General features: G+C 39.2%; 75 protein-coding genes and 1 other annotated feature (1 of these 76 cut by a window edge). Of the genes, 7 read left to right on the top strand and 68 right to left on the bottom strand.

Translation table 11 applies throughout. The features are described 5' to 3' along the window. Nucleotides 1–328: 328 nt before the first annotated feature. Complete coding sequence (locus DZB84_RS20040) at nt 329–559, bottom strand: hypothetical protein (protein ID WP_116354098.1); 231 nt, start codon at nt 557–559, stop codon at nt 329–331. A 144-nt stretch (nt 560–703) separates the two neighbouring features. On the opposite strand from DZB84_RS20040, the gene pdaB reads away from it, so the two are divergent. Then, the gene (gene pdaB, locus DZB84_RS20045; RefSeq protein ID WP_116354099.1) at nt 704–1468 is read left to right on the top strand and encodes a polysaccharide deacetylase family sporulation protein PdaB; all 765 of its coding nucleotides are present in this window, start codon (nt 704–706) and stop codon (nt 1466–1468) included. 33 nt (nt 1469–1501) lie between these two features. On the opposite strand, the gene DZB84_RS20050 is transcribed toward pdaB, so the two are convergent. Beyond that, complete coding sequence (locus tag DZB84_RS20050) at nt 1502–2098, bottom strand: KinB-signaling pathway activation protein (RefSeq protein WP_116354100.1); 597 nt, start codon at nt 2096–2098, stop codon at nt 1502–1504. Nucleotides 2099–2247: 149 nt separating this feature from the next. Here DZB84_RS20050 and gerD point away from each other — a divergent pair, with 149 nt between their 5' ends. Beyond that, complete coding sequence (gene gerD / locus DZB84_RS20055) at nt 2248–2844, top strand: spore germination lipoprotein GerD (protein WP_116354101.1); 597 nt, start codon at nt 2248–2250, stop codon at nt 2842–2844. Nucleotides 2845–2893: 49 nt separating this feature from the next. On the opposite strand, the gene DZB84_RS20060 is transcribed toward gerD, so the two are convergent. From DZB84_RS20060 to DZB84_RS20075, 4 genes are all read right to left on the bottom strand, one after another. After that, nucleotides 2894–3943 carry an Mrp/NBP35 family ATP-binding protein gene (locus tag DZB84_RS20060; RefSeq protein ID WP_116354102.1) on the bottom strand — a complete coding sequence of 350 codons (1050 nt, stop codon included), beginning with the start codon at nt 3941–3943 and terminating at the stop codon, nt 2894–2896. A gap of 120 nt (nt 3944–4063) precedes the next feature. Continuing rightward, nucleotides 4064–4777, bottom strand: a complete 714-nt coding sequence (gene cwlD / locus DZB84_RS20065) for an N-acetylmuramoyl-L-alanine amidase CwlD (RefSeq protein ID WP_116354103.1) — start codon at nt 4775–4777, stop codon at nt 4064–4066. A 66-nt stretch (nt 4778–4843) separates the two neighbouring features. After that, nucleotides 4844–5287, bottom strand: a complete 444-nt coding sequence (locus DZB84_RS20070; protein WP_116354104.1) for a YbaK family protein — start codon at nt 5285–5287, stop codon at nt 4844–4846. A gap of 582 nt (nt 5288–5869) precedes the next feature. Continuing rightward, nucleotides 5870–6100, bottom strand: a complete 231-nt coding sequence (locus DZB84_RS20075) for a hypothetical protein (RefSeq protein WP_116354105.1) — start codon at nt 6098–6100, stop codon at nt 5870–5872. A 239-nt stretch (nt 6101–6339) separates the two neighbouring features. Between DZB84_RS20075 and DZB84_RS20080 the strand changes: the two genes are divergently transcribed. Genes DZB84_RS20080 through DZB84_RS20100 form a run of 5 tightly spaced genes read left to right on the top strand, consistent with a single transcriptional unit; the run spans nt 6340 to nt 10270 of the window. Beyond that, the gene (locus DZB84_RS20080) at nt 6340–7059 is read left to right on the top strand and encodes an SDR family NAD(P)-dependent oxidoreductase (RefSeq protein WP_116354106.1); all 720 of its coding nucleotides are present in this window, start codon (nt 6340–6342) and stop codon (nt 7057–7059) included. A gap of 2 nt (nt 7060–7061) precedes the next feature. Next, nucleotides 7062–8090: an S-adenosylmethionine:tRNA ribosyltransferase-isomerase gene (locus DZB84_RS20085; RefSeq protein WP_116354107.1), complete on the top strand. Its 1029-nt coding sequence runs from the start codon at nt 7062–7064 to the stop codon at nt 8088–8090. A 15-nt stretch (nt 8091–8105) separates the two neighbouring features. Continuing rightward, nucleotides 8106–8459 (top strand): VOC family protein, encoded by a 354-nt coding sequence (locus DZB84_RS20090; protein WP_116354108.1) that lies wholly within the window; start codon nt 8106–8108, stop codon nt 8457–8459. A 44-nt stretch (nt 8460–8503) separates the two neighbouring features. After that, complete coding sequence (locus tag DZB84_RS20095; protein ID WP_116354109.1) at nt 8504–9622, top strand: GAF domain-containing sensor histidine kinase; 1119 nt, start codon at nt 8504–8506, stop codon at nt 9620–9622. A gap of 12 nt (nt 9623–9634) precedes the next feature. Next, a complete protein-coding gene (locus tag DZB84_RS20100; RefSeq protein WP_116354110.1) occupies nt 9635–10270 on the top strand; it encodes a response regulator in 636 nt (211 codons plus the stop codon). 93 nt (nt 10271–10363) lie between these two features. Here the strand turns inward: DZB84_RS20100 and DZB84_RS20105 are convergent, their stop codons facing one another. The 62 genes from DZB84_RS20105 to cysS form a co-directional block, all read right to left on the bottom strand. Next, nucleotides 10364–10879: a thioredoxin domain-containing protein gene (locus DZB84_RS20105; RefSeq protein ID WP_116354111.1), complete on the bottom strand. Its 516-nt coding sequence runs from the start codon at nt 10877–10879 to the stop codon at nt 10364–10366. Nucleotides 10880–10892: 13 nt separating this feature from the next. After that, entirely contained in the window at nt 10893–11906 is a 1014-nt protein-coding gene (locus DZB84_RS20110; RefSeq protein WP_116354112.1) for an aliphatic sulfonate ABC transporter substrate-binding protein, read from the bottom strand. A 4-nt stretch (nt 11907–11910) separates the two neighbouring features. After that, a complete protein-coding gene (locus tag DZB84_RS20115; protein ID WP_116354113.1) occupies nt 11911–12606 on the bottom strand; it encodes an ABC transporter ATP-binding protein in 696 nt (231 codons plus the stop codon). Between the two features lie 20 nt (nt 12607–12626). Beyond that, complete coding sequence (locus DZB84_RS20120; RefSeq protein WP_116354114.1) at nt 12627–13412, bottom strand: ABC transporter permease subunit; 786 nt, start codon at nt 13410–13412, stop codon at nt 12627–12629. 198 nt (nt 13413–13610) lie between these two features. Continuing rightward, a complete protein-coding gene (gene fni, locus DZB84_RS20125; protein ID WP_116354115.1) occupies nt 13611–14642 on the bottom strand; it encodes a type 2 isopentenyl-diphosphate Delta-isomerase in 1032 nt (343 codons plus the stop codon). A 76-nt stretch (nt 14643–14718) separates the two neighbouring features. Continuing rightward, a complete protein-coding gene (locus DZB84_RS20130; RefSeq protein ID WP_116354116.1) occupies nt 14719–15531 on the bottom strand; it encodes a squalene/phytoene synthase family protein in 813 nt (270 codons plus the stop codon). A gap of 412 nt (nt 15532–15943) precedes the next feature. Beyond that, complete coding sequence (gene rpsI, locus DZB84_RS20135) at nt 15944–16336, bottom strand: 30S ribosomal protein S9 (protein WP_116354117.1); 393 nt, start codon at nt 16334–16336, stop codon at nt 15944–15946. A 20-nt stretch (nt 16337–16356) separates the two neighbouring features. Beyond that, nucleotides 16357–16794, bottom strand: a complete 438-nt coding sequence (gene rplM / locus DZB84_RS20140; RefSeq protein ID WP_116354118.1) for a 50S ribosomal protein L13 — start codon at nt 16792–16794, stop codon at nt 16357–16359. 172 nt (nt 16795–16966) lie between these two features. Beyond that, the gene (gene truA, locus DZB84_RS20145; protein WP_116354119.1) at nt 16967–17719 is read right to left on the bottom strand and encodes a tRNA pseudouridine(38-40) synthase TruA; all 753 of its coding nucleotides are present in this window, start codon (nt 17717–17719) and stop codon (nt 16967–16969) included. 11 nt (nt 17720–17730) lie between these two features. Beyond that, nucleotides 17731–18522, bottom strand: coding sequence for an energy-coupling factor transporter transmembrane component T family protein (locus DZB84_RS20150; RefSeq protein WP_116354120.1), 792 nt, complete (start codon nt 18520–18522; stop codon nt 17731–17733). After that, complete coding sequence (locus DZB84_RS20155; RefSeq protein ID WP_116354121.1) at nt 18519–19394, bottom strand: energy-coupling factor ABC transporter ATP-binding protein; 876 nt, start codon at nt 19392–19394, stop codon at nt 18519–18521. Before DZB84_RS20155 ends, DZB84_RS20150 begins: the two co-directional genes overlap by 4 nt. Beyond that, nucleotides 19370–20209, bottom strand: a complete 840-nt coding sequence (locus tag DZB84_RS20160; protein ID WP_116354122.1) for an energy-coupling factor ABC transporter ATP-binding protein — start codon at nt 20207–20209, stop codon at nt 19370–19372. The genes DZB84_RS20155 and DZB84_RS20160 overlap by 25 nt, the downstream gene beginning before the upstream one ends. Before the next feature lie 312 nt (nt 20210–20521). Continuing rightward, nucleotides 20522–20884, bottom strand: coding sequence for a 50S ribosomal protein L17 (gene rplQ / locus DZB84_RS20165; RefSeq protein WP_116354123.1), 363 nt, complete (start codon nt 20882–20884; stop codon nt 20522–20524). 114 nt (nt 20885–20998) lie between these two features. Next, nucleotides 20999–21943, bottom strand: a complete 945-nt coding sequence (locus tag DZB84_RS20170; RefSeq protein ID WP_116354124.1) for a DNA-directed RNA polymerase subunit alpha — start codon at nt 21941–21943, stop codon at nt 20999–21001. A gap of 290 nt (nt 21944–22233) precedes the next feature. Continuing rightward, nucleotides 22234–22623 (bottom strand): 30S ribosomal protein S11, encoded by a 390-nt coding sequence (rpsK, locus tag DZB84_RS20175; protein WP_099352759.1) that lies wholly within the window; start codon nt 22621–22623, stop codon nt 22234–22236. A 19-nt stretch (nt 22624–22642) separates the two neighbouring features. Further along, entirely contained in the window at nt 22643–23008 is a 366-nt protein-coding gene (rpsM, locus tag DZB84_RS20180) for a 30S ribosomal protein S13 (RefSeq protein WP_010285107.1), read from the bottom strand. A 23-nt stretch (nt 23009–23031) separates the two neighbouring features. Next, nucleotides 23032–23145, bottom strand: a complete 114-nt coding sequence (gene rpmJ, locus DZB84_RS20185) for a 50S ribosomal protein L36 (protein WP_003156543.1) — start codon at nt 23143–23145, stop codon at nt 23032–23034. A 32-nt stretch (nt 23146–23177) separates the two neighbouring features. Continuing rightward, nucleotides 23178–23396 carry a translation initiation factor IF-1 gene (gene infA, locus DZB84_RS20190; protein WP_010285101.1) on the bottom strand — a complete coding sequence of 73 codons (219 nt, stop codon included), beginning with the start codon at nt 23394–23396 and terminating at the stop codon, nt 23178–23180. Between the two features lie 173 nt (nt 23397–23569). Next, the gene (gene map / locus DZB84_RS20195) at nt 23570–24316 is read right to left on the bottom strand and encodes a type I methionyl aminopeptidase (RefSeq protein ID WP_116354125.1); all 747 of its coding nucleotides are present in this window, start codon (nt 24314–24316) and stop codon (nt 23570–23572) included. Further along, on the bottom strand, nt 24317–24967 hold the full coding sequence (locus tag DZB84_RS20200) for an adenylate kinase (protein ID WP_116354126.1): 651 nt from the start codon (nt 24965–24967) through the stop codon (nt 24317–24319). A 58-nt stretch (nt 24968–25025) separates the two neighbouring features. Further along, the gene (secY, locus tag DZB84_RS20205; protein WP_116354127.1) at nt 25026–26318 is read right to left on the bottom strand and encodes a preprotein translocase subunit SecY; all 1293 of its coding nucleotides are present in this window, start codon (nt 26316–26318) and stop codon (nt 25026–25028) included. Next, nucleotides 26318–26758: a 50S ribosomal protein L15 gene (gene rplO, locus DZB84_RS20210; RefSeq protein ID WP_116354128.1), complete on the bottom strand. Its 441-nt coding sequence runs from the start codon at nt 26756–26758 to the stop codon at nt 26318–26320. The genes secY and rplO overlap by 1 nt, the downstream gene beginning before the upstream one ends. A gap of 32 nt (nt 26759–26790) precedes the next feature. Further along, on the bottom strand, nt 26791–26973 hold the full coding sequence (gene rpmD, locus DZB84_RS20215; RefSeq protein WP_010285086.1) for a 50S ribosomal protein L30: 183 nt from the start codon (nt 26971–26973) through the stop codon (nt 26791–26793). A 13-nt stretch (nt 26974–26986) separates the two neighbouring features. Then, nucleotides 26987–27487, bottom strand: coding sequence for a 30S ribosomal protein S5 (rpsE, locus tag DZB84_RS20220; protein WP_116354129.1), 501 nt, complete (start codon nt 27485–27487; stop codon nt 26987–26989). Between the two features lie 22 nt (nt 27488–27509). Next, complete coding sequence (rplR, locus tag DZB84_RS20225) at nt 27510–27872, bottom strand: 50S ribosomal protein L18 (protein WP_099352752.1); 363 nt, start codon at nt 27870–27872, stop codon at nt 27510–27512. A 32-nt stretch (nt 27873–27904) separates the two neighbouring features. Next, entirely contained in the window at nt 27905–28441 is a 537-nt protein-coding gene (gene rplF, locus DZB84_RS20230; RefSeq protein ID WP_116354130.1) for a 50S ribosomal protein L6, read from the bottom strand. Between the two features lie 28 nt (nt 28442–28469). Next, complete coding sequence (gene rpsH, locus DZB84_RS20235) at nt 28470–28868, bottom strand: 30S ribosomal protein S8 (protein WP_099352750.1); 399 nt, start codon at nt 28866–28868, stop codon at nt 28470–28472. 30 nt (nt 28869–28898) lie between these two features. Beyond that, nucleotides 28899–29084, bottom strand: coding sequence for a 30S ribosomal protein S14 (gene rpsN / locus DZB84_RS20240; RefSeq protein ID WP_010285078.1), 186 nt, complete (start codon nt 29082–29084; stop codon nt 28899–28901). A 13-nt stretch (nt 29085–29097) separates the two neighbouring features. Next, nucleotides 29098–29637 (bottom strand): 50S ribosomal protein L5, encoded by a 540-nt coding sequence (gene rplE / locus DZB84_RS20245; RefSeq protein WP_116354131.1) that lies wholly within the window; start codon nt 29635–29637, stop codon nt 29098–29100. A 24-nt stretch (nt 29638–29661) separates the two neighbouring features. Next, nucleotides 29662–29973 (bottom strand): 50S ribosomal protein L24, encoded by a 312-nt coding sequence (rplX, locus tag DZB84_RS20250; protein ID WP_116354132.1) that lies wholly within the window; start codon nt 29971–29973, stop codon nt 29662–29664. 37 nt (nt 29974–30010) lie between these two features. Further along, nucleotides 30011–30379, bottom strand: a complete 369-nt coding sequence (rplN, locus tag DZB84_RS20255; RefSeq protein WP_116354133.1) for a 50S ribosomal protein L14 — start codon at nt 30377–30379, stop codon at nt 30011–30013. A gap of 47 nt (nt 30380–30426) precedes the next feature. Beyond that, entirely contained in the window at nt 30427–30690 is a 264-nt protein-coding gene (gene rpsQ / locus DZB84_RS20260) for a 30S ribosomal protein S17 (protein ID WP_116354134.1), read from the bottom strand. Nucleotides 30691–30718: 28 nt separating this feature from the next. After that, nucleotides 30719–30916 (bottom strand): 50S ribosomal protein L29, encoded by a 198-nt coding sequence (gene rpmC, locus DZB84_RS20265; RefSeq protein ID WP_010285065.1) that lies wholly within the window; start codon nt 30914–30916, stop codon nt 30719–30721. Next, nucleotides 30906–31340 carry a 50S ribosomal protein L16 gene (rplP, locus tag DZB84_RS20270; RefSeq protein WP_116354135.1) on the bottom strand — a complete coding sequence of 145 codons (435 nt, stop codon included), beginning with the start codon at nt 31338–31340 and terminating at the stop codon, nt 30906–30908. The genes rpmC and rplP overlap by 11 nt, the downstream gene beginning before the upstream one ends. Before the next feature lies 1 nt (nt 31341). After that, complete coding sequence (gene rpsC / locus DZB84_RS20275; protein WP_116354136.1) at nt 31342–31998, bottom strand: 30S ribosomal protein S3; 657 nt, start codon at nt 31996–31998, stop codon at nt 31342–31344. A gap of 3 nt (nt 31999–32001) precedes the next feature. Beyond that, nucleotides 32002–32343 (bottom strand): 50S ribosomal protein L22, encoded by a 342-nt coding sequence (gene rplV, locus DZB84_RS20280; RefSeq protein WP_116354137.1) that lies wholly within the window; start codon nt 32341–32343, stop codon nt 32002–32004. A gap of 17 nt (nt 32344–32360) precedes the next feature. Beyond that, on the bottom strand, nt 32361–32639 hold the full coding sequence (rpsS, locus tag DZB84_RS20285) for a 30S ribosomal protein S19 (RefSeq protein WP_116354138.1): 279 nt from the start codon (nt 32637–32639) through the stop codon (nt 32361–32363). A 57-nt stretch (nt 32640–32696) separates the two neighbouring features. After that, the gene (gene rplB, locus DZB84_RS20290; RefSeq protein ID WP_116354139.1) at nt 32697–33527 is read right to left on the bottom strand and encodes a 50S ribosomal protein L2; all 831 of its coding nucleotides are present in this window, start codon (nt 33525–33527) and stop codon (nt 32697–32699) included. Nucleotides 33528–33553: 26 nt separating this feature from the next. Next, a complete protein-coding gene (gene rplW, locus DZB84_RS20295; RefSeq protein ID WP_116354140.1) occupies nt 33554–33841 on the bottom strand; it encodes a 50S ribosomal protein L23 in 288 nt (95 codons plus the stop codon). Continuing rightward, nucleotides 33841–34464 (bottom strand): 50S ribosomal protein L4, encoded by a 624-nt coding sequence (gene rplD, locus DZB84_RS20300; protein ID WP_116354141.1) that lies wholly within the window; start codon nt 34462–34464, stop codon nt 33841–33843. The genes rplW and rplD overlap by 1 nt, the downstream gene beginning before the upstream one ends. Nucleotides 34465–34488: 24 nt before the next feature. Further along, nucleotides 34489–35118, bottom strand: coding sequence for a 50S ribosomal protein L3 (gene rplC / locus DZB84_RS20305; RefSeq protein ID WP_116354142.1), 630 nt, complete (start codon nt 35116–35118; stop codon nt 34489–34491). A 45-nt stretch (nt 35119–35163) separates the two neighbouring features. After that, nucleotides 35164–35472 (bottom strand): 30S ribosomal protein S10, encoded by a 309-nt coding sequence (gene rpsJ, locus DZB84_RS20310; RefSeq protein WP_003348621.1) that lies wholly within the window; start codon nt 35470–35472, stop codon nt 35164–35166. A 372-nt stretch (nt 35473–35844) separates the two neighbouring features. Then, nucleotides 35845–37035 (bottom strand): elongation factor Tu, encoded by a 1191-nt coding sequence (gene tuf / locus DZB84_RS20315; protein ID WP_116354143.1) that lies wholly within the window; start codon nt 37033–37035, stop codon nt 35845–35847. A 121-nt stretch (nt 37036–37156) separates the two neighbouring features. Further along, nucleotides 37157–39235 carry an elongation factor G gene (gene fusA, locus DZB84_RS20320; RefSeq protein ID WP_116354144.1) on the bottom strand — a complete coding sequence of 693 codons (2079 nt, stop codon included), beginning with the start codon at nt 39233–39235 and terminating at the stop codon, nt 37157–37159. An 81-nt stretch (nt 39236–39316) separates the two neighbouring features. Continuing rightward, nucleotides 39317–39787: a 30S ribosomal protein S7 gene (gene rpsG, locus DZB84_RS20325; RefSeq protein WP_010285031.1), complete on the bottom strand. Its 471-nt coding sequence runs from the start codon at nt 39785–39787 to the stop codon at nt 39317–39319. Between the two features lie 38 nt (nt 39788–39825). After that, complete coding sequence (gene rpsL, locus DZB84_RS20330; RefSeq protein ID WP_116354145.1) at nt 39826–40248, bottom strand: 30S ribosomal protein S12; 423 nt, start codon at nt 40246–40248, stop codon at nt 39826–39828. Nucleotides 40249–40353: 105 nt separating this feature from the next. Further along, on the bottom strand, nt 40354–40602 hold the full coding sequence (locus tag DZB84_RS20335; protein ID WP_116354146.1) for a 50S ribosomal protein L7ae-like protein: 249 nt from the start codon (nt 40600–40602) through the stop codon (nt 40354–40356). Nucleotides 40603–40743: 141 nt separating this feature from the next. Beyond that, nucleotides 40744–44337, bottom strand: a complete 3594-nt coding sequence (gene rpoC, locus DZB84_RS20340) for a DNA-directed RNA polymerase subunit beta' (RefSeq protein WP_116354147.1) — start codon at nt 44335–44337, stop codon at nt 40744–40746. A 248-nt stretch (nt 44338–44585) separates the two neighbouring features. Continuing rightward, nucleotides 44586–48155 carry a DNA-directed RNA polymerase subunit beta gene (gene rpoB, locus DZB84_RS20345; RefSeq protein WP_116354148.1) on the bottom strand — a complete coding sequence of 1190 codons (3570 nt, stop codon included), beginning with the start codon at nt 48153–48155 and terminating at the stop codon, nt 44586–44588. A 447-nt stretch (nt 48156–48602) separates the two neighbouring features. After that, nucleotides 48603–49208, bottom strand: coding sequence for a class I SAM-dependent methyltransferase (locus DZB84_RS20350; RefSeq protein WP_116354149.1), 606 nt, complete (start codon nt 49206–49208; stop codon nt 48603–48605). Nucleotides 49209–49324: 116 nt separating this feature from the next. Next, on the bottom strand, nt 49325–49687 hold the full coding sequence (rplL, locus tag DZB84_RS20355; RefSeq protein ID WP_116354150.1) for a 50S ribosomal protein L7/L12: 363 nt from the start codon (nt 49685–49687) through the stop codon (nt 49325–49327). Nucleotides 49688–49748: 61 nt separating this feature from the next. Then, the gene (gene rplJ, locus DZB84_RS20360) at nt 49749–50249 is read right to left on the bottom strand and encodes a 50S ribosomal protein L10 (RefSeq protein ID WP_116354151.1); all 501 of its coding nucleotides are present in this window, start codon (nt 50247–50249) and stop codon (nt 49749–49751) included. Between the two features lie 75 nt (nt 50250–50324). Then, nucleotides 50325–50452, bottom strand: a sequence feature (ribosomal protein L10 leader region). Nucleotides 50453–50514: 62 nt separating this feature from the next. Next, nucleotides 50515–51204, bottom strand: coding sequence for a 50S ribosomal protein L1 (gene rplA, locus DZB84_RS20365; protein WP_116354152.1), 690 nt, complete (start codon nt 51202–51204; stop codon nt 50515–50517). Between the two features lie 158 nt (nt 51205–51362). Continuing rightward, complete coding sequence (rplK, locus tag DZB84_RS20370; protein WP_010285014.1) at nt 51363–51788, bottom strand: 50S ribosomal protein L11; 426 nt, start codon at nt 51786–51788, stop codon at nt 51363–51365. 169 nt (nt 51789–51957) lie between these two features. Beyond that, complete coding sequence (gene nusG / locus DZB84_RS20375; protein WP_116354153.1) at nt 51958–52491, bottom strand: transcription termination/antitermination protein NusG; 534 nt, start codon at nt 52489–52491, stop codon at nt 51958–51960. A 247-nt stretch (nt 52492–52738) separates the two neighbouring features. Beyond that, nucleotides 52739–52921 carry a preprotein translocase subunit SecE gene (gene secE, locus DZB84_RS20380; RefSeq protein WP_116354154.1) on the bottom strand — a complete coding sequence of 61 codons (183 nt, stop codon included), beginning with the start codon at nt 52919–52921 and terminating at the stop codon, nt 52739–52741. A 37-nt stretch (nt 52922–52958) separates the two neighbouring features. Next, complete coding sequence (rpmG, locus tag DZB84_RS20385) at nt 52959–53105, bottom strand: 50S ribosomal protein L33 (RefSeq protein WP_010284985.1); 147 nt, start codon at nt 53103–53105, stop codon at nt 52959–52961. A gap of 137 nt (nt 53106–53242) precedes the next feature. Continuing rightward, nucleotides 53243–53896: an RNA polymerase sporulation sigma factor SigH gene (sigH, locus tag DZB84_RS20390; protein WP_058000110.1), complete on the bottom strand. Its 654-nt coding sequence runs from the start codon at nt 53894–53896 to the stop codon at nt 53243–53245. Nucleotides 53897–54014: 118 nt separating this feature from the next. Further along, nucleotides 54015–54524 (bottom strand): NYN domain-containing protein, encoded by a 510-nt coding sequence (locus DZB84_RS20395; protein ID WP_116354155.1) that lies wholly within the window; start codon nt 54522–54524, stop codon nt 54015–54017. 5 nt (nt 54525–54529) lie between these two features. Further along, nucleotides 54530–55273: a 23S rRNA (guanosine(2251)-2'-O)-methyltransferase RlmB gene (rlmB, locus tag DZB84_RS20400; RefSeq protein ID WP_116354156.1), complete on the bottom strand. Its 744-nt coding sequence runs from the start codon at nt 55271–55273 to the stop codon at nt 54530–54532. 17 nt (nt 55274–55290) lie between these two features. Then, entirely contained in the window at nt 55291–55698 is a 408-nt protein-coding gene (locus DZB84_RS20405; RefSeq protein WP_116354169.1) for a Mini-ribonuclease 3, read from the bottom strand. Between the two features lie 3 nt (nt 55699–55701). Further along, nucleotides 55702–55996 carry the 3' portion of a cysteine--tRNA ligase gene (cysS, locus tag DZB84_RS20410; protein ID WP_116354157.1) on the bottom strand. 1103 nt of this gene lie beyond the right edge of the window, so the window shows 295 of its 1398 coding nt (coding positions 1104–1398); its start codon lies off the right edge, out of view — the gene reads right to left on this strand; it ends in the stop codon at nt 55702–55704.

Here is a 55996-nt window from a genome sequence, read left to right on the forward strand (position 1 = left end):
GCACGCCGCCAGCGTTCATCCTGAGCCAGGATCAAACTCTCCAATAAGAGTATTGATTGCTCAATAAGTTTGTTACTTAGAATTAACGTTGACGCTTGTATTGTGTTCAGTTTTCAAAGAACTTTTTTTGGTTTATCGCTCAGAAGCGACTTTTTTAATATAACATGCTGACAAATTGCAGTCAACATTTTTTTAAAATTTTTTTTAAAATCAATCATCGTCATCGACGACGTTTATTAATATATCATCATCTAAATCGCATGTCAATAATCTATTTTCATTATTAAAAGAGGACCATATCTATGTAATATAATCCTCCCCACTTCATTTATCCCTTTTTACTATTTACCTTCTTTGAACGAATATACCTGCTGCATTCTGATGGTTCAGCAATTCTTTTAAATAAACGAAATAAGATTTGATATCTTTCTTCCATTGCTCTTTTTACGATATGGTCGATCCTTGCATCGCCCACATCAAATAGGATTTCGTCCATCTCTCTTTTTAGAAGGTATTCTAATTCTTTAACTTCCTTCTGATCAACTAATAATCCAATCATAGTTTCACCTCAAATTTATTGTAATTCTAGTTATTACCAGAATTAGTTATTTTATGAATCAATTTCCCCAAGAGTTTTACACATACAAATGCGGTGACAAGCATATTATTTTTACAGAAGATGTATTGGACAAGGAGGATAAAAATGAATTTTTTCTACATCCTGAGTAGCAAAAGGATTAAACAAACATTAATTATTCTTTTCGCTTCCTTATTTACAGCCAGTATTTTTTATATAGAGAAAGGCAATATTGCTCCTGTTTTTTCAACAGAAAATGGTCCACGTGTGATTTATACAGGAGAAAAAAGCGAAAAGACGGTTGCACTTACTTTTAATATTAGTTGGGGAGATACAAAGGCACTCCCAATTATCGACACCTTAAAAAAGGAAGGTGTCAAAAATGCAACATTCTTTCTTTCTGCTTCCTGGGCTGAGCGTCACCCACAGATTGTGGAACGGATAGTGAAGGATGGACATCAAATTGGCGTAAAAGGATATGATTATAAAAACTATACAGAATTAGAAGATGCCCAGATTAAAAAGGATATTTACAAGGCTCAGGATGCATTTAAAAAAATGGGGGTAAAAACCGTTTCATTCGTGCGAACGCCTGACGGAAATTTCGATTCAAGAGTTGTAAAGGTATTAGACTCTCTTGGATATACCCTTATTCATTGGAGCATAGATTCAAATGATTGGAACAATCCTGGAGTCGCAAAAATTACGAGCAATGTTTTAGATAAGGTAAAAGGCGGGGATATCATTTTATTCCACGCTTCAGATTCTGCCAAACAAACAGCTGAAGCTCTTCCTAGTGTCTTAAAAGGAATTAAGGCCAAAGGTCTCTCGTTTGTAACGGTTAGCGATATGCTTAATAACGCTGATGTAAAAAGTGAAGTGGTTGAATAAGAAATCGCCATTAAAAAAAGCTGATCCATTCGATCAGCTTTTTTGGTTTGTTATTTTTGGCAGTATTAATAGTTGATAGGCGTTGCAAATTAAAAGTGGATAAATCATTAAATACAACCAACTTGTATCATTCACTCGGATTGCAGGCATCCATTCAATCACAGACACAACAAACATAAAGAAGACCGCTGGAATAAATGCCTTGAAATTTGTTTGCTTGCTTTTCAAGTATGCAATGATTAATGAAAATACCAATATCAATATTGGTATCCATATATATGAAGAAATGCTTTCACCCTCAGTTGCAAATACCTTAAAACGGAAATAAATTAAATCAAAGAAAACAAAAGCAATTAACACTATCTGCGCTGGCGCCCATGCCCCTTTGAATAAACCAAGTCCAAAACGATGTACAGTAAGATAAGCAAAGAAGCCCATTTGGCTAATAATACTAAAAATAAATCCAGCACCAATAAACCAAAATACTACTAGAAGGATTTCAAAGACATCAGCTGCTAAAAATAATTCTTTATATTCACTCCATTTAACGGCAAATCCAAAAAAGATTGTGCTAATCGCACCTACTAGTAAGGTAGAAAGAAACAACCTTACCCAATTTCGACTTTTCACGACAAAATCCCCCACTCTATATATTCAAATATGATTGTACCAAAACGGAGGGGATGAATGCCAGTTTCTCACCATGTAATACGTGAATATTTTTTTACAAAAAAAGCATATTAACAAGTAAGGATCCCTTATGAAAGGAGCTTTAAGAAATGAAAAAAAGGATGTCGCTCCTCCTCATTTTAAGTTTGTTATTGGTTATTGTGGGGTGCGCCCCAGCAAATGTTGAACAAAATCGAATGGATTATGAAGAAACGAAAAAAATGGTTGTCGATATATTAAAAACAGATGATGGTAAAAAAGCGATCGAGGAGCTCATGCGGGATGAAAAATTGAAGCAGCACCTCGTCATGGATCAAATTGTCGTAAAAGATGCCATCCAGGAAACCCTTACCTCTGACAACGGGGTTGAATTTTGGAAAAAGACATTCGAGGATACGAAGTTTGTGGAAGAATACGCAAAAAGTATGAAAACGGAGCACGAAAAGCTCATTAAAGACTTAATGAAGGATCCGGATTATCAAAAAATGGTGATGGATATCTTAAAAAACCCTGAAATGGAACAACAATTTACAGATGTTCTTAAAAGTCAGGAATTCAGAAAGCATCTTCAAACGGTAATCAGTGAAACACTTGAGAGCCCATTATATAAAGCGAAGATTGAAGATATTCTCATAAAAGCTGCAGAAGACATGGAAAAACAAGAAAAAGCAAAAAAGGATGAAGGCCAAGGAAGCGGTAATAGCTAATTCATCAATAGATTAAAGACCCTCCAGATTATTCTGGTGGGTCTTTTGATTAAATTGCATCAATGACTCGTTTTGCAATTTCATTATAGATTTTTCCTGTAGGATGGTCTTCGTCATAAACAGATGGTGCAAAGTCGTCGTCATTCCAATCAGGCTGTCCCAATGGAATTTTACCTAATAAAGATGTTTGAAGCTCTTCAGCAAGCTTCTCCCCACCACCTTTACCAAATACATATTCCTTCTCACCTGTTACCTTGCTTTCAAAATAAGACATATTCTCGATGACACCTAGAATTTCATGCTCTGTTCGAAGCGCCATTGCACCCGCTCTGGCTGCTACAAAAGCAGCAGTTGGATGTGGTGTTGTGACAATAATCTCTTTACAATGTGGAAGCATCGTATGAACATCTAACGCTACATCACCTGTACCTGGAGGTAAGTCAAGCACCAGGTAATCAAGGTCTCCCCACTCAACTTCATTAAAGAAGTTATTCAACATTTTTCCAAGCATAGGGCCACGCCAGATAACTGGTGAATTATCTTCTACAAAGAAGCCCATCGAAATTACTTTTACCCCTTTTCTTTCTACAGGTATAATTTTTTCACCTCGAACGACAGGACGCTTTGTAATTCCCATCATGTCTGGAACGCTGAATCCATAGATATCTGCATCAATGATTCCAACCTTTTTTCCCAGTCTTGCTAATGATACGGCTAAGTTTACGGAAACGGTTGATTTACCAACCCCTCCCTTACCACTTGCAACAGCGATAAAGGTCGTTTGATTTACCGGAGATAATAAAGGAGCCGATCCCCCTGTTGATTCAGTCTTAAATTTGGCTAGGTCTTCTGGTGATAGGTCAGTAAAACGAAGACCTACAGATTCTGCCCCTGCTTGTTTTAATGCATTTACAATCGTGGTTTGAAGCTGAAGCTGCTCACCTGTACCAGTTTTAGATAGGGCAATTTTTATACTCACATGTTTCTTTTCTTCTTTTATTTTAATCTCTTGGATTGCATTCGTCTCTTCGAATGTTCTATGTAAGAATGGATCTTGCAATTGATATAATACTTCTCTTACTTGTTGCTCAGTTAACATTAAAACACCACCTAAGTTCTGTATTCGGTTTCACTCCTTTCTCATTATATCATACCTGTCCGAATTTACAGTGTGAGGAGTGTCATAGCATAGTAAAAAATACACGAAAATACCCACCTCTTATTCAGGTGGGTTTGATTCATTGGAAAAATATCGGTTAATTCCGGTATAGATGGAGGCTGCGACCTTGTCTTGGTATTTATCTTGTATTAATAGGGCTTTTTCCTCCGGGTTTGAAAGAAATCCTACTTCTACAAGGGCGCCCGGTTTCTTTGCGCTTTTTAATAAATACACACCATTAATCGCTTTTGCTTGACGTGTTGTATTTCCGAGATTGTTTCGAAGCTCATCTTGAATAAATTTAGCTACCTCTTCATTTTCCTTAAAGGTACTGAAGTAAAAAGTTTGCGCCCCTCTCCACCTTGGTGCAGGGATGGCATTTAAGTGAATACTTATAAATAAATCCGCATCTGATTCATTTATGATTTGAACACGTTTTTTCAAATCTTCTGTTTTTCGTCGACTGAGCCCTTTTGTTCCGTCCTGCGCTAAATCTGTATCTTCTTCCCTTAGCATTTGTACAAGGGCACCTTGCTGCTGCAAGTAATCGCGAAGTTTATAGGATATTTCAAGGGCAATGTCTTTTTCCTGGATGTCGCCGCTTTCAGCCCCTCCATCAGGTCCACCATGACCAGGGTCAATAATAATAAACTTCCCTGAAAGAGGTAAACTCCACGGGTCCCACACATCCTTATCCATGAATCGATATTGTATAAATATAAATAAAACAACAGCTCCTAAAAGGATGCTCGTAATTTTTAGTTTCTTATTCATCATTTACCTCCTGCATGTCCCTATTTAAACTATATGGGACAAGGAGAGTATATATGATTAAAATTTCTAATGCAATTTTAGCCGGTGTCTTTTTTCTCCTTTTTGGAATCCTTCCGTCCACCAATACGTAACATAGTACTCGCATGAATAGTAAAGAGACTCATTCACAAAGCCTTGGTCGCCAATATGACCCCAGTAGCATATGAACTCATATAATGCATCAATCAGGTTTTTTTCAAATCTATAACACCGCATTCTCACTTCTTCTATAGATTCACCGTAGTACCCGAATTTGCTATACTTCGCCCCTAATAGATATGCTTCTATCGCAACATCAATGCATCCTTCTTCAATCGCACTCCCTAGTATGGTGCCCATTCTAAAAAAGCTACCAAAGTTATCCACGACGCTCTTTTTAAGTTCCTCTAGCGAAAGCTCACGTAGCATTTTTCGTTCATACTTGATTTGCTTCTCTTTCCGCTTTTCCTTGAAGGTTGTAATTACATTCATAAAATAAGAAACCCCCTATCAGTGATTGTTCAAAAAGGAGGATGAAAAGGACCGCGTCGACAAGAGCGCCACATCCTGTGGCATTGTCGACACTAGCACGTCCTGTGCGTCGAAATTTCGAGGCAGTGCAGCTTTGAGTACCGGAGCGAGGCAACTGCTTGATTTAACATCCTTGTAGCCTTGCGCTGAGGAATTGGCATCCCAGAATAAACTAGTAGACGCAAGCGCATACCCCAGTTATTAACCCTGTTCTCGGAGCAATAATCGAAGAAATTCGATGTGTCATTTTCACCGGACTTTTTTGAACATCCCCTTTGACAGATAGTTTCCTACTGCATCTGTGTAAACATGCGTTGAACACAAACTACCTCCATTGCCAAATAAAACTATGCATACATGAAGGGGTTTTATTTGTAGGTTTAGTTCTTGATTGGGGAGATGGAGAAGACTCCGCTTCATTTTTGGGATGGTTTTACCTTTCATCGAGACCATGAAGAGGATTTCACTTAACTTATTGCACGGATTTGTCCATCACCAAATTTATGAAAAAGGCCCTCAATCCCCGATTGAGAGCCCACTTCTCTATATATCCGATGTCTTTAGACTTTCTGATGTTTTAGGTGATGAACTTTCTTTTTGTTTTCCAGCTAACCTCGCTATCTGCCAGCCAATGACCGTATGGACGACACCCATGATCAGAAATAATAGATAATCCCCAATCGGTTCCGGAAGCAAAAGATCCACGATTAACCACATTCCAGCCGACGAAGCACCAATAAAAGCACCGAGCATTGATTTTTGGATACGACTCATTTTCTACCCACCCCTTCAGGTTTGTTACCATACCTACATTCATCATATGTGGGTGAATTGCTCGAAATAACTTGAATTTTCGCGGAAGGTTGTCCGATATCCATGGTTTTCTCTAATTTTATCTCCTTTCTTATTGATTCTCATCCAAAAGTTGTAGATAAAATTCAAGCTTATTCCCGAAGAAGAATCTCCCAGTTGCCAGTATGCTTAAGTCATAAAGAACGTAAGGAGAGATTACGATGATGAAAAATAAAGTTGTAATGATTACTGGGGCATCTAAAGGATTAGGAAAAGCATTGACACTCGCTTTTGCCAAAGAAGGAGCTATGCTTTCAATTTGCGCGAGGACGGAAGAAAATTTATTAAAAGTAAAACGGGAAGCTGAACAATTAGGGGCAACGGTTCTTGCAGTAACCGCTGACGTTTCTAAGACGAGAGATGTGGAACGGTTTGTTGCTCTGACTGAAGAGAAATGTGGAAAGATCGATATTTTGATTAATAACGCCTCCATGTTAGGACCTAGCCCAATGCCTTTATTACTCGATTACCCGGAAGAAGATTTTATGGAGGTCTTAAAGGTAAATGCATTATCACCATTTTTAGTAACTAGAAGAGTTGTTGTCGGGATGCTTCAACGTAATCAAGGTTCCATTATTAATGTTACTTCAGAGGCTGGTCACATTGGTTATGCAGGCTGGGGAGCATATGGCGTATCAAAGTTTGCAGTTGAAGGTCTAACCGAAACATGGGCGGACGAATTAAGCGAGACTGGTGTTCGGATTAATATGGTTGACCCGGGAGAAATGGATACAGAAATGCACCAATTGGCTGTTCCAGATTGTGACTATTCTTTAGCAAAACCTGAGGATGTGGTCGATATCTTTTTATACCTTGCTTCTGATCAGGCCAAAGGGATCAATGGTAAACGATTGTCAGCTCAAGCTCATGAGGAGGTGTAAGAATGGTTGCAAAAGCCTTAGATTTTCATCTTCCAAATCAACTGAATGCATCCCACCCTCCTGAAAAACGTGGGATTAGAAGAGACCATGTCCGAATGATGGTGCTTGATCGGAGTTCAGGTAACATCAAGCATGACCGTTTCTTCCATTTACCACTTTATCTCCAAGCAGGAGATTTAGTCATTTTAAATAATAGCCGCACCATCCCCGCTGTTTTACATGCCGAATGGCATAGAAACAAGGTTCAATTGGCCACAAATACAGAGGTCAGACTGGCCAGACGCCGTGAGGATAATATATGGGAGGCGCTTATTGTTGAAACTCACGTAAAGATTGGTGATCGATTCATTTTTTCTCCTGAACTATTAGCAACAGTAATTGGCGTTAAAAAGAACTCACCTTTAAAAATGTTGAAGTTTACTAAAAAAGGATCTGACCTATTTAATATTATCTATACACTTGGTGAGCCGGTTCGATATGAATATATCGATTACCCATGGGCATTAGATTATTACCAAACGGTTTTTGCCAGCCATCCCGGTTCAGTAGAAATGCCCTCAGCTGGGAGGGCATTCAGTTGGGAACTTCTTTTTACCTTAATGCGCAGCGGAATACAGGTCGATTTTATTCAACTCCATACGGGTCTAAGTTACTTGCTTGATGATCAGTGGCATCAGACGCCGGAAGAGAACGAAGAAGAATATCACATTTCCGATAAGACCATGCAAAAGATACTTGAAACAAAAGCAGCCGGAAAGAAAGTTATTGCTGTTGGAACGACGGTAGTTCGAGCTCTTGAGAGCGCAGTAAAATTCGGTAACCTTTCAGGTGAAACAAATTTATACATTCATCGCGAATTTCCTTTGAAAATAGCCGATGGGATTATAACCGGATTTCATGAACCAAAGGCGAGCCATCTTGATATGCTGTCTGCGTTTATTTCTGAAAGGCATCTTCTCCGGGCTTATGACCAAGCGATTGACGCTAGATATTTATGGCATGAATTTGGAGACATGAATCTGATTATTTGATTGGGAGGTACAGTGATGAAACTTCATCATTGCGGACTTGAGGTTAGTAATCTTGAGGATTCCGTCAATTTTTATAAAAATCATTTAGGATTTGAGGAAGAGAAACGTCTTGTGTTAATGGGAGAAGAAATGGTTTTTTTAACTCTCGGAGAATTTAGATTAGAGTTAATCGCTAGTCATACGTTAAGTGCTCATATCTGTTTTGAAGTAAGTAATCTTGATAGGATCTTACCTATGCTTACGGGTCTTCGAAAAGTCGAAGGCCCCTATCAACTTGATAATGGTTGGCAGACAGTCTTTTATGAAGGGCCTAGTAAAGAATTACTCGAGTTTTTGCAGACTACAAAAAATCCAAAGTCTGAAAATTAGAAATAGGCTATAATAAAAGCAGATCATACAGTGGAGGGAAAGTCATGTCTGCCCAAGATAGATTTGAAGAAATCAGCATTTTAAAGGAAATAGCTGAACTGTTAAATGAAGGAACAGACACACATACTGTTTTAGCATGCGTTTTGAATAAACTACTCCAGGTAACAGGACTGCAAACTGGTTGGATATTTTTAATAGATGAGCACGGTAAGCACCATCTTATTGCTGACGAAGCACTTCCCCCTGCATTAGCAACTGACCAAAAGCGACGGATGTGCAATGGCACTTGCTGGTGTGTAAATAAGTACAATAACCAACAACTTAATAAGGCAACCAATATTATTGAATGTAAAAGAATTGAAGATGCCCTTAAGGACAATGCCGGTGAAACATGTGGCTTGACGCATCACGCAACCGTCCCGCTCCGTGCTGGACAAGAGCGATTTGGAATCTTAAATGTGGGAGCACCCCATAAAACTTATTTTGAAAAAAATGAACTTGCCTTGCTTGAAGCCGTGGCCTATCAAATTGGAACGGCGTTAAAACGTATCAAATTGACTCAACGCGAGCAAGAAACTGCACTTGTTGCTGAACGGAATCGGTTGGCACGGGATCTTCATGATTCGGTTAATCAGCTTCTATTTTCCCTAAGCCTTACTGCTAGAGCCGGCGTAGAAATGACTGATAGCACCGAAGTTAAACAAACGTTCACCTTTATACAAGATATGGCTCAAGAAGCTCTTGGTGAAATGAGAGCCCTCATCTGGCAGCTGCGCCCTTCTGGTCTAGAAAATGGACTCGTAAGTGCCCTACGAAGCTTCGCTGAAATGCTCGGTCTATCGATTGATACAAAGGTGATAGGTGCAGCAACGATTCCCGGAAAAGTAGAGGAAGCATTGTGGCGCATCGGGCAGGAAGCATTGGCGAATTGTAAAAAGCATTCACAGACTACGGAAGTCGTTTTGCATTTTCAAGCTTCTGAAGCTGAAGTGAAAATGAAGATAAAGGATACGGGCTGCGGATTCCACTATGAAGAAAACATCGAAATCCCGTCACTGGGATTACGAAACATGAAAACTCGGACTGAAAGTTTGAACGGGACCTTTCTTCTTCAAAGTAAACCTGGAAGTGGGACAGAAATAGAGATTCACATTCCGTTTTAGGGGGCGTATATAGTGAGTATAAAAATAGTAGTAGTTGATGACCATCATGTTGTCAGACGAGGCCTTGTCTTTTTTCTCCGAACCCAAAAAGGCTTAGAAATTGTCGGGGAAGCAGCTAATGGAATAGAAGCGATTGAATTAGCAAAATCGTTACAGCCAGATCTCATCTTAATGGATTTGGTGATGCCAGAAATGGACGGCATTGAAGCAACAAGGATCATCAAAAAGAAACTACCTGAAATAAAAATAATGATGCTTACCAGCTTTTCAGATCAAGACCATGTCATCCCCGCTCTAGAAGCAGGTGCTTCCGGCTACCAATTAAAAGACATTGAACCGGATGATCTTGTCATATCCATCAAAAAAATAATGGGCGGTGAAAACCAGCTTCACCCAAAAGCAACTTCACACCTACTGGCCAGCTTAAATCGAAGTCAGGCAAGAAACGCGCTAGAAGAACTTACGAATCGAGAGTTAGATGTATTAAAGGAAATTGCCAAAGGAAAAAGCAACAAGGAGATCGCTATTTCCTTATTCATCACCGAAAAAACAGTTAAGACGCATGTTTCTAATCTTTTGGGTAAGCTTGAATTGACTGATCGAACACAAGCCGCTCTTTATGCTGTGAAACATAAATTAGTGGACTAAAAGCGGATGTAATGAGAATTCTTCATCCGCTTTTAACATGGAAAAAAGACCCTCAACTAATGGTTGAGAGTCTTTGTAGTATGCTTTTTAGCTTTAAGCTAGTGCCTTTTCAACTTCATCCTTTAATTGCGCAGCATCAAGCTCAACAGGGAATTGGAATTCCTTCTCATTAACAAAAACAGTTGGTACCATTTTAACCTGACGTTTAATCGCTTCAGCAGTAATTTTTAAACTGATGTCAATTGTATCTGGTTCCTCTTTTAACCCATACTGTTCTGTTAACATTTTTTTAATAGAGTGACTATCTGACTCACTCCATTCACTTTGTTTTTTAAATAGGTCTTTCATAATCTCGTAAATGCGTTCTGGTTCATTGTAGTCAAAAAACAAATTAGCTAACGTACCATATAACAGCATTTCACGTGGTTTGTCATAATGTTTTATAACATATTGTACCTGGTCATTTTTAATATAAGGAGCTAGAACTTCATCCGCTATTTCAAAAAAGGTTGCACAATAGGGACATGCTAGATTTAAAAAGACTTCAACCTTTACAGGTGCCTCTGTACTGCCATAACTTAAAAATGCATTTTCCACTACCTTTGTCATCTGAAACCCTCCATTATTCGATGTTATCTGGAATCATTGCTTCGTCTACATTTGTAGCTTCTTCAACACTTACTTCCGTTTCTAGTAGACCTGCTTCATAGAACGTATCTGCTAATTGTTGTTGACTAGTAATGATCGCTTCATCTATTTTCTCAACACCAAATATACGTCGATCATTGGCTTGTTGGATTGGCTCAATTTCTAAACCTAATTCAGCTGATAAAATCTTGGAAACTTCCTGCTTATTTTCGTTTGCCCATTGATTGGATTTCTGTAATTCCTCTAAAATCGTTTTGATGACATCTGGTTTTTTAGCTAAAAACTCTTCAGATGCAAAATAGAATGTACGGTTCTCAGTTAAATCAGAACCATCCACAATGGTACGAGTTTCTACTTTATTCTCAACAATTGCTAAATATGGATCCCATGTGCCGTATACATCAAACTGATCAGTTGTAAATGCTGATAAACCTTCAGCAGCATCTTTATAAAATCTAATTTCGACTTCATCTAAGGAAATACCCGCTTTTTCTAATGCTACTAATAATAAGTAGTGTTGATTACCACCTTTAGTAACACCAATTGTTTTTCCTTTTAAATCTTCTACTGTTTTAATATCAGAGTCAGCCTTTGCAACTAATGCAACGCCTTTTGGGTATGGTGCTTCAGACGCAATATAATGCAATGGGTGACCACCCGCTTGCATGAATACAGCATTACCATCAGATGCGTGCCCAAAATCGATATTATTAGTGTTCAATGCTTCTAATAATACTGTTCCTGTCGGAAATACCTTCCACTCAATGGTATACCCTTCTTTGCTTAATGCTTCATCTAAATTACCATGTTCTTTTAAAATGTTTAATGTGTTTCCTCTTTGATAGCCAATTCGAATGACTTCTTTTTCACCGCTATCACCATTTTTTGAATCACCATCAGTTGAAGTTCCACCGCTAGAATCATTACCACAAGCAGCTAAAATGAATAAAAATAATACAGATACTAAAATTAAGAATGACTTTTTCATTTTGTTACCCCCCTAAAATTTCGTCTAATATCTTTTTCTCATAAAATGTAAATTTGTCATCTCGTTCACGAGGTCTTGGTAAATCTATTGGTTGATCTAATTGGATGACCCCTTTGTCGATGACAATAACACGATCTGCTAAACGGACAGCTTCCGTCACATCATGAGTGACTAGAAGAGATGTGAATTTCTGCTGTTGCCAAAGCCCCTCAATTAAATTTTGCATTTCAATACGTGTAAGTGCATCAAGTGCACCAAGTGGCTCATCAAATAGTAAAATATCAGGATTGCTTGCCAATGCACGTGCTAGAGCAATACGTTGTTTTTGTCCACCTGATAATTGGTCGGGCCAATCATTTTTCTTTTCAATCAATCCAACCTTCTCAAGTGATTCTGTTGCGACCTCTTTATTCACCGCACCGAGATTAATATTATTGAGAATGCTTTTCCACGGAATTAGCCGATCGTCTTGAAACATGACACGGATTTTAGGTTCCTTATCTTCCTCCCCTGAGAACGATAATTCTCCTCTCGAAATCTCTTCTAACTTTGCGATTATTCGTAGCAGTGTACTTTTTCCACAGCCGCTTCGTCCCACGATGGCAGTGAAGCTTCCTTGTTCAATAGATAGATTAATATCTCGTAAGACTTCATTTTCACCGTAACTTTTCGCGACATTCTTTAGCTCAATATTAAACATCGTACCACCCCCATCTAATTTCAATTATTTTTTCTGTTATAGGATGGATTCCATTTTAATAAACGATTTTCAAAAACCTTCGCAATAAAATCGGATAACTTACCTAAAATTGCATAAAGCACAATCGTTAAGACAACGATATCCATTTGCATAAATTCACGAGCAGTCGTTGCCAAAAAGCCAATTCCAGAATTAGCCCCAATTGTTTCAGCGACAATTAGCGATATCCAAGTAACTCCTAGCGCATAGCGAATTCCAACCAAAATGGATGGTAAGGATCCTGGTAAGATGATGTTCGTAAATAGCTTCCATCTTGATAATCCATAAACAGACCCCATCTCAATTAACTTATGATCGACATTTTTAATACCATTAAATGTATTTATGTAAATCGGGAACATCACCCCAAGTGCTACTAGAAAGATTTTTGCACTTTCATCAATGCCAAACCATAAAATAACAAGCGGAATTAACGCCAAATGAGGGATTGTCCGTACCATTTGGATGGTGGTATCAACTGTTTTTTCAAAAAAGAGAATCGTGCCGTTTAAAAGACCAAAAACAAAACCAACAATTCCACCAATTAAAAAACCAATTAGCGCACGTTGTGTACTAATTAAAACATGTTCTTGTAATTCCCCAGTTTTAAATAACCGAATCGCTGCTTGTATAACCTCCAATGGGGTAGGCAATATCGATGAGGCAATAATCTTGTATTGACCAAATATCTGCCAAATTACAACAAGGACAATTGGCAATACCCAAGGGACAAATTGATTGTCATACCATCTGATGTTTTTCTTCACTTTCTCACCTACTTCTCTAAATGGATGTAATACAACGATTTAAATTATAATTATTCCTATCGGTTTTGTAAACATTAAAGCATTACTGTTTTTTAAAAATTAATTGTATTAAAAATAAAGTGTTCTCGCATAAAAAAAGACCCCCAACCAATCGGTTAAGAGTCTCTCGATAATCGCATATATTAAGTTTCATCGTTATTATCGTAGTTCCTTTAAGCGTGGAGTGTTCTTCAGCTCCTGGATGGTCAATGCTCCAATTCCGAACAGCGTCATACGAAGTTCCATTTCTCGGATATCCATCACTTCAAGAACATCTTCCGCACTTTGTGTTGCTTCTTTTAGGATGGATCGTCCAAATCCAACTAGGTCAGCGCCTAACGCAATTGCCTTGGCTGCGTCCAGTCCGTTCATGATTCCTCCACTGGCAATCAACGGACAGCCTCCGCCTCTTTCGCGTACCAACCTAATCGATTCTGACGTCGGAATCCCCCATTCACTGAATGCCTCTGCAGCCACCTGCTTTATCCTGTCTTTAGCACGGAACTTTTCCACCTGACTCCAGGAAGTCCCTCCTGCACCAGCCACATCAATAAATGCAACTCCTGCATTGATTAATTTATTCGCCGTCTCACCATCAATTCCCCATCCAACTTCCTTGACTCCAACTGGAACCTCCAACGAACTGCAAAGGTGTTCTATCTTCTTTAATAACCCTTTAAAATTCGTATCTCCATTTTCCTGAATCACTTCCTGAATACTGTTCAAGTGGAGAACGAGCATATCTGCTTCAGTCATTTCAATAATCTTTCTACATTCCTCAACGCCAAATCCGTAATTGAACTGCACAGCACCTAAGTTAGCAATGATCGGGATACTCGGTGCATACTTCCTCATTAGAAAGGAGGAGGCATGCCCTTCGCTGTCAAGCAGTGCACGAGTGGAGCCGAGGGCAAGCGCCCATCCTCTTTCTTCAGCAGCTTCAGCCAAATTTCGATTGATTGTTTCAGCAAGGGCTGTCCCACCCGTCATGGAACTAATAAGAAACGGTGTTTTGCATTCAAATCCTAGGAATTCTGTTTTTGTGGAAATCTCGTCAAAATCAATTTCGGGAAGTGCATTATGGACGAACGTAAGTGTCTCTAATCCAGTCGTAATTGATTCCCCCGTAACCTTTTCATTCAAGGTTATTTTAATATGTTGCGACTTTCTTTGCTCGATTGAGTTGGACATTACCAACACCTGCCCTTTTATCAAAATTCGTAAAGGACGGCAGAACCTGCATTTTGAACCCCTGTATGTACAAGAATTAGTTAGTTTGCACTTCTTCCACCGTTTGTTCTACCTCTGCACGCGACATTTTTTCTCGGCCCTCTTTCAACGCTTTTAACGTTTTATGAGCTAATGCAAGAGGTAGACGACAGAATAATATAATGCTTCTCTTATTAAGAGATTTCATATATTGATCTGCCTTAGCAAGATTTTCTTCTGCATATTTAAATAGTTCCGCCCGATTCCAGCCCTCAGGAACAAAGCTTACTCCACGTTCATCCAAATCTTCCTTCTGGTTACGTAATATATTTACGGCTTGAAGCCCGCGTCCATAACCGATAGCAAGATCTCGATCTGTTTTTTCTTCACCATAGAGTTCCCACAGATCCGAAAGCATAACCCCCACAAGTCCTGCAACGTAATATGTATAGTCATCCAAATCTTCACGTGTCCGGATATTCCAATTAGCCTTCGCCCATTTTGCCATACCACATGCCATTTCATATGCAGCGTTCGTGACGATTGGCAGGGCATCCTTTGGACAGGCTTGTAGCCATTCCTCTAAACGAAGTGACACTTCGGGTAGTTGTTCTTTAGTCGGTCCTAGTATTCTTAAATATTCCTCATTATTAAATGGCCGTTTAAATAAATCGCCAACTTGCATTAAGATTGTATATTTTGCATCATTGTCTATTTCTTCATGATCTTCTATTTCATCAATTGCTCGAAATACTAAATAAGCAGACGCAACTGAATACTTTAATTCCTTCTGCAAAAAAGTAATCGGAATATAAAATGTACGACTCGTTTCTTTTAGCATCCGCATTGCATCTTTAGGAAACCCACTCATTGTCCCTTACCTCCCATATCAAAACCATCCATACTTAACATCGTAACTCATTAAGACATGATAGAACAAACAAAAAATCGGATATACCTTAGATATCAGATAAACTTCCGCTTCTTGTTATGTTTCAAAAACATTCAGATAAAACAGTTTCAAATAAACCTTATTATGTTACAGGATTTCTCTTTTAACATCCATTATACCTAACATTAGACCCATTGCGCGAATGAAAGAACTTCCAAATGATATGTTGATCGGGACTACATCTAACTAAAAAAGGGCTGCTCTCCAATGAACACCGAACTCAATGATATTGAACCTTCCATGCAAGCTCCTATTTACCATTGCCCACTATCTCTTACAATTACAAAAAAGACCCCCAACCAAAAGGTTGAGAGTCTTTGATAATCCCAAATTAACGCTTTGAGAACTGAGGTGCACGACGAGCGCCTTTAAGACCGTATTTTTTACGTTCTTTCATACGAGCGTCACGAGTTAATAGTCCAGCTGATTTTAAAGTTGGACGGAATTCAGGATCAGCTTGTAGTAACGCACGAGCGATACCGTGGCGGATTGCGCCTGCTTGACCTGTGTAACCACCACCATTTACGTTAACAAGAACGTCATAACGTCCTACAGTTTCAGTAGCAGCTAGAGGTTGTTTAACAACTTCTCTTAAAGCTTCGAATGGAATATACTCTGCAATGTCACGACCGTTGATTACAATGCGTCCGTCGCCAGGAACTAAACGTACACGTGCAACAGAGCTTTTACGACGACCAGTGCCATAATATTGTACCTGTGCCAAATTAATACCCTCCTTAATAATTAACCGCGAAGTTCGTAAACTTCAGGTTGTTGTGCTTGATGTGGATGTTCGCTTCCAGCATAAACGTGCAATTTTTTGTACATTTGACGACCAAGTGAGCCTTTTGGAAGCATTCCTTTAATCGCAAGTTCAAGCATTTTTGTTGGATAGTTTGTGCGCATTTCTAATGCAGTTCTTGATTTTAATCCGCCTGGGAATTGGCTATGACGGTAGTAAATTTTATCGTTTAATTTATTACCTGTTAATTCGATTTTTTCAGCATTGATAATGATCACATTATCACCAGTGTCAACATGTGGTGTGAAAGTTGGTTTGTGTTTTCCACGAAGTAGTGTTGCAACTTCAGTTGATAAACGACCTAAAGTTTTGCCTGCAGCATCTACAACATACCATTTGCGCTCTATATTATTAGCATTAGCCATAAATGTTGTACGCATGAGTTTCCCTCCTAATTTTACTAACGTTTCATATTGTATTTAATCACGATTAAAGTTCCGGGGCTTTAACGTGGGGTTTAAATATCATACCTAAAATATAATATAACTTTCAGGGTGTAATGTCAAGGAAATGTTACACCAGGATTAGTTGTTATGGTATTTTTTTTGTTTCCTATTCCTGCCATCCCTCATAAAATACTTGCCATAGGTATAATCCGTGACCTGGAGCGGTCTTTCCTGCTAGTGACCGGTCTTTTCCAGTCAAAATAGACGGCATCATCTTGGCCTCTTTTTGCCCACTTCCAACCTCTAGTAAAGTACCTACAATAATTCTTACCATATTATACAAAAAGCCATTTCCAATGAACGAAAAAATGAGTTCGTTGTCATGTTTTTCCAATTTAATTTGGTAAATGGTACGAACCTTATCTTGTACTTCTGTCTTTGATGCACAAAAACTCGTAAAATCATGTGTTCCTACAAGAAGTGCGGCAGCTTCTTTCATCGCATCAAGATTAAGTGGATAGGGATAATGATAAGTATATTGCCGTTTAAAAACGCAAGGCTCTTCACTGATCCATAATCGATAGCGGTATTCTTTCGCTTTCACATCAAATCGCGCATGAAAATCAGGCTCGACAATTTCCACCGAACGTACACGAATGTCATCGGGGAGCATTGAATTCAAAGCTTTTTTCCACCCTTCTACAGGAATCGATAATGGTGAATCAAAATGAACAACCTGTCCAAAAGCATGAACAGTTGCATCCGTTCGACCGGATGCGACAATTTTCATCTGTGCCCCTTTATGCATTTTTTGTAACGCATGTTCAAAATCCGATTGAACGGTTCGTTTATTCGGTTGTACCTGGTATCCTGAAAACTGGGTTCCATCATACGATATGATGCACTTGTACCGATTCATCTTTTCCCTCTTTATCCACGTAATAAAAATAATACGACTGCTGTTACAAATAGCAACACAAGCATAAGTGTATCAAGACCACGCCACTGTAATAGACGCAGCTTGGTTCTTCCTTCCCCACCGCGATAGCCTCTTGCTTCCATCGCGATTGCGAGTTCCTCTGCTCGTTTAAAGGAACTGATAAACAAAGGAATTAATAAAGGAACAACCGCCTTCATGCGATCCTTAATTGGACCACTCGTAAATTCGACTCCCCTTGCAGCCTGCGCCTTCATTATCTTCTCTGTTTCTTGCATTAATGTCGGAATAAATCGAAGTGAAATCGACATCATTAGTGCAAGTTCATGTGTAGGTAGACCGATTTTTTTAAAGGGTGCTAATAAACTTTCCATGCCATCCGTAATCTCAATTGGCGTACTTGTTAATGTTAATATGGTGGTCATCATAATTAAATATAATAACCGTAATGAGATAAAAATCCCCTGTTTCACTCCACCCTCATACACTTTAAGCCACCCAAAATCAAATAAGAGGTCTCCTTCTTTTGTTAAAAAGATATGAAGAAAGAATGTAAAAAGGATGACCCACAAGATTGGTTTTAATCCTGACAAAATGTAGCGTAAGGGAACCTTTGTTAATAAAACAATCGTTAATGTGTAGATGCCTAATAATGCGTAGGTAAGAACTGAATTTGCGATAAAAACAATAAACACATAAAAGAAAATTAATAATAGCTTTGCCCTTGGGTCCATTCTATGAAGGGGGGAGTTTCCTGGTATATAGCGACCTATAATGATATTCATTGACGGTTCCCCTCCCCTTTAATAGCTGCGCCGACATAACGGACAATTTCATCTACTGATAAACTAGCCGTACGAGGGATAGTGATTCCTAATTTATCTTCAAGCAACCCTTTGAGTCTTACTGCTTCAGGAACGTCTAATCCGAGATGCAGAACCTGCTCAGGGTTTGAGAAAATCTCAACAGGACTTCCTTGAAATTTAATGGTTCCCTTTTCCATCACCAGAATCTGATCGGCATAACGGGAAGCATCCTCCATACTATGGGTTACAAGAACTGTAGTTAGACCTCTTTCTTTATGGAGTTTATAAAACATCTCCATAATTTCAAAACGTCCTCGTGGATCGAGTCCTGCAGTTGGCTCGTCCAAAACTAGCACCTGTGGATTCATAGCTAGGATTCCAGCAATCGCAACTCGTCTCATTTGCCCACCACTTAGATCAAACGGAGATTTTGTTAAATATTCCTCTGAAAGACCTACCATCTTAATTGTCTGTTTTGCTCTTTCCTTTGCTTCCTCTAATGGCACACCAAAGTTTAAGGGGCCAAAACAAATGTCTTTCTCAACTGTTTCTTCAAACAACTGGTGTTCAGGAAATTGAAAGACTACCCCAACATTCTTTCGAAGTGGCTTAAGATTTTTTTCTTTTTGCTTTGAGGTGATTGTACGGTAACCAATCGTAATTGAGCCAGAAGTTGGTTGTAGGAGACCATTTAAATGCTGCAAAATAGTCGACTTGCCAGAACCTGTATGACCAATAATCGCGGTGTATGAACCGGATTTTATTTCTGCATTCACATCATATAATGCTAGTCTTTCAAAAGGTGAACGAATCTGGTAGCGATGCTCTAATTTTTCGATTGTAATGTCCATAACTCATTCACCAAACTTTCTTCTGTTATATGATTCTTAGAAAGAGGAACACCAATCGCTCGTAGTTTTTTAGATACTTTTACAGAAAAAGGTAAATCTAGCCCTATTTCTACAAGTTTATCATCTAAAGCAAAAATTTCCTCAGGCTTCCCTTCTGCAAATAACTGCCCCTGGTTCATGACAATTATTCGATCGGCCCTTGCAGCTTCCTCAAGATCATGGGTAATTGACATAACCGTGATTTGACTTTCACTTTTGATTTCCCTGATCGTTTCTAACACCTCTGTACGTCCGATAGGGTCTAACATCGAAGTGGCTTCATCCAAGATGATTAAATCAGGCTGAACGGCAAGAACACCTGCAATTGCTACCCTTTGCTTTTGACCACCTGAGAGCTGATGTGGCTCATGCTCAAGAAACTCTCGCATTTTAACTAGGTCAATCACTCTTTCTATTCGAGACACCATCGTTTCGCGTGGAATCCCGTTGTTTTCCATACCAAAGGCAATATCATCTTTTACAGTGGTTCCAACGAATTGGTTATCAGGATTCTGAAACACCATGCCGATTTTTCTTCGTATGTCCCAAATAGACTCATCATTTAGCTGTACCCCTTCAATCGTTACAGTTCCTGTTTGTGGTAACAACAAACCGTTTAGGATTCGAGCTAATGTAGATTTCCCTGAGCCATTATGACCAACAATCGCAAGCCATTCTCCTTTTCGAACAGAGAATGATAGATTTTCCAAAGCGAGTCTTGTGCTCTCTGCATATTTATAGCTTATCTGATCAACAACTAAAAGGTTTTCACTCATTCTCATCCCTCACTAAAATCAAATGCGCTCGGCATTTTACCAGTACTGAATAACATTATTTCCATAGAAATAAAATCTTTTCTCGTCTCAACTTACTACCTTCCAAATTATTCGTTTCTTCCTTTTCTGTCAAGGGAATAAGAACGTGTTATTCCAATATTTCAGGAGAAGTTTGTTTATATTGTGTGTATTCAATAAGGAGAGCAAAATGCTATTTGTAGATAATTCTATCTTTTTCGAAAAATAATAAACATAAAATAAAAAGGGCTTAGACCAGTTTATAAAACTGTCCCGCCCTATCAAAAGTAAAAATTAAACTAATTCAATGATAACCATTGGTGCACCGTCACCACGACGAGGTCCAAGTTTCATGATACGAGTGTATCCACCTTGGCGCTCTTCATAACGAGTTGCGATGTCACTGAATAATTTTTGAAGCGCATCTTGACCAGACTCTTCGTTTGCTACTTCGTTACGGATGTAAGATGCAGCTTGACGACGAGCGTGTAGGTCACCACGCTTACCTAATGTAATCATTTTTTCTACAACTGATTTTAATTCCTTCGCACGAGCCTCAGTAGTTTCGATACGCTCGTTGATGATTAAGTCAGTAGTAAGGTCACGTAATAACGCCTTACGTTGCGCGCTTGTACGTCCTAATTTTTGGTATGACATGAGGTATTCCCTCCTTTGTTGAATTATTATGAAAGACAAAGCATTAGATAACTAGGCTCTTGTAACAAGTATGACCGTACGCAATGAGAAAAGTTGCCTTTAATTCAAAACAAGTCAGTCATCTTTACGTAAGCCTAAACCAAGCTCTTCTAGTTTAGCCTTAACTTCTTCTAAAGATTTACGACCAAGGTTACGTACCTTCATCATATCTTCTTCAGTTTTATGAGCAAGCTCTTGAACCGTATTGATTCCTGCTCTCTTTAAACAGTTATATGAACGAACTGAGAGATCCAATTCTTCAATTGTCATCTCGAGGACTTTCTCTTTTTGATCCTCTTCTTTTTCAACCATAATTTCTGCATTTTGAGCTTCATCTGTTAATCCTACAAAAATATTTAAATGTTCTGTTAGGATTTTCGCACCTAGTGCAATCGCTTCTTTCGGACCAGTACTGCCGTCTGTCCAAACATCAAAAGTCAGTTTGTCAAAGTTCGCGACCTGTCCAACACGTGTCTTTTCCACTTGGTAATTAACACGTTCAACCGGAGTATAGATTGAATCAATCGGAATTACACCAATTGGTCGATCTTCACGCTTGTTTGCATCAGCTGGAGTATATCCTCGCCCACGCTTCGCAGTAAATCTCACACGAAAATGTGCGTCCTTAGCAAGTGTTGCAATGTGTAGATCTGGGTTTAAGATTTCAACATCACTGTCATGTGTGATGTCAGAAGCTTTTACCGGACCTTCACCTTGAACATCTATCTCAAGTGTCTTCTCTTCATCAGAGTAGATTTTAAGAGCTAATTTCTTCACATTTAAGATAATAGATGTTACATCTTCGACGACGCCTTCAATTGTTGAGAACTCATGCAGTACCCCATCTATTTGGATAGACGTTACAGCGGCACCAGGAAGAGAAGATAATAGGATACGACGTAAGGAGTTACCCAAAGTAGTTCCATATCCACGCTCAAGTGGCTCGACGACGAATTTACCGTATTTGGCATCTTCGCTGATTTCAACCGTTTCGATTTTTGGTTTTTCAATTTCGATCATTTATAAACCCTCCTTCAAAACGTCGAAACCTCGGCTAGACCATGATCATTGACGTCTAACCGAAATTCCCAATAGTTAAGTTCCCTATCTGTGCACAACAACAACTCAATTCATTCTGTAAAGAACTTATAAACAAAACATGGCGATTCGTAAAAATTTATCTCACTCACGCCGTTGTTACACTTATAAGAATAAAAAAGTTTATCAAAACCCATTAATCCATTATAGCCATGGATCATAAATCTTATACAGAAAAAGATGAAATACGTCCTGTCGTATTTGTATGAATGTTACACACGACGACGTTTTGGTGGGCGACAACCGTTATGTGGTACTGGAGTAACATCTTTAATAGCTGTAACTTCAAGACCAGCAGCTTGAAGAGCACGAATTGCAGCTTCACGTCCTGCGCCAGGGCCTTTTACAGTTACTTCAAGAGTTCTCATACCATGCTCCATTGAAGCTTTAGCAGCTGTTTCAGCAGCCATTTGTGCAGCGAATGGAGTAGATTTACGTGAACCTTTGAAACCAAGTGCACCAGCACTTGACCAAGAGATTGCATTTCCGTGTGCATCTGTAATTGTTACGATCGTATTGTTGAATGTTGAACGGATGTGTGCAACACCAGATTCAATATTCTTTTTTACACGACGTTTACGAGTATTCGTTTTACGTGCCATTTATCCATTACCTCCCTTACTATTTCTTCTTGTTTGCTACAGTACGACGAGGTCCTTTACGTGTACGAGCGTTATTTTTAGTGTTTTGGCCTCTTACAGGTAATCCACGACGATGACGCAGACCACGGTAAGAACCGATTTCGATTAAACGTTTGATGTTAAGTGAAACTTCACGACGAAGGTCACCTTCTACTTTATAACGGTCAACGATATCACGAATTTTGTTTAATTCGTCTTCAGTTAGATCACGAACTCGTGTATCTTCAGAAACACCAGCTTCTGCTAGAATTTTTTGTGCAGTTGGACGTCCAATTCCGAAAATATATGTTAAAGATATTACTACACGTTTTTCACGTGGAATATCAACACCAGCAATACGTGCCATATAGACGTACACCTCCTTATTTATTAGCCTTGTTTTTGTTTATGTTTTGGGTTTTCACAAATTACCATTACTTTACCTTTTCTACGAATAACCTTGCACTTTTCGCAGATAGGTTTAACTGATGGTCTCACTTTCATTTTTCAAACCTCCTTGATAGTTCGGAGCGCATTTATTTAAAACGGTACGTAATCCTACCGCGAGTCAAGTCATATGGTGATAATTCAACCGTAACCTTGTCTCCAGGTAAAATACGAATAAAGTGCATGCGAATTTTACCAGAAACATGGGCCAAAACAGTATGACCATTCTCTAATTCAACTTTAAACATTGCATTAGGTAATGTCTCTGCAACAGTACCTTCAACTTCAATTACATCGTCTTTCGCCATTGGAATAGTTCTCCCTTCTTCAAATCAGTAACTTGCTCATTGACAAACATCGACACACACTCATAATCCTTTACGTTTGCCATCGACCAGTTTTTATTAATACTGCTCTGAACTTCCGGAGATACGTAATCAAAAATTAGATGAATGTTATTCTAATGAATAGGGTTTGTGCCTTACAATTTTGTTAAGATCTCATACCCTGTTTCTGTAATAGCAATCGTATGTTCAAAATGCGCACACGTTTTGCCATCGACTGTTACAACAGTCCAGTTATCTGCTAACGTCTTCACGTATCGACTACCTGCATTTACCATCGGTTCAACGGCAAGTACCATTCCTGGTTTTAAACGAGGTCCTTTATTTGGAGGACCGTAATGTGGAATTTGTGGCTCCTCATGTAATTCTTTGCCTACACCGTGACCTACATACTCTCGAACAATCGAAAAATCATGGGTCTCGACATAAACTTGGATTGCATGAGAAATATTTGAAAGACGCACACCAGGTTTTGCTTCTTCTAATCCTTGATAAAGGGCATTCTTCGTTACTTCAAGAAGTTGTTGATTTACCGGTGAAATTGTACCTACCGGATAAGTCCAAGCTGAGTCACCATGATAACCATTGTACTTAGCACCGATATCGATACTTATAATATCGCCATCTTGTAAGACACGATCACCTGGTATACCATGTACCAGCTCTTCATTAACAGAAGTACAGACACTACCGCGAAAACCATTATACCCTTTAAAAGAAGGAATTGCATCATATCCACGAATAAACTTTTCAGCAATTGTATCCAGTTCTTTCGTTGAAATCCCTGGAGCAATATATTTTTGTAATTCTTGGTGTGTCAATGCGACGATCTTACCAGCCTCGCGCATAATTTCAATCTCTCTTGGCGATTTGCAAATAATCATCTACTTTAATCCCCCAAGGAGCTCCTCTACATCACCAAAAACTTTATTAATTTCTTGTTGTCCATCAATATTGCGAAGATAGCCTTTTTCCTGATAAAAGTCAAGAAGTGGCTTAGATTGCTCTATATTTACTTGAAGACGAGTTCCAACTGTCTCCGCATTATCATCAGCACGTTGATATAGCTCTCCACCACATTTATCGCAAGTCCCTTCCTGGCTAGGAGGGTTGAATACTAAGTGGTAAGTAGCACCACACTCCTTACAAATTCGACGACCTGTTAATCTCTCAAGTAAAATAGCAGAATCAACTTCTATGTTAATAACATAATCGATTTTTTTCTCGAGATCAGTAAGGATTACCTCAAGCGCTTCTGCTTGCGGAACTGTACGTGGAAATCCATCAAGTAAAAATCCTTGGTTGCAATCGTCCTTGCTTAATCGTTCACGGACAATTCCGATCGTAACTTCATCAGGAACAAGCTCGCCTTTATCCATAAAAGATTTTGCTTGCAGTCCTAGTTCTGTTCCATCTTTTATTGCAGCACGGAACATATCTCCTGTTGAGATATGAGGGATATTGTACTTTTCTACGATTTTTTCGGCTTGAGTACCTTTACCAGCACCCGGTAGCCCCATTAATACTAAGTTCAAGTGATTTGCCCCCTCAGCCTCTTATCTTAGAGGTGCTGGGAAAAAACATTCCCAGACCTTATTTGATAAATCCTTTATAATGACGTTTTACAAGCTGACTTTCAAGCTGCTTCATTGTCTCAAGTGCAACACCCACAACAATAAGCAAGCTAGTTCCACCAATTTGTGCAGACTGCGGTAAATTCGCAAAAGTTATAAAGAATACAGGAAGAACAGAAATTGCTGCTAAGAAAATAGAACCAACAAAAGTTAAGCGATACAGAATTTTTGTTACATATTCTTGCGTGTTTCTTCCTGGGCGAATCCCTGGAATGTAGCCGCCTTGCTTTTTCAAATTATCTGCCATTTGCTCAGGATTAACTTGAACAAATGTGTAGAAATATGTGAACGCAATGATTAGCGCGATATATATAATCATCCCAACTGGTTGGGTATAATCAAAATATTTTTGAATCCATTCAGTTACCGCATTAGGACCGAAAAACGATGCAATCGTTGGTGGTGTGATAATGAAGGAAACTGCAAAGATTACAGGAATAACACCAGCCGCATTTACTTTTAACGGTAAATGTGTGGAGTGTCCTCCAACCGGGCTATTAGCAGCTAACCGCTTTGCATATTGAATTGGAATTTTACGTAAAGCTTGTTGTACAAATATTACACCTACAACAACAGCTATAATAGCAATTAGCAATAAAACAACAGTAATGATACTTAGAAATAATTGATCCCCTGCATCTTCAAATTGTTGAATATAGATTTGATTTACAGCTGTAGGAATACCGGCAACAATACCCGCGAAAATGATAATTGAAATTCCGTTCCCAACGCCCTTCGCTGTAATTTGTTCACCTAACCACATTAAAAATGCAGTTCCAGCAGTTAACACAACAGCAATTAATAAATACGTTCCGATACTAGGGTTTTCAATTAACATACCATTTGACATATTGTTAAATCCGTATGACATACCTAATGCTTGGATAAACCCAAGCACGATCGTTCCATAGCGAGTAAACTGTGCTAATTTACGACGTCCAACTTCTCCTTGCTTGGACCATTCCGTAAATTTAGGAACAACGTCCATTTGCAACAACTGTATGATAATTGAAGCAGTGATATAAGGCATGATACCCATCGCAAGGATTGAGAAGTTAAACAATGCTCCACCACCAAATGTATTTAAAAGGCCGAACGCTGTATTGCTATCAGTTGCTTTTAGAACGTCGGCATTTACATTTGGTACTGGAATAAAGGTGCCGATTCGAAATACTACTAACATAAGTAAGGTGAATATAATCTTGTTTCTTATATCACCAACGCGCATAAAATTGGAGATTGTTTGAAACATTAAATCACCTCAGTTTTTCCGCCAGCAGCTTCAATCGCTTGTTGAGCAGTAGAGGAGAATTTGTGAGCTCTAACTGTTAGCTTTTTATCAAGAGTACCTTTTCCAAGGATCTTTACTCCAGCATTCAGTTTACTTACAACACCAGTCTCAATTAAAAGTTCAGGTGTTACTTCTGTTCCGTCTTCAAAACGATTTAATGTTTCTAAGTTAACAATTGCAAAGTCTTTGCGATTGATGTTTGTGAAACCACGTTTTGGTAAACGTTGGAATAAAGGCATTTGACCACCTTCAAAACCAGGACGTACACCGCCACCTGAACGTGAGTTTTGACCTTTATGACCTCTACCAGCAGTTTTACCATTACCTGAACCAGTTCCACGTCCAACACGATTACGTGTTTTACGAGATCCTTCAGTTGCTTGTAATTCATGAAGTTTCATTTGGGCACCTCCTTATTTCAGAAAAAATTCAATTATTGTTCTTTAACCGTAACTAGGTGAGCAACTTTATTAATCATACCGCGAATCGCAGCATTATCATCATGAACAACAGTTTGATGTAATTTTTTCAATCCAAGAGTACGAACAGTTACACGTTGGTCTTCAGGACGTCCAATGACACTGCGAGTGAGGGTGATTTCTAATTTCTTTGACATTGTGTTTTCCCTCCTATCCTAACAGTTCTTCTACTGATTTACCACGTAACTTAGCTACTTCTTCAGCACGCTTTAATTGACTTAAACCTTCAATTGTAGCACGAATCATATTTACTGGAGTGTTAGTTCCTAAAGATTTAGAAAGGATATCACCGACACCAGCAAGTTCTAGTACCGCACGAACTGGCCCACCAGCGATAACTCCAGTACCTTCAGACGCAGGTTTTAGTAATACTTCTCCTGCTCCAAATTGACCAACTACTTGGTGAGGAATTGTTGTTCCGACCATTGGTACAGAGATTAGGTTCTTTTTAGCATCTTCAATTGCTTTACGGATTGCATCTGGAACTTCTTGTGCTTTACCAGTTCCAAAACCAACGTGACCGTTCTTATCACCAACTACTACTAATGCTGCAAAGCGGAAACGACGTCCACCTTTTACAACCTTAGCAACACGGTTAACGGTAACTACGCGTTCTTCAAGTTCTAATTTATTTGGATCAATGCGACGCATCTATAATGTCCCTCCTTTTTTATTAAAATTGTAATCCAGCTTCACGAGCAGCTTCTGCTAATGCTTTAACACGTCCGTGATATAGGTAACCACCGCGGTCAAATACTACCTCTTTGATTCCTTTTTCAATACCACGCTTAGCAACTAGTTCGCCAACTTTTGTTGCTGCATCTACGTTACCAGCACCTTCAACAGATAGCTCTTTATCTAATGTAGAAGCACTTGCGATTGTTACTGAGTTAACATCATCGATTAATTGAGCGTAAATGTGTTTGTTTGAACGGAACACATTTAAGCGAGGACGAGTAGCAGTTCCTGAAACACGAGAACGAACACGAGCATGTCTTTTTCTACGAACCGCATTTTTATCCTGTTTCGTAATCATTTACGTCTCTCCTTTCTTTTACCTAAAAAGGCTTACTTCGCAGTTTTACCTTCCTTACGACGAACAAATTCACCTTCGTAGCGAATACCTTTTCCTTTATAAGGCTCAGGCGGACGTACACCACGAATATTAGCAGCTAACGCTCCAACACGTTCTTTATCGATACCTTTAACAACAATCTTAGTGTTAGATGGTACATCGATCTCAACGCCAGTTTCTGGAACGATTTCTACTGGATGAGAGTAACCAACGTTTAATACAAGCTTATTTCCAGCTTTTTGAGCACGGTATCCGACCCCGATTAGCTCTAAGCCTCTTTCAAAACCTTTGGATACACCTTCAACCATGTTTCCAAGTAGACTACGTGTTGTACCGTGAAGAGCACGGTGTTCTTTATTATCAGTTGGACGAACAACGTTGATCACATTGTCTTCAACATTGATTTGCATATCAGGATGGAAGGCACGAGTTAATTCGCCTTTTGGTCCTTTTACAGTAACAGTATTACCGTTGAAAGTTACAGTAACACCAGATGGTATTTCGATTGGTTTTTTACCAATACGTGACATGTACTACACCTCCATTCTTATCAAGCTATTACCAAACGTAAGCTAATACTTCTCCGCCGGCTTGCTTTTGACGAGCTTCTTTATCAGTTAATACACCTTGTGAAGTTGAAACGATCGCGATACCTAAACCGTTTAACACACGTGGTACTTCGTTAGATTTTGCATAAACACGTAGACCAGGCTTACTAATACGCTTAAGGCCAGTAATTACGCGCTCATTGTTTGCACCGTATTTTAAGAAAATACGAATGATACCTTGTTTGTCATCCTCAATATATTCAACGTCACGAACGAAACCTTCACGCTTTAAGATTTCAGCGATTTCCCTTTTGATATTTGATGCAGGGATTTCAAGCTTCTCATGACGAACCATGTTCGCATTACGGATGCGAGTAAGCATATCTGCAATTGGATCTGTCATCACCATAGTATTTTTACCTCCTTCCCAATTCGGGGTTTACCAACTTGCTTTTTTTACACCAGGAATTTGACCCTTATAAGCTAGTTCACGGAAACAAATACGGCATAATTTAAATTTACGTAATACAGAGTGTGGACGGCCGCAACGCTCGCAACGAGTGTACTCTTGTACTTTAAATTTCTGTGTGCGTTTTTGTTTCGCAATCATTGATTTTTTAGCCACGTTTTCGCCTCCTTTACTTTTGGAACGGCATACCGAATGCTGTTAATAACTCACGAGCTTCTTCGTCAGTATTTGCAGTAGTTACGATAACGATATCCATACCACGAACTTTACTTACTTTATCGTAATCAATTTCAGGGAAAATTAATTGTTCTTTTACACCTAAAGTGTAGTTTCCACGACCATCAAATGATTTCTTTGATACACCACGGAAGTCACGTACACGTGGTAGTGAGATAGAAACAAGCTTATCTAAGAAATCGTACATACGCTCTCCACGTAATGTAACTTTTGCACCGATAGGCATTCCTTCACGAAGACGGAATCCAGCAATTGATTTCTTTGCTTTAGTAACAACAGGCTTTTGACCGCTAAGAGCAGCTAATTCCTCTACTGCGTTGTCTAATACTTTAGAGTTTTGAACTGCGTCACCAACACCCATGTTGATCACGATTTTTTCTACTTTTGGAACCTGCATAACAGACTTATAGTTAAACTTGCTCATTAGAGCAGGTGTAATTTCTTTTTGAAATTTTTCTTTTAGGCGGTTCATGTAAGTACCTCCTTTCTTTATTTACTATTTATCTAAAACTTCACCGGATTTTTTTGCTACACGTACCTTTTTGCCATCAACTTCTTTGTAACCAACACGAGTTGGGTTACCAGATTTAGGATCTAATGGCATTACATTTGATACATGAATAGGTGCCTCATGGCTAATGATACCACCTTGTGGATTCGCTTGAGACGGTTTTGAGTGTTTCTTTACAATATTAACGCCTTCTACAATGACACGGTCTTTCTTTGGAAAGCTTTCAAGGATCACACCTTGTTTACCTTTATCTTTCCCTGAAATAACCTGTACCTTGTCACCCTTTTTTACATGCATCTAGTTCGCACCTCCTTAAAGGCCAATCGATTTCGGATTATAATACTTCTGGAGCTAGTGAAACAATTTTCATAAAGTTACTATCACGTAATTCACGTGCTACTGGACCGAAGATACGAGTTCCACGTGGACTCTTGTCGTCACGGATAATAACACAAGCATTTTCATCAAAACGGATGTAAGTTCCGTCATTACGACGTACACCACGCTTCGTACGTACAACTACAGCTTTAACAACGTCACCTTTTTTAACAACGCCACCTGGTGTTGCTTGTTTTACTGTACAAACGATAACATCACCAATATTTGCTGTCTTACGACCAGAACCACCTAATACTTTAATAGTTAGTACTTCACGTGCTCCTGAGTTGTCAGCAACTTTCAAACGAGTTTCTTGTTGAATCATTCATGAAACCTCCCTTCGGATTATTGATTGATCCGAACAAAATATAATTAGATAATAACTGCTTTTTCTACTACTTCAACAAGACGGAAGCGTTTAGTAGCAGATAATGGGCGAGTCTCCATAATTTTTACGATGTCGCCGATTTTTGCAACATTGTTTTCATCATGTGCTTTAAATTTCTTTGAATACTTTACGCGTTTACCGTAAAGAGAATGTTTCTTATAAGTTTCTACTAGAACAGTAACTGTTTTATCCATTTTGTCAGATACAACACGTCCTTGGTAGACCTTGCGTTGGTTACGTTCACTCACTATCGTAGACCTCCTTCCTGGTTATCGATTATTTACGACCGATTTCTCTTTCGCGGACTACTGTTTTCATACGAGCGATCGATTTACGAACTTCACGAATACGTGCAGTATTCTCAAGTTGACCAGTAGCTAGTTGAAAGCGAAGGTTAAATAACTCTTCTTTTAATGATTTTACTTTTTGTTCAATTTCGGCAGTGGTAAGGTCACGGATTTCATTAGCTTTCATTTGATTCACCACCAATTTCTTCACGTTTTACGAACTTAGTTTTAACTGGTAGCTTATGAGCTGCTAGGCGTAGAGCTTCACGAGCGATCTCTTCAGATACACCAGCAATTTCAAATAAAACTTTTCCAGGTTTAACAACAGCTACCCATCCTTCAGGAGCACCTTTACCGGAACCCATACGTACCTCTAAAGGTTTTGATGTATAAGGCTTAGATGGGAAAATTTTAATCCAAACTTTACCGCCACGTTTCATATAACGTGTCATTGCGATACGAGCAGCTTCGATTTGACGGTTTGTAATCCAAGAAGCTTCTTGAGCTTGTAAACCGAATTCACCGAAATGTACTTCAGTACCACCTTTTGCTTGACCACGCATTTTTCCACGGTGTTCTCTGCGGTATTTCACACGTTTTGGTAATAACATATTATTTTCCTCCTTCCTCAGTTTTCTTCTTCGTAGGAAGGACCTCTCCACGATAGATCCATACTTTTACACCGATTTTTCCGTAAGTTGTATCAGCTTCTGCAGTACCGTAATCAATGTCTGCACGAAGAGTGTGAAGTGGAACTGTTCCTTCACTATAGTGTTCAGCACGAGCGATATCTGCTCCGCCTAAACGTCCAGAAGTTTGCGTTTTAATACCTTGTGCTCCAGCACGCATTGAGCGTTGGATAGCTTGTTTTTGCGCACGACGGAAAGAAACACGATTTTCTAATTGACGAGCGATATTTTCTGCTACTAGAGTTGCATCAAGATCAGCTCTTTTAATTTCAAGGATGTTGATGTGTACTCTCTTACCTGTTAATTGGTTTAATGCTTTACGAAGTGCTTCAACTTCAGTACCACCTTTACCAATAACCATACCCGGTTTAGCAGTATGAACAGTAACGTTGATACGATTTGCAGCACGTTCAATTTCAACTTTAGAAACAGAAGCATCACTTAAACGTTTTGCGATATATTCGCGAACTTTAAGGTCTTCGTGTAATAAATCTGCATAATCTTTGCCTGCGTACCATTTTGACTCCCAGTCACGAATGATACCGACACGCATTCCAATTGGATTAACTTTTTGACCCACTACTTATCCCTCCTTCTTTTCTGATACCACGATTGTAATGTGGCTAGTGCGTTTGTTAATCTGACTTGCACGTCCCATAGCTCTTGGACGGAATCTTTTTAATGTTGGACCTTCATTTACATATGCTTCAGTAATAACTAGGTTATTAGCGTCCATTTCGTAGTTATGCTCTGCATTCGCAATCGCAGAATTTAATACCTTTTCTACAATAGGAGAAGCAGCTTTAGGTGTATGACGTAGGATTGCGATTGCTTCACCTACTTGCTTGCCTCGAATTAAATCTGCTACTAAACGAACTTTACGAGGAGCAATACGAACTGTTCTCGCAACAGCTTTAGCTTGCATAGATAATCCTCCTCTCATTAGCGTCTTGTTTTCTTATCGTCACTTGCGTGGCCTTTGTAAGTACGAGTTGGTGCAAATTCACCAAGTTTGTGACCTACCATGTCTTCAGTAACATAAACAGGTACATGTTTACGACCATCATATACCGCAATTGTATTACCGATGAATTGAGGGAAAATCGTTGAACGACGTGACCAAGTTTTAATAACTTGTTTCTTCTCAGATCCGTTTTGATTTTCAACCTTTTTCAATAAGTGATCATCTACAAAAGGTCCTTTTTTCAAACTGCGTCCCATAAGTGAACCTCCCTTCGTGATTGACCTACGGTTCCAACGAACCGTAGCACAATCCCGTTATTTTTTACGACGACGTACGATAAATTTATCTGATTTGTTTTTCTTCTTACGAGTTTTCGCACCAAGAGTTGGTTTACCCCATGGAGTCATTGGAGACTTACGTCCGATAGGTGCTTTACCTTCACCACCACCGTGTGGGTGATCGTTAGGGTTCATAACAGATCCACGAACTGTTGGGCGTTTACCTAACCAACGGTTACGTCCCGCTTTACCAATGTTAACTAGTTCATGTTGCTCGTTACCCACTTGACCTACAGTCGCGCGGCAAGTAGCAAGAATCATGCGAACTTCACCAGAATTTAAACGTACTAGTACGTATTTTCCTTCTTTACCAAGTACTTGTGCAGAAGTACCAGCTGAACGAACTAATTGTCCACCTTTACCAGGCTTTAATTCGATGTTGTGTACAACTGTACCTACTGGGATGTTTGCTAATGGAAGTGCATTACCTGTTTTAATGTCAGCTTCAGGTCCTGAAACTACCTCCATACCTACTTTTAGGTTCTTTGGAGCAATAATGTAACGTTTTTCTCCATCAGCATAGTTGATTAATGCAATGTTTGCTGAACGGTTTGGATCGTATTCGATTGTAGCAACGCGTCCTGGTATACCATCTTTATCGCGTTTAAAGTCGATAATACGGTATTGACGCTTGTGTCCGCCAGCTTGATGACGTACTGTTATTTTACCTTGGTTATTACGACCAGCTTTTTTGTTTAAAGGTGCAAGTAATGATTTCTCTGGTCTGTCGGTAGTGATTTCTGCGAAATCTAAAGTTGTCATTCCACGACGACCATTAGAGGTTGGTTTGTAATGTTTAATCGCCATCTCTATTTCCCTCCTTCTCTATAAAATTATACTTCAAAGAATTCGATTTCTTTGCTGTCTTCTGTTAGTTTAACGATAGCTTTTCTGCGACGATTTGTATATCCACTGTAACGTCCTACACGCTTGAACTTACCTTTGTAGTTCATGATGTTAACTTTTTCAACTTTAACGCCGAAAATTTGCTCAATAGCATCTTTAACTTCGGTTTTGTTTGATTTCACATCAACTTCAAAAGTGTATTTTTTTTCAGCCATTAGGTCTGATGAACGTTCAGTAATAACAGGGCTCTTAATAATATCACGAGGATCTTTCATTATGCGAGCACCTCCTCTACTTTTTCCACCGCAGCTTTAGTAATCACAAGCTTATCATGGTTAAGAACATCAAGAACACTTACTCCATTTGCAGCAACAACTGTTACTCCAGGAATATTACGAGCTGAAAGTTCTACTGCTTCATTTACGTCTGCAGTAACGATTAACGCTTTGCGATCTACGTTTAATCCTTTCAGTACCGCAACCATGTCTTTAGTTTTAGGAGCTTCTAATACTAGATTGTCTAATACTAGAATGTTTTCCTCTAATACCTTAGTAGATAATGCTGATTTGATTGCTAAACGGCGTACTTTTTTAGGTAATTTGTAGCTGTAGCTTCTTGGAGTTGGACCAAATACTGTTCCACCGCCACGCCATTGTGGTGAACGAATTGAACCTTGACGAGCACGACCAGTACCCTTTTGACGCCATGGTTTACGTCCTCCGCCTGCTACTTCAGAACGAATCTTTGTTTTGTGAGTTCCTTGACGTAAGGAAGCTCTCTGCATGATTACTGCATCGAATAAAACTTGTTGATTTGGTTCAACACCGAATACAGAATCGTTTAATTCAATTTCTCCAACAGCTGAACCAGTTTGGTTATACAATGATACTTTAGGCATTCAAATGTCCTCCTTTCCTAGTAATTATTTTGCTTTAACAGCTTTCTTTACTGTAACAACAGATTTTCTCGCACCAGGTACATTACCTTTTACTAGAAGAAGATTACGCTCTGTATCTACTTTCACGATCTCTAAGTTTTGTACTGTGATACGGTCTCCACCCATACGACCAGGTAGAAGTTTGTTTTTGAATACACGGTTTGGAGCTACAGGTCCCATAGAACCAGGACGACGGTGATAACGAGAACCGTGAGACATAGGTCCGCGAGATTGTCCGTGGCGCTTAATCGCACCTTGGAATCCTTTACCTTTTGAAATTCCTGTTACATCTACAATATCTCCTTCAGCGAAGATATCAACTTTGACTTCCTGACCAACTTCAAACTCATCTAAGTTAACTCCGCGTAATTCGCGAACGAAGCGCTTAGGTGCAGTGTTTGCTTTTGAAGCATGACCCTTTTCAGGTTTGTTTGAAAGCTTTTCTCTCTTATCTTCAAAACCGATTTGTACAGCCTCATATCCATCAGTTTCAACTGATTTCTTTTGAAGAACTACGTTCGCACCAGCTTCGATAACAGTTACAGGGATAAGCTCACCATTACCTACAAATACTTGAGTCATACCAATTTTTCTTCCTAAGATTCCTTTGGTCATTAGTCACACCTCCTATTTAATTTACAATTTATTTCATTTTTAAAATTAAAGTTTAATTTCAATGTCAACACCAGATGGTAAATCTAAACGCATTAATGAATCAACAGTTTGTGGTGTTGGGTTAATGATGTCGATTAAGCGTTTATGCGTGCGCATCTCAAACTGCTCACGAGAATCTTTGTACTTGTGAACAGCACGAAGAATCGTATAAACAGACTTCTCAGTTGGAAGTGGGATTGGACCAGAAACTGCTGCTCCAGATCGTTTAGCTGTCTCCACGATTTTCTCTGCAGATTGATCAAGGATTCTGTGATCATACGCTTTTAAACGGATACGAATTTTTTGTTTTGCCATTATTTTCCCTCCTTTTTCGCCTACTTTTAAAATAGACCTTCTCCGTGGAAATTTCCTTACACTCGCCATGGCAAAGCGGCCGGGTGTATCAGCAACCTTCCACATCATCGCAGTCAAAGACCAACATTGTCTATTATATAAAAAACTAATACGAAATGCAACATAATTCTTCGTTTTATGCATGTCTTTCGCACTTTTTCAATTATACACACCTATAAAGGACTTTTCAACTATAGCACCATATTATTTTGGCGTAAGATTTTGGAAACAAAGTTATCTTAAAATTTATGATGTTTCCTTTCAATATAAATATAAGAAATCATACAAAAAAAACAGGCGGATCATCCGCCTGTTTTTGAAGACATATTGTTATTACTCAGTGATTGTAGCAACAACGCCAGCGCCTACTGTACGTCCACCTTCACGAATTGAGAACTTAGTTCCGTCCTCGATTGCTACTGGAGCGATTAGTTCAACAGTCATTTCGATGTTGTCACCAGGCATAACCATTTCAACACCTTCTGGAAGTTGAATGATTCCAGTTACGTCAGTTGTACGGAAGTAGAACTGTGGGCGGTAGTTTGAGAAGAATGGAGTGTGACGTCCACCTTCTTCTTTTGATAAAACGTAAACTTCAGCTTTGAACTTTGTGTGTGGTTTGATTGTACCTGGCTTTGCAAGTACTTGACCACGTTGGATTTCTTCACGAGAAACACCACGAAGTAGTGCACCAATGTTGTCACCAGCTTCAGCATAGTCAAGAAGCTTACGGAACATTTCAACACCTGTTACAGTAGTTGATTTTGGCTCTTCAGTTAAACCGATGATTTCAACTACATCACCAACTTTAACTTGTCCACGCTCAACACGTCCTGTAGCAACAGTACCACGACCAGTGATTGAGAATACATCCTCAACAGGCATCATGAATGGCTTTTCAGTGTCACGCTCTGGAGTTGGAACGTATTCGTCAACAGCAGCCATTAATTCAATGATTTTTTCTTCCCACTCAGTTTCACCCTCAAGAGCTTTAAGAGCAGAACCTTTGATTACTGGTACATCGTCACCAGGGAAGTCGTATTCAGAAAGAAGGTCACGAACTTCCATTTCTACTAATTCTAATAATTCTTCGTCGTCTACCATGTCACATTTGTTCATGAATACAACAAGGTAAGGAACACCTACTTGACGAGAAAGAAGGATGTGCTCACGAGTTTGTGGCATTGGGCCGTCAGCAGCAGATACTACTAAGATCCCGCCGTCCATTTGAGCAGCACCAGTGATCATGTTCTTAACGTAGTCAGCGTGTCCTGGGCAGTCTACGTGTGCATAGTGACGGTTTTCAGTTTCGTACTCAACGTGTGAAGTTGAGATTGTGATTCCACGTTCACGCTCTTCAGGCGCACCATCAATTTGGTCATAACCCATTGCTGCACCTTTTCCGCTTCTTTTAGCAAGAACAGTAGTGATAGCAGCTGTTAAAGTAGTTTTACCATGGTCAACGTGTCCAATTGTACCAATATTAGCATGTGGTTTCGAACGGTCAAATTTCTCTTTTCCCATTTGAAAAGCCTCCTTAAGTATTTGTTATTTAATATAGTAAGTATGATATCTTGAAAGTGGAGATAACCCCACTTTCAAGGCCTACATAAGTAGTTATACTTGATGTAAAGGCGAAAATCAATTATTCACCTTTATTTTTTTTGATAATTTCTTCAGAAATTGATTTTGGTACTTCTTCGTAGTGATCGAAATGCATTGTAAATACTCCACGTCCTTGTGTGTTAGAACGTAATGAAGTAGCATAACCAAACATTTCAGATAGTGGAACCATCGCACGTACTACTTGTGCATTACCGCGAGCTTCCATACCTTCAACGCGTCCACGACGAGAAGTAATACCACCCATAATGTCACCCATGTATTCTTCAGGGATAACAACTTCAACCCTCATGACAGGCTCAAGGATAACCGGTTGACATTTTGAAGCAGCGTTCTTAAGTGCCATTGAAGCAGCAATCTTAAACGCCATTTCACTTGAGTCAACATCATGGTAAGAACCATCATAAAGCTTAGCTTTAATATCAACTAACGGATAACCAGCTAGAACCCCTCTATCAAGAGCGTCTTCTAGACCAGCTTGTACAGCAGGGATGTATTCACGTGGAACTACCCCACCAACAATCGCGTTTTCAAATTCGAAGCCTTTTCCTTCTTCGTTTGGTGAGAATTCAATCCAAACGTGTCCGTATTGTCCACGTCCACCAGATTGACGAGCGAATTTACCTTCAACCTGTGCAGATTGACGGAAAGTTTCACGATACGCAACTTGTGGAGCACCAACATTTGCTTCTACTTTAAATTCACGTTTCATACGATCCACTAGGACGTCTAAGTGTAACTCACCCATACCAGCGATGATCGTTTGACCTGTTTCTTGATCAGTATGTGCTCTGAATGTCGGGTCTTCTTCTTGAAGCTTTTGTAAAGCTGTTGACATTTTGTCTTGGTCAGCCTTTGATTTTGGTTCAACAGACAGTTGAATAACCGGCTCTGGGAATGTCATGGATTCAAGAATTACATTATCTTTTTCATCACATAACGTATCTCCAGTTGTTGTATCTTTTAATCCAACAGCAGCAGCGATGTCACCAGCGTATACAGTTGAGATTTCCTGGCGGTGGTTCGCGTGCATTTGAAGGATACGTCCAATACGCTCACGCTTTCCTTTTGTTGAGTTTTTCACGTATGAACCAGAGTTTAATGTACCTGAATACACACGGAAGAATGTTAACTTACCAACAAAAGGATCAGTCATTACTTTGAACGCAAGTGCTGAGAATGGCTCACTGTCGTCTGAATGACGCTCGATATCTTCACCAGTATCAGCATCATGACCTTCGATAGATGCTACATCAGTTGGTGCTGGGAGATAGTCGATAACAGCATCAAGTACTTTTTGAACACCTTTGTTTTTAAATGCAGTTCCACACAATACTGGGTAGAATTCTACCTTAAGTGTAGCTGTACGGATAGCTGCACGCAATTCCTCGTTAGAGATTTCTTCTCCGCCAAGGTATCTTTCCATCAAGTCTTCATCTAATTCCGCTACTGCTTCTACAAGCTTTTCACGGTATTCGTTTGCTTGGTCTAGAAATTCTTCTGGAATTTCTCCTACTTCGATATCAGTACCTAAGTCATTACCGTAGAAAGTTGCATTCATTTCAACAAGGTCAATGATACCTCTAAATTGATCTTCTGCACCAATCGGTAATTGGATAGGGTGTGCATTCGCTTGTAGACGATCACGAAGTGTGCCAACAGAATATAAGAAGTCAGCACCAATCTTGTCCATTTTGTTTACGAATACAATACGTGGAACACCATAAGTTGTAGCTTGTCTCCAAACTGTTTCAGTTTGTGGCTCAACTCCAGATTGTGCATCAAGAACTGTCACAGCTCCATCAAGTACACGAAGTGAACGTTCAACCTCAACTGTGAAATCTACGTGTCCTGGAGTGTCAATAATGTTAACGCGGTGTTCTTTCCAAGATGCAGTTGTTGCAGCAGATGTAATGGTGATACCACGTTCTTGTTCTTGCTCCATCCAGTCCATTTGAGACGCACCTTCGTGGGTTTCACCAAGTTTGTGAATTTTACCAGTGTAATAAAGGATACGTTCAGTGGTTGTTGTTTTACCAGCATCGATGTGTGCCATGATACCAATATTACGAGTCTTTTCTAAGGAGAACTCTCTAGCCATTTGGGTCTTTCTCCTTCCTATGAGTAAGTATGATTTTATTGTAGTAATGGCTCTGTTAATCTACTTAACAGAGCTCTTATTTTACCAGCGGTAGTGAGCAAACGCTTTGTTCGCTTCTGCCATTTTGTGAGTATCTTCACGTTTCTTAACTGATGCACCAGAATTGTTAGCTGCATCAAGGATTTCGTTAGCTAAACGCTCTTCCATTGTTTTTTCTCCACGAAGACGAGCATAGTTTACTAACCAACGTAAACCTAGAGTAGTACGACGGTCAGGGCGAACTTCAACAGGAACTTGATAGTTTGCACCACCTACACGACGTGCTCTTACTTCTAGTACAGGCATGATGTTTTTAAGTGCTTGTTCGAACACTTCCATCGCATCCTTACCTGAACGTTGTTGAACTAAATCAAATGCATTATATAAAATCGCTTGTGATTTACCTCTTTTTCCATCAACCATCATTTTGTTGATTAAACGAGTTACAAGCTTTGAGTTATAAATTGGATCTGGTAATACATCTCTTTTAGCGACAGGTCCTTTACGAGGCATTGATATTTCCTCCTTTCAATCTTAAATATGTTAGTCTACTATTTCTTAGCTGCTTTTGGTCTCTTAGTACCATATTTAGAACGGCTTTGCGCACGGTTATTAACTCCAGCAGTGTCTAGTGCACCACGAACGATGTGATAACGTACCCCTGGTAAGTCCTTAACACGTCCACCACGAATTAGTACAACACTGTGCTCTTGTAAGTTGTGACCAATCCCTGGGATGTAAGCAGTAACCTCAATTCCGTTTGTTAAACGTACACGAGCATACTTACGAAGCGCTGAGTTCGGCTTCTTAGGAGTCATAGTACCAACACGAGTACAAACACCACGCTTTTGAGGTGAAGTAGTATTAGTTTGTGACTTTTTGAAGCTGTTATAACCTTTATTCAATGCAGGAGAGTCGGATTTTTGAACTTTTGTTTCACGACCCTTACGAATTAATTGGTTAATTGTAGGCATTATTTGTTTCCTCCCTTCTTCTTTCGTCAAGACCACATATCCAGGTGGTTCATTTTTTTGCAAAAAACAAAGTCTTTGTAGATCCTTTTTCCACAAAAACAGTTTTTAATTAATAATCGCCACAGCAGAAGCTCCTACTTCGATTCCACAAGCTTTCCCAAGCTTCTTCATCGAATCAACCTTTGATATTGGAATTTGTTGTTCTTCAGCCAGTTGTAAAACTTTGTTTACTACACGCCGATCTGCATCTTCTGCTATAACAACTTCCGATACCTTATTGGTTTGTATTGCTTTTACTGCTTGCTTTGTACCAATAATAATCTTCTTTGCCTGTGATACTTTTTCATAAGACATATAAAATATCCTCCAAAGTAACAGGTTTAAGGAGCACCTTAGATATATTAACACCCTAAGAGAAGGATGTCAACCACAAGCAAATAAAAATTATTTTGCTCATAGTAGACATCCACTATCTTAGATATGCTCTTCTAACCTTTATTCAACACCTACTGGGTCTTCTTGCTCTACAATTACAGGTTCTGCTCGACGATAGCGAGTCATTCCTGTTCCTGCAGGAACAAGTTTACCAATAATTACATTCTCTTTTAATCCTAGTAACTCATCACGTTTTCCTTTAATTGCAGCATCAGTTAAGACACGTGTTGTCTCTTGGAATGACGCAGCCGATAGGAATGAATCAGTTTCTAGTGATGCTTTTGTAATACCTAGAAGAACCGGTCTACCTGTTGCAGGTGCTTTACCTTCTAGTAAAACCTTCGTGTTTGCATCAGTGAACTGATGTATATCAAGTAGTGAACCTGGTAATACATCTGTGTCACCTGCATCAGTGACTCTTACTTTACGAAGCATTTGTCTTACCATTACTTCTACGTGTTTATCACCGATTTCAACACCCTGCATACGATATACTTTTTGAACTTCTTTTAAGAGGTATTCTTGGACAGCAGATGTGTTTGTTACTTTTAGTAATTCCTTCGGATCAACTGAACCTTCTGTTAGTACCTGACCACTTTCAACTTGCTCTCCTTCAGTAACTTTCAAACGAGCACTATATGGTGCAGTGTAAGAACGAGATTCTACTTCACCTTGGATTACAATTTCTTGTTGTCTATCTTTTACTTCATTAATGGACGTTACAACACCGCCAATTTCCGTAATAACGGCTTGACCTTTCGGATTTCTCGCTTCAAATAGCTCTTGAATACGCGGTAAACCTTGTGTGATGTCGTCTCCGGCAACTCCACCAGTGTGGAACGTACGCATTGTAAGCTGCGTACCTGGCTCACCAATTGATTGTGCAGCGATGATACCAACTGCTTCACCAACTTCAACTTCTGAACCTGTTGCAAGATTTCGTCCATAACATTTTTTACATACGCCATGGCGTGTATTACATGTAAACGCAGAACGAATTGTTACTTCTTCAATGCCAGCATCAACAATTTCCTTTGCGATATCTTCTGTAATTAATTCGTTTTCTGCTACTAACACTTCATTCGTTTCAGGATGAACAACTTTCTTTCTTGCGTAACGGCCGTTTAGACGTTCGTCAAGAGGTTCAATAATTTCCGTTCCCTCTTTTAATGCACCAACAAGCAAGCCGCGATCTGTTCCACAGTCGTCCTCACGAACAATTACGTCTTGAGCAACGTCTACTAAACGTCTTGTTAGATAACCAGAGTCAGCTGTCTTTAAGGCTGTATCCGCAAGTCCTTTACGCGCACCGTGAGTGGAAATGAAGTATTCCAATACTGTTAAACCTTCACGGAAACTTGATTTAATCGGAAGTTCAATGATACGTCCAGCCGGGTTCGCCATTAGTCCACGCATACCAGCTAACTGTGTAAAGTTGGATGCATTACCACGGGCACCAGAGTCACTCATCATGAAGATTGGGTTACGCTTATCAAGTGAAGCCATTAGCTTACCTTGAATTGTATCTTTCGCCGCACTCCAGATTGAGATAACACGATCATAACGCTCATCTTCTGTAATTAAACCACGTCTAAATTGTTTTAGAACATTATCAACCTTCGCTTGTGCTTGAGCTAAGATTTCTTCTTTTTCAGCTAGGACAACAATATCAGCTACACCAACGGTAATACCTGCTTTTGTCGAGTGCTTAAATCCAAGATCTTTCATGCGATCAAGCATTTTTGAGGTTTCAGTAATTTTAAAACGCTTGAAGACTTCAGCGATAATATTACCAAGTATTTTCTTCTTAAATGGCTCAATTTGTTCCTGATTTTGAATAAGTTCTTTGACATTTGCACCCTTAGGTATGAAGTACTTTTCAGGTGTCTTCACTTCTAAGTTTGTTTTTGTAGGTTCATTAATATATGGGAACGACTTAGGAAGAATCTCGTTAAAAATTAATTTACCTACTGTTGTCATAAGCAACATATTATTTTGTTCTTCAGTAAATGTTTCGTTATTTAGTGAACCAGCATGTACTGCAACCCTTGTGTGGTAGTGTACATAACCATTTTGATACGCAAGAATAGCTTCGTTTGTATCCTTAAAGACCATTCCTTCTCCTACAGCCCCAGGACGTTCCATTGTTAGGTAATAGTTACCTAAAACCATGTCCTGTGACGGCGTAACAACTGGTTTTCCATCTTTCGGGTTAAGAATATTTTGTGCTGCCAACATTAATAATCTTGCTTCAGCCTGTGCTTCAGCAGAAAGTGGTACGTGAACCGCCATTTGGTCACCGTCAAAGTCGGCGTTGTAAGCAGTACATACGAGTGGGTGAAGACGAATTGCACGTCCTTCAACTAATGTTGGTTCGAATGCTTGAATCCCTAAACGGTGTAATGTAGGCGCACGGTTTAAAAGAACCGGATGCTCCTTAATAACAGATTCGAGGACATCCCAAACCTCTGGCTGCACACGTTCGATTTTGCGTTTCGCACTCTTTATATTATGAGCAAGTCCTTTTTCAACAAGCTCTTTCATTACAAACGGTTTGAATAATTCCAAAGCCATTTCCTTAGGTAATCCACATTGGTACATCTTAAGATTCGGTCCTACAACGATAACGGAACGACCAGAATAGTCAACACGTTTACCTAATAGGTTTTGACGGAAACGACCTTGCTTACCTTTTAACATATGAGAAAGAGATTTTAATGGACGATTACCAGGGCCTGTAACTGGTCTTCCACGACGTCCATTATCAATCAATGCATCAACCGCTTCTTGAAGCATACGTTTTTCGTTCTGAACGATAATGCTTGGAGCGCCTAAATCTAAAAGACGTTTTAAACGATTGTTACGGTTAATTACACGACGATATAAGTCGTTTAAATCTGATGTTGCAAAACGACCACCATCAAGCTGAACCATTGGTCGTAGTTCAGGAGGGATGACTGGTAGTACATCAAGAATCATCCAGGAAGGCTCATTTCCAGAGTTACGGAATGCCTCTAGTACTTCTAGTCGCTTAATTGCACGAGTTCTTCTTTGTCCTTGAGAAGTTTTTAATTCTTCTTTAAGGCCATCTACTTCTTTTTCTAGATCAATGTCAAGAAGAAGCTTTTTAATCGCTTCAGCTCCCATTGCAGCATGGAATGTGTTTCCGTATTTTTCACGGTACGCACGATATTCCTTTTCAGAAAGCAATTGCTTTTTATCTAAAGGAGTATCTCCAGTTTCTGTTACGACATAGGATGCAAAATAGATCACTTCTTCAAGAGCCCGAGGGGACATGTCTAAGACAAGTCCCATTCGGCTTGGAATTCCTTTAAAGTACCAAATATGTGATACAGGTGCAGCAAGTTCAATATGTCCCATACGTTCACGACGAACTTTTGCACGAGTCACTTCAACGCCGCATCGGTCACAGACGACACCTTTGTAGCGAACACGCTTGTATTTACCACAGTGACATTCCCAGTCCTTTTGAGGACCAAAGATTCGTTCACAGAATAACCCATCTTTTTCTGGCTTTAATGTACGATAGTTGATTGTTTCTGGCTTTTTCACTTCACCGAAAGACCATGAACGGATTTTATCGGGTGAAGCGAGACCAATGCTCATGTATTCAAAATTATTAACATCTAGCAAGGGGCCTACCTCCCTTTTGATCTACAGGATTACCCTAATTGACCTTTGCTGGTTAACTAATCAAATGCGCCTTTGCGTATTTGCGCCCGATTTTTTTCGAGCTTGCCTCGAAAAACTTCCTTTGAAAAATCGTGGCATCCGCCGGAGGCTTTAACTTTATTCAGCCAAGGTTTGAACAGCAACCGATATTTTACACTCTTCCTGCATTCATCCCACTTTGAGAAGTTATAGACTTCTACTGAATAAAGTTATTCTTTTACAACTGCGTTCTTTTCTAGTTCTGATTCAACTTGTTGGTCAGAATCAAGGGAAATTCCCTCTGATTGACTTGCTTCTTCTTCATCTTCTAAATCACGCATTTCTATCTCTTCTTCATCACCGGAAAGGATCTTCACATCTAAGCCAAGTGATTGAAGTTCTTTGATCAATACTTTGAACGATTCAGGTACACCAGGTTCTGGTACATTTTCACCCTTAACAATCGCTTCATAAGTCTTCACACGACCGACAACATCATCTGATTTAACTGTTAGAATTTCTTGCAATGTATATGCAGCACCATAAGCTTCAAGCGCCCAAACTTCCATCTCACCGAAACGTTGTCCTCCGAACTGAGCTTTACCACCAAGTGGTTGCTGTGTAACAAGAGAATAAGGTCCAGTTGAACGGGCATGGAGTTTATCGTCAACCATGTGTGCTAATTTGATCATGTACATCACACCAACAGATACACGATTGTCAAACGGTTCCCCTGTTCTTCCATCGTATAAGACTGTCTTCGCATCACGAGACATTCCAGCTTCTTCTAGCGTATCCCATACATCCTCTTCAGTTGCACCGTCAAATACTGGTGATGCAACATGAATGCCAAGCTGTCTAGCAGCCATACCTAAGTGTAGCTCTAGTACCTGACCAATGTTCATACGAGACGGTACCCCTAATGGGTTTAACATGATGTCAATCGGTGTTCCATCTGGAAGGAATGGCATATCTTCCTCAGGAAGAATTCTTGAAATTACCCCTTTGTTTCCATGACGACCAGCCATCTTATCGCCTTCGTGAATTTTACGTTTTTGAACGATGTAGACACGAACAAGCTGGTTTACACCAGGTGGTAATTCATCCCCGTCTTCACGGTTAAATACTTTAACATCAAGGACAATACCTTCCCCACCATGTGGTACACGAAGAGAAGTATCACGAACCTCACGTGCTTTTTCACCGAAGATTGCATGTAAAAGTCGTTCTTCTGCCGTAAGCTCAGTTACCCCTTTAGGTGTAACCTTACCCACAAGTAAGTCGCCGTCTTTTACTTCAGCACCAATACGGATAATTCCACGCTCGTCAAGATTACGTAACGCATCTTCCCCGACGTTTGGAATATCACGCGTGATTTCTTCAGGTCCTAATTTTGTATCACGAGATTCTGATTCATATTCTTCAATATGAATTGAAGTATACACATCATCTTTTACAAGTCTTTCACTCATAATGATGGCATCTTCATAGTTATAACCATCCCAAGTCATGAAACCAACAAGAACGTTGCGTCCTAACGCTAGTTCACCCTTTTCCATCGAAGGACCGTCTGCAAGGATTTCTCCCTTCACAACTTCGTCCCCTTCTGTAACAATTGGACGTTGGTTATAACATGTACCTTGGTTAGAACGAATAAATTTAAGAAGGCGGTATTTATCAAGGTCACCTTTTACCTTCTGACCATCTACTTCTGCATAACGACGTACCCAAATTTGTTTTGCTTCTACGCGTTCAACAATACCAGGGTGTTTACATATAACAGCAGCACCTGAGTCTTTGCCAGATACATATTCCATACCTGTACCAACAAGCGGAGCTTCCGGGTTCATTAGTGGAACAGCTTGACGTTGCATGTTCGCACCCATTAACGCACGGTTTGAGTCGTCATTTTCTAAGAATGGAATACAAGCTGTTGCTGCAGATACAACTTGCTTTGGTGATACGTCCATGTAGTCAATTCGGTCACGGTGAACAACTGTGTTTTCACCCTTGAAACGAGCAACTACATCTTCATCTAAAAATTGACCATCATCACTTAAGCGAGAATTCGCCTGAGCAGTAACATAATTATCCTCTTCGTCTGCTGTTAAGTAATCGATTCGGTCTGTTACTTTACCAGTCTCAGGATCAACTCTTCGATATGGAGTTTCGATAAATCCAAATCGATTCACTTTTGCATAGGATGATAGTGAGTTAATGAGTCCGATATTTGGACCTTCCGGAGTTTCAATCGGACACATACGACCATAGTGTGAATAGTGAACGTCACGCACTTCAAATCCTGCACGTTCACGTGTTAGTCCACCAGGCCCTAATGCTGATAGTCTTCGTTTATGTGTTAATTCTGCTAATGGATTCGTTTGATCCATGAACTGTGAAAGCTGTGAGCTACCAAAGAACTCTTTAATAGACGCAATCACTGGACGAATATTGATAAGTTGCTGTGGAGTAATGGTATTCGTATCTTGAATTGACATTCTCTCACGAACAACACGTTCCATTCTTGATAAGCCAATACGGAATTGGTTTTGCAGAAGCTCACCAACTGAACGTAAACGACGGTTACCTAAATGGTCAATATCATCAGTATCTCCAACTTGATGTAACAGGTTAAAGAAATAACTGATAGAAGAAAGAATATCCGCTTGTGTAATATTCTTAACAGCTTCTTCAACATAGGCATTACCTATGACGTTAATGACTTGTTCGCCATCTGGATCATTCGGTGCGTAAATTTTAATAGATTGAAGAGTAATTTCTTCATCAATTACGCCACCTGATGGTTGAAGTGATTTAAAGCCAATACCATTCTCTAAATATGGAATGATACGATCTAGCGTTCTGCGATCGAGAAGTGTATCTTTTTCTACGATAATCTCACCTGTTTCAGGATCAACAAGTGTTTCCGCTAAACGTTGATTAAACAAACGGTTCTTAATATGAAGTTTTTTATTTATCTTGTAACGGCCTACACTTGCAAGGTCGTAACGCTTTGGATCAAAAAAGCGTGATTCTAATAAACTTTTTGCATTTTCTACAGTCGGTGGTTCTCCCGGACGTAGACGCTCATATATTTCTAGTAATGCTTTTTCTGTACTTTCTGTGTTGTCTTTCTCAAGTGTGTTACGTAAATATTCATTCTCACCAAATAAGTCGATGATTTCTTGATCAGAGCCAAACCCAAGCGCGCGCAAAAGAACCGTTACCGGTAATTTTCGAGTACGATCAATACGAACGTATACAACATCCTTCGCATCTGTTTCATATTCTAACCATGCACCACGGTTTGGTATTACCGTTGCAGTAAAGCCTCGTTTTCCATTTTTATCAACTTTACCACTGAAATAAACACTTGGTGAACGAACCAATTGAGAAACAATTACACGTTCTGCACCATTGATAACGAATGTACCTGTTTCTGTCATGAGTGGGAAGTCACCCATAAATACATCTTGATCTTTTACTTCACCAGTTTCTTTGTTAATTAAACGCACCTTAACTCGAAGTGGCGCTGAATAAGTAACATCTCTCTCCTTTGATTCTTCTACAGAATATTTTGGCTCACCTAAACTGTAATCAATGAACTCTAGAGATAGATTACCTGTAAAATCTTCAATTGGGGAAATATCCTGAAACATCTCCCTAAGACCCTCATCAAGAAACCACTGATAAGAAGAGGTTTGAATCTCAATAAGATTTGGTAATTCTAAAACTTCACTAATACGAGCATAACTTCTTCGTTGGCGGTGTCGTCCATACTGAACTAGTTGACCTATCAACCCATTCACCCCTCATATCAAGCGTTATTAATCTTGCTAATTTATAAATACTTACTAATTATTAAAGTCTACTTTGGAACTTTTATAATTAATAAGAATGTAAACCACAAATCAAAATGATAGGACACATAATGCAGCCTATCAATTTCCAAATCACTTCGACTTTATAAGCCTAACATGCACTCATTTTTTGTTTGTTAAAATGTCTTTAACTATGTAAGAAACGCCTTTTTTATAGACAAAAAGAAAAAGGGTTTCTACTAAGAAAACCACACTTTCAAAAACAAACTATTGATTTTATTAGTTTTTCCATACATACTATATTTATACATATATTTAATTTTTTAGTTATACATGGAAAAATTACATATCGGCATTATATAATGCTACCACACGAGAAATGAGCAGTCAATAAGTTTTTGTTTTTGTCAAGCGGATTTTTTCAAACTAATTAATCCGTACTGCCTTAATGATGTGATAGCCTTTTTTTCTTTCCACAATTTCTACCTCGTCAAAAACCGCTTCAAGCTTCTCAATTGCAGATGGAGCTCCTTGCTTCTTTTGGATCACAACCCAGAGTTCTCCTCCTGGGACTAGATACTGATAACTCTCTTCCAAAATATGATGAACAACTTTCTTCCCTGCACGAATTGGCGGGTTGGAAATAATCGCAGCAAAACCTCGTTTTTCTACATCTGTAAACAAATTACTTTGATGAATTTCCACATTGTTGATCTTATTCATTTCTGCGTTCTTTTTCGCAAGCTCAATCGCTCGCTCATTCACATCAATCATTTCAACTGAACGTTCATTATGTACTTTTGCTAGCGCAAGACCAATTGGCCCATACCCACAACCAACATCTAAAAACGGGCCATCCACTTCAGGAGCATGAAATTCTTCTATTAATAGCCTTGAACCAAAATCAACCTCGTTTTTTGAAAAAACTCCGCTATCACTTGTAAAAGAAAACGTATGTCCTTTTAAAACAAAAGCCTGAGTCTTTTGATTGCTTGATACAGTGGGTTTGCTAGTATAATAATGTTCGGTCATTTATGTATCTCCCAACATAAGAGTATACGTACAGTATACCCATCTCATTCCAAAAACAATATTAGTTTAAAAAAAGCTCGCTTTCATAGCGAGCTTTTTCTTACGTTCATTAGTTATTACTTAACTTCTACGCCAGCTCCAACTTCTTCAAGTTTAGCTTTAACTTCTTCAGCTTCTTCTTTAGAAACGCCTTCTTTGATTGGCTTTGGAGTGTTGTCAACAAGTTCTTTAGCTTCTTTTAAGCCAAGACCAGTGATTTCACGTACAACTTTGATAACTTTGATTTTTTGTGCACCAGCGTCTGCTAATACAACATCAAATTCAGTTTGCTCAGCAGCAGCTTCAGCACCGCCACCAGCAGCTACAGCTACAGGAGCAGCAGCAGTTACACCAAATTCTTCTTCGATTGCTTTTACTAGGTCGTTTAGTTCTAAAACAGTCATATTTTTAACTGCTTCAATGATTTGTTCTTTAGTCATTAGAAAATCCTCCTTAAATAATTATCCTATTTGTAATTCGAATTGTATTCTTGTTTTACAATTAAGCGCCTTGCTCTTCCTTTTGATCTGCAACTGCTTTAGTAGCAAGTGCAAGGTTACGGATTGGAGCTTGAAGTACACTAAGCAACATAGAAAGTAAACCTTCGCGTGATGGTAGATCAGCAAGAGCTTTAACTTCCTCAAGAGTTGCAATGTTTCCTTCGATAACACCCGCTTTAATTTCTAATGCTTCATGCTTTTTCGCAAAGTCATTAAGAATTTTAGCAGGAGCAACTACGTCTTCATTACTGAAAGCAATTGCGTTTGGTCCTGTTAATGCATCGTTTAATCCAGCAAGCTCAGCTTGTTCTGCAGCACGGCGAGTTAATGTGTTTTTGTACACTTTGAAATCAATGCCTGCCTCACGAAGTTGCTTACGTAGTTCTGTTACTTCTGCAACAGATAGACCGCGATAGTCTACAACTACAGTTGATTTACTTGCACGGAATTTGTCTGCAATTTCAGTTACGATTTGTTTCTTTTGTTCTACTGCATGACTCATTCTTCTACACCTCCTGTGAGTAATTTCAGACACTTGAAACCGTTCGGTGTTAGAGGGTGTTCAAAATGAACACGTATCTAGATTAAAAAACCTCTATGTCTGTAGACATAGAGGTAGTAATGATCAAGTTTATATACTACACCTCGGTAGGAAATTAAGCTTCGTAAAGCCCCTACTGTCTACGGTACAAATGCTATTCATTTGTTAACAACAAAATTTATTATATGAAATGCTTTCGCAAAAGTCAATATCCACTTTTTTCTAATTAGAATGTAGAAGCGTCAACTTTTACGCCAGGTCCCATTGTAGATGATACAGCAACGTTCTTCATGTAAGTACCTTTTGCTGCAGATGGTTTAACCTTAAGCATAGTTTCATAAATAGTAGTGAAGTTCTCAATTAGTTTTTGATCATCAAATGAGATCTTACCAATTGGAACATGAATGTTTGAAGACTTATCAATGCGGTATTCAACTTTACCAGCTTTGATTTCATTCACAGCTTTTGTTACATCAAAAGTAACAGTTCCTGTTTTAGGGTTTGGCATTAAACCTTTAGGTCCTAATACACGTCCAAGTTTACCAACTTCACCCATCATGTCAGGAGTAGCTACGATTACATCAAAGTCAAACCAACCTTGGTTGATCTTGTTGATGAACTCGCTATCGCCAACATAGTCAGCTCCAGCAGCTTCTGCTTCTTTTGCTTTTTCGCCTTTAGCGAAAACTAAAACACGTTGAGTCTTACCAGTACCGTTTGGTAGAACAACTGCACCACGAATTTGTTGGTCAGCTTTCTTAGGGTCAACTCCTAAACGGAACGCAACTTCAACAGTCGCATCAAATTTAGCTGTGTTTGTTTTCTTTACTAGTTCAATTGCTTCTGCAACTGAGTAAGCTTTTGTACGATCTACTAATTTAGCAGCTTCAACGTACTTTTTACCTCTTTTTGCCATTATAACTTCCTCCTCAATTGTGGTTTTAACGGAATAACCTCCCACGCCCGCAATCAGTATCATTTGTTATCATACTGACGCTAGACAGAACAAAGGTTGCGAACGAAAGAAATGAGATGTTCCATCCGCAACCCCTTGAAACATGTAACAGATAGGAATTAGTCTTCGATAACAATTCCCATGCTACGAGCAGTACCTTCAACCATACGCATTGCAGATTCAACATTCGCCGCATTTAAATCCGGCATTTTTGTTTCTGCAATCTCGCGTACTTTATCACGCTTAACTGTTGCAACTTTATTACGGTTAGGTTCACCTGAACCAGACTCAATTCCAGCCGCTTTCTTTAAAAGAACTGCAGCAGGAGGAGTTTTTGTAATAAATGTAAATGAACGATCTTCATAAACTGTAATTACAACAGGAATAATTAAACCAGCTTGTTCTGCTGTACGTGCATTGAACTCCTTACAGAATCCCATGATATTAACACCTGCTTGACCTAGTGCTGGTCCAACTGGTGGTGCTGGGTTTGCTTTCCCCGCAGGAATTTGTAATTTAACCTCTTTAATTACTTTTTTAGCCACGAGACACACCTCCTTAAAGTCCGTGATGTGGTAATAGGGGTTTACCCTCCCACTCATCTATTCTTTACATATCAATAAAGAACCTTATCATAGCCAGTCTCTATATTTAGAGACATACTGACCTATGCAATATTACCACTTTTCATTTGCAATATCAAGTTTTTCTTGATTAGATTTTTTCAATTTGTGTAAAGTCTAACTCAACTGGGGTTTCACGACCAAACATGTTAACAAGAACCTTTACCTTTTGTTTATCTACATCTAGATCCTCAATCGCACCAGTGAAGTTTGTAAATGGACCTTCTTTGACACGAACTGTTTCTTTTAATTCGAAATCAACTTCCATTGGTCTTTCATCCATTCCCATTCTCTTAAGGATGAACGTTACTTCTTCTGGTAAAAGTGGTGTAGGTTTTGAGCCTGAGCCAGCTGAACCAACGAATCCTGTAACACCAGGTGTATTACGTACGACATACCATGAATCATCAGTCATGATCAATTCGACTAACACATAACCTGGAAATACTTTCTTTTTAATGATTTTCTTTTTACCGTTCTTAATATCTGTCTCTTCGTCTTCTGGTACAACAACACGGAAGATTTTATCTTGCATACCCATTGACTCGACACGCTTTTCTAAGTTTGCTTTTACTTTGTTTTCATACCCTGAATACGTATGAACAACATACCAATTCTTTTCCATAAGTTAGGACTGCTTGTCCTTCCCTCCCTTTGTGCGATCAAGTTCCTTATTCCTATTTTGCAGACTCGGCCAATGAATTATGTTAGGAAACTAGCTTTCCTTATTCATTTTTTCAAATAGTTGAACGACCTAGACTTACACATAGTTTTCACATTTAATTTTTTGCAATTAAAAAAACCCGTACCCGGGCTTTTTCGTAAAAGATTCTTTATTCTCTATCCATCATTATACCATGAGTATACAGTGTTTATTCAAGTACTAAACGAATTAATTCGGAAATTCCTAGGTCAATCACGGCAAAAAACACAGATACAAAGATTACAGTTGTTAATGTAACAATTGTATAGCGTGTAAGTTCCTTTCTTTTTGGCCAGCTTGTTTTCTTCATTTCTCGAACTACTTCACGAAAAAACTTGGTTATGCGCTTCATCCATGTAACCTCCAACTTTATCAACACAGTCTGCGATCTATTTCGTTTCACGATGATTCGTGTGAGAATTGCAAGTCTTACAAAACTTCTTCATTTCAAGTCGTTCAGCTGAAGTGCTATTCTTCATAGTGGAATAGTTTCTACTTCCACATTCCACACAGGCTAAAATTACTTTTTTTCGCATTTTATCACCTACCATGTGAAAATGCTACTTGCATCCTATTTTATGAAAAAAGTCTCAATTTCCTTAAAAATGTAACATAGGCTTGATTTGAATGTCAATACCAGCCCCTACCTGTAAATAATGGTTGAAACGATTATTTATAGTTTAATTTCTTGAATTTCTAAATACCGTTCTAACTTACGCTTTACACGTTGGAGTGCATTATCGATTGACTTTACATGCCGGTTTAAATCCTCTGATATCTCCTGATAGGACCTTCCGTCCAAGTATAAGGACAATACCTTACGCTCCAAATCACTTAAGAGCTCTGCCATTTTTAATTCAATGTCATCAAACTTTTCCCTGTTGATGATTAATTCCTCAGGATCCAGGATTTTTGCTCCTGATATAACATCCATTAATGTACGGTCAGATTCTTCATCATATATCGGCTTGTCCAACGAAACATAAGAGTTAAGAGGAATATGCTTTTGTCTTGTCGCTGTTTTAATCGCAGTAATAATTTGACGTGTAATACATAGTTCCGCAAACGCTTTAAACGAAGAAAGCTTGTCCTCCTTAAAATCACGTATTGCCTTGTATAACCCGATCATGCCTTCCTGAACAATATCCTCACGATCTGCCCCAATTAAAAAATATGATCTGGCTTTAGCACGCACAAAATTTTTATACTTATTAATTAGATAGTCCAATGCCTCACTTTCTCCAGCATGGACCAATTCCACGACTTCCTCATCCTCTAGTCGGTCATAATATAACCTGTTGCCATAATCATCGAAGCTTGAACTCACACCGATCCCTCCGACCTACCTTAGAAGTTGTTTCCTACCAAAAATTGCAAAACGTAATGTTCATAAAATTCTTTATCTAGAAATATTATACAGGAGTGCTTTTCCAAGCGTCAACCGCTCATCGCTGTCCACGACGCCATTTTTCAAAAATTTCTGCCATTTCGTCAGAAAGTGGAATTTTTGAAACGCTTTTTTCTTGATAGGTTTTCTTTACATCCTTTTGAATTCCAGATTCCACGACTTCCATCTCGGTTAATAATTCTCTTGCTGATTTCCGTAAGGCCCCTTGTCCAAAAATTTGCCATTGCTCGGTATAATCCGAGGTGGCTACGTGGATTTGCGTTTTGATATTGCTTAATTGTTGCGCAAGCTTTTCGATTCGTTCATCGGCCGTTTCATTCTCACGGGTAAATATGACTTCTACCTTTCGGCTTTTCATTTTTGTTTCAATTCCCGGTACGAGGTGTGCATCAAATACGACAATCACCTTATATCCTGTATACGCCTGATATTCAGCCATTTTTTCAATTAATAAATCACGCGCCGCTGCAAAGTCCTTGGTTTTTAGAACACGTAATTCTGGCCATGCACCAATAATGTTGTAGCCATCTACCAGCAGGATATCCATTTGTTTTATTCTCCTAACGGATTCCGCTTACGATATACCTCATACATTAATAGACTTGCTGCAACTGAAGCATTTAAAGAGGTTACCTTTCCTTGCATTGGTAGTCTTAAAAGAAAATCGCACTTTTCCTTTACAAGGCGTCCCATGCCTTTGCCTTCACTGCCAATTACCAAGCCAATTGGCATTTTTCCATCGACATTCCGATAATCTTCTTTTCCTTTCGCATCTGTTCCAACAATCCATACACCACGGTCCTTTAATTCATCAATTGTTCTTGCTAAATTGGTTACACGCGCAACTGGTATATATTCAATCGCTCCCGTCGAAGCCTTCGCCACGGTTGCAGTTAATCCAACAGCTCTTCTTTTTGGGATAATAACCCCATGTGCTCCAACCGCATCTGCCGTACGAAGAATTGAACCAAGATTATGAGGATCCTCTAACTCGTCCAATAGTATGATAAATGGGGCTTCATTTCGTTTCTCGGCTAATGCTAAAATATCATCCACCTCTGCATACTCATACGCTGCTACCTGTGCAACAACCCCTTGGTGATTCCCTTCAACCATTTGGTCAATCTTTTTTTTCGGAACAAATTGAACCATTACATTTCCTTCTTTTGCAAGAGATGTAATCTGGTTCATTTGACCTCTATTCGAGCCTTCTGCTATCCAAATTTTATTAATATCCCGCTCTGATTTTAATGCTTCAATAACCGGGTTTTTCCCAATAATATAATCACTCGCCATTTCTTTTTCCTCCTTTCTTAAGATTCAATGATTCGAAACGCCTCTTCAATAATGGAATGAATTCTCTCTACATCATTTTGTAAAAAATGATAACCTAGTAAAGCTTCAAACGCGGTACTGTATCGGTATGTCTGGACATCTGTGTTTTTTGGGACGGTTCCACTCTTCGCATTGCGACCCCTTCTAACGACTCCTTGTTCCTCTTCTGAAAAAAACCCTTCCTCCAGCATCTTGTGAATCACAGCCGACTGGGCTTTAGCAGAAACATAATGTTTTGCCTGATTATGAAGTTGATTAGGTCTCACACTTCCCTTTTGCAAAAGGTAATGCCGTACATACATCTCATATACAGCATCACCCATATAAGCAAGAGCAAGACTATTTAATTGATGGCTATCAATTTGATTGTCTGATAAAAACATCATCATTTATCCTCTTTTCCATCTTGTCCCTTGAGGAGTGTCTTCAAGAATAATGTTCATAGCTTTTAGTTGATCACGGATTTGGTCAGATAGAGCAAAGTCACGGTCTTTACGCGCTTGGTTTCTCTTTGAGATTAATTCTTCGATTTCTTCATCAAGTAATTGTTCATCCTCAACTTTAAGCCCAAGCGTATCAAATAACACTTCGAACTCTTGTAAAAAGGCTTCGATCACTTTTTCCGACGTATTTTTTTCCTGCAAATAATAGTTCGCCTGTTTCGATAAATCGAACAAAACAGAA

The sequence above is a fragment of the Bacillus sp. HNG genome (assembly GCF_003400205.1).
In the GTDB taxonomy this organism is placed as follows: Bacteria; Bacillota; Bacilli; order Bacillales; family Bacillaceae_L; genus Ferdinandcohnia.

Coding starts and splice junctions, on each gene's coding strand:
- DZB84_RS20040 (WP_116354098.1), bottom strand. CDS start 559: ATGATTGGATTATTAGTTGATCAGAAGGAAGTTAAAGAATTAGAATAC.
- pdaB (WP_116354099.1), top strand. CDS start 704: ATGAATTTTTTCTACATCCTGAGTAGCAAAAGGATTAAACAAACATTA.
- gerD (WP_116354101.1), top strand. CDS start 2,248: ATGAAAAAAAGGATGTCGCTCCTCCTCATTTTAAGTTTGTTATTGGTT.
- DZB84_RS20060 (WP_116354102.1), bottom strand. CDS start 3,943: ATGTTAACTGAGCAACAAGTAAGAGAAGTATTATATCAATTGCAAGAT.
- cwlD (WP_116354103.1), bottom strand. CDS start 4,777: ATGAATAAGAAACTAAAAATTACGAGCATCCTTTTAGGAGCTGTTGTT.
- DZB84_RS20070 (WP_116354104.1), bottom strand. CDS start 5,287: ATGAATGTAATTACAACCTTCAAGGAAAAGCGGAAAGAGAAGCAAATC.
- DZB84_RS20075 (WP_116354105.1), bottom strand. CDS start 6,100: ATGAGTCGTATCCAAAAATCAATGCTCGGTGCTTTTATTGGTGCTTCG.
- DZB84_RS20080 (WP_116354106.1), top strand. CDS start 6,340: ATGATGAAAAATAAAGTTGTAATGATTACTGGGGCATCTAAAGGATTA.
- DZB84_RS20085 (WP_116354107.1), top strand. CDS start 7,062: ATGGTTGCAAAAGCCTTAGATTTTCATCTTCCAAATCAACTGAATGCA.
- DZB84_RS20090 (WP_116354108.1), top strand. CDS start 8,106: ATGAAACTTCATCATTGCGGACTTGAGGTTAGTAATCTTGAGGATTCC.
- DZB84_RS20095 (WP_116354109.1), top strand. CDS start 8,504: ATGTCTGCCCAAGATAGATTTGAAGAAATCAGCATTTTAAAGGAAATA.
- DZB84_RS20105 (WP_116354111.1), bottom strand. CDS start 10,879: ATGACAAAGGTAGTGGAAAATGCATTTTTAAGTTATGGCAGTACAGAG.
- DZB84_RS20110 (WP_116354112.1), bottom strand. CDS start 11,906: ATGAAAAAGTCATTCTTAATTTTAGTATCTGTATTATTTTTATTCATT.
- DZB84_RS20115 (WP_116354113.1), bottom strand. CDS start 12,606: ATGTTTAATATTGAGCTAAAGAATGTCGCGAAAAGTTACGGTGAAAAT.
- fni (WP_116354115.1), bottom strand. CDS start 14,642: ATGTCCAACTCAATCGAGCAAAGAAAGTCGCAACATATTAAAATAACC.
- DZB84_RS20130 (WP_116354116.1), bottom strand. CDS start 15,531: ATGAGTGGGTTTCCTAAAGATGCAATGCGGATGCTAAAAGAAACGAGT.
- rplM (WP_116354118.1), bottom strand. CDS start 16,794: ATGCGTACAACATTTATGGCTAATGCTAATAATATAGAGCGCAAATGG.
- truA (WP_116354119.1), bottom strand. CDS start 17,719: ATGAATCGGTACAAGTGCATCATATCGTATGATGGAACCCAGTTTTCA.
- DZB84_RS20150 (WP_116354120.1), bottom strand. CDS start 18,522: ATGAATATCATTATAGGTCGCTATATACCAGGAAACTCCCCCCTTCAT.
- DZB84_RS20155 (WP_116354121.1), bottom strand. CDS start 19,394: ATGGACATTACAATCGAAAAATTAGAGCATCGCTACCAGATTCGTTCA.
- DZB84_RS20160 (WP_116354122.1), bottom strand. CDS start 20,209: ATGAGTGAAAACCTTTTAGTTGTTGATCAGATAAGCTATAAATATGCA.
- rplQ (WP_116354123.1), bottom strand. CDS start 20,884: ATGTCATACCAAAAATTAGGACGTACAAGCGCGCAACGTAAGGCGTTA.
- DZB84_RS20170 (WP_116354124.1), bottom strand. CDS start 21,943: ATGATCGAAATTGAAAAACCAAAAATCGAAACGGTTGAAATCAGCGAA.
- rpsK (WP_099352759.1), bottom strand. CDS start 22,623: ATGGCACGTAAAACGAATACTCGTAAACGTCGTGTAAAAAAGAATATT.
- rpsM (WP_010285107.1), bottom strand. CDS start 23,008: ATGGCACGTATTGCTGGTGTTGATATTCCACGTGAAAAACGTGTAGTA.
- rpmJ (WP_003156543.1), bottom strand. CDS start 23,145: ATGAAAGTGAGACCATCAGTTAAACCTATCTGCGAAAAGTGCAAGGTT.
- infA (WP_010285101.1), bottom strand. CDS start 23,396: ATGGCGAAAGACGATGTAATTGAAGTTGAAGGTACTGTTGCAGAGACA.
- map (WP_116354125.1), bottom strand. CDS start 24,316: ATGATTATTTGCAAATCGCCAAGAGAGATTGAAATTATGCGCGAGGCT.
- secY (WP_116354127.1), bottom strand. CDS start 26,318: ATGTTTCAAACAATCTCCAATTTTATGCGCGTTGGTGATATAAGAAAC.
- rplO (WP_116354128.1), bottom strand. CDS start 26,758: ATGAAACTTCATGAATTACAAGCAACTGAAGGATCTCGTAAAACACGT.
- rpmD (WP_010285086.1), bottom strand. CDS start 26,973: ATGTCAAAGAAATTAGAAATCACCCTCACTCGCAGTGTCATTGGACGT.
- rpsE (WP_116354129.1), bottom strand. CDS start 27,487: ATGCGTCGCATTGATCCAAATAAATTAGAACTTGAAGAACGCGTAGTT.
- rplR (WP_099352752.1), bottom strand. CDS start 27,872: ATGATTACGAAACAGGATAAAAATGCGGTTCGTAGAAAAAGACATGCT.
- rplF (WP_116354130.1), bottom strand. CDS start 28,441: ATGTCACGTATTGGTAAAAAACCAATCGAAATACCATCTGGTGTTACT.
- rpsH (WP_099352750.1), bottom strand. CDS start 28,868: ATGGTGATGACAGATCCAATTGCAGATATGCTTACTCGCATCCGTAAT.
- rplE (WP_116354131.1), bottom strand. CDS start 29,637: ATGAACCGCCTAAAAGAAAAATTTCAAAAAGAAATTACACCTGCTCTA.
- rplX (WP_116354132.1), bottom strand. CDS start 29,973: ATGCATGTAAAAAAGGGTGACAAGGTACAGGTTATTTCAGGGAAAGAT.
- rplN (WP_116354133.1), bottom strand. CDS start 30,379: ATGATTCAACAAGAAACTCGTTTGAAAGTTGCTGACAACTCAGGAGCA.
- rpmC (WP_010285065.1), bottom strand. CDS start 30,916: ATGAAAGCTAATGAAATCCGTGACCTTACCACTGCCGAAATTGAACAA.
- rplP (WP_116354135.1), bottom strand. CDS start 31,340: ATGTTATTACCAAAACGTGTGAAATACCGCAGAGAACACCGTGGAAAA.
- rplV (WP_116354137.1), bottom strand. CDS start 32,343: ATGCAAGCTAAAGCTGTTGCGAGAACAGTTCGTATTGCTCCTCGTAAA.
- rpsS (WP_116354138.1), bottom strand. CDS start 32,639: ATGGGACGCAGTTTGAAAAAAGGACCTTTTGTAGATGATCACTTATTG.
- rplB (WP_116354139.1), bottom strand. CDS start 33,527: ATGGCGATTAAACATTACAAACCAACCTCTAATGGTCGTCGTGGAATG.
- rplW (WP_116354140.1), bottom strand. CDS start 33,841: ATGAAAGATCCTCGTGATATTATTAAGAGCCCTGTTATTACTGAACGT.
- rplD (WP_116354141.1), bottom strand. CDS start 34,464: ATGCCTAAAGTATCATTGTATAACCAAACTGGTTCAGCTGTTGGAGAA.
- rplC (WP_116354142.1), bottom strand. CDS start 35,118: ATGACCAAAGGAATCTTAGGAAGAAAAATTGGTATGACTCAAGTATTT.
- rpsJ (WP_003348621.1), bottom strand. CDS start 35,472: ATGGCAAAACAAAAAATTCGTATCCGTTTAAAAGCGTATGATCACAGA.
- tuf (WP_116354143.1), bottom strand. CDS start 37,035: ATGGGAAAAGAGAAATTTGACCGTTCGAAACCACATGCTAATATTGGT.
- fusA (WP_116354144.1), bottom strand. CDS start 39,235: ATGGCTAGAGAGTTCTCCTTAGAAAAGACTCGTAATATTGGTATCATG.
- rpsG (WP_010285031.1), bottom strand. CDS start 39,787: ATGCCTCGTAAAGGACCTGTCGCTAAAAGAGATGTATTACCAGATCCA.
- rpsL (WP_116354145.1), bottom strand. CDS start 40,248: ATGCCTACAATTAACCAATTAATTCGTAAGGGTCGTGAAACAAAAGTT.
- DZB84_RS20335 (WP_116354146.1), bottom strand. CDS start 40,602: ATGTCTTATGAAAAAGTATCACAGGCAAAGAAGATTATTATTGGTACA.
- DZB84_RS20350 (WP_116354149.1), bottom strand. CDS start 49,208: ATGACCGAACATTATTATACTAGCAAACCCACTGTATCAAGCAATCAA.
- rplL (WP_116354150.1), bottom strand. CDS start 49,687: ATGACTAAAGAACAAATCATTGAAGCAGTTAAAAATATGACTGTTTTA.
- rplJ (WP_116354151.1), bottom strand. CDS start 50,249: ATGAGTCATGCAGTAGAACAAAAGAAACAAATCGTAACTGAAATTGCA.
- rplA (WP_116354152.1), bottom strand. CDS start 51,204: ATGGCAAAAAGAGGTAAAAAGTACGTTGAAGCTGCTAAATTAGTAGAT.
- nusG (WP_116354153.1), bottom strand. CDS start 52,491: ATGGAAAAGAATTGGTATGTTGTTCATACGTATTCAGGGTATGAAAAC.
- secE (WP_116354154.1), bottom strand. CDS start 52,921: ATGAAGCGCATAACCAAGTTTTTTCGTGAAGTAGTTCGAGAAATGAAG.
- rpmG (WP_010284985.1), bottom strand. CDS start 53,105: ATGCGAAAAAAAGTAATTTTAGCCTGTGTGGAATGTGGAAGTAGAAAC.
- DZB84_RS20395 (WP_116354155.1), bottom strand. CDS start 54,524: ATGGATATCCTGCTGGTAGATGGCTACAACATTATTGGTGCATGGCCA.
- rlmB (WP_116354156.1), bottom strand. CDS start 55,273: ATGGCGAGTGATTATATTATTGGGAAAAACCCGGTTATTGAAGCATTA.
- DZB84_RS20405 (WP_116354169.1), bottom strand. CDS start 55,698: ATGATGTTTTTATCAGACAATCAAATTGATAGCCATCAATTAAATAGT.